We start from the raw sequence: 57,671 nt of genomic DNA, 5'->3' as shown, positions 1-57,671 counted from the left end.
GCTGTGAACATGAAAAGCGGGATTACAAATAACATGCTTAGTACGTGATTTCTTGTTTTCATTTTTTTTAGTATTTGAATCACAAATGTAAAAGAGTTTTAAATTTTAAAATGTCGCTTACTTTGCAATTGAATTTTATTTTTATTCCAATTTGACTTCTCATTATTTACGAAAAATTATTGTTTTTAGTTTTAAAATTTTAGAGTTTAATAATCTGTAAATAAGCAGCGTATTTTTGACAATATAAAATTAGAATTTTAGGATATTCAACACTCGTTAAACTTTTCACAATTTCAAAAACCCTTCAGATACCATTTCTTTTTTTGTATTTTTGACCTGAAATACATTGATATGTTAGAAGAAAACGTAATATTAGTTAACGAGAAGGATGAGCAAATAGGATTGATGCCTAAGCTTGAAGCACATGAAAAAGCGGTTTTGCATCGTGCTTTTTCGGTTTTTGTTTTAAACAGCAAAAACGAAATCATGTTGCAACAGCGGGCACATCAAAAATACCATTCCCCTTTATTGTGGACCAATACGTGTTGCAGTCATCAGCGCGAGGGAGAAACAAATGTCCAGGCAGGAAGCCGAAGATTATTTGAAGAAATGGGTTTTAAAACAGAACTCAAAGAACTTTTTCATTTTATTTACAAAGCACCTTTTGATAATGGTTTGACAGAGCATGAACTTGATCATGTGATGATTGGCTATTATAATGAGGAACCAGTTATCAATCCGGAGGAAGTTGAGGATTGGAAATGGATGAAAATTGAGGATGTGAAAATTGATATGGAGCTTCATCCTGCATTTTACACCGTTTGGTTCAAAATAATTTTCGATGAGTTTTATCACTTTTTGGAAGAACATAAAAGCCCTTTGGCCTCAAATAACCTCTAATTCATAAATTTTATGAAAGTTACCATTTCGCGGAAAGCCCATTTTAATGCGGCTCACAGATTATACAGAAAAGATTGGTCGTTTGAGCAAAACGATGCGATTTTTGGTAAGTGTAATAATCCTAATTTTCATGGACATAATTACGAATTGATTGTTAGTGTTACGGGAGCAATAGATCCTGAAACAGGATATGTTATGGATGTCAAATTTTTGAGTGATATTATTAAAGAAGATGTCGAAAATCAGTTTGATCATAAAAATCTGAATTTGGATGTTCCGGAATTTCAGGATTTGAATCCTACCGCCGAAAATATTGTGGTGGTTATTTGGAATAAAATCAGAAAAAGAATCAAGCCTGAATTTGAATTAGAAGTGGTCCTTTATGAAACGCCTCGTAATTTTGTAACCTATAGAGGAGAATAATGGAACTAAAAGTAGGGGATACAATTCCCAATTTCACAGCTAAAGATACTAATGGAATTGATTTTGATAGTGCAACTGTAGTGGGGCGTAAACCGCTCGTTATTTATTTTTATCCAAAAGACAACACGCCGGGTTGTACCGCGCAAGCGTGCAGTTTTAGAGATCAGTATGAGGATTTTAAGGATCTTGGTGCGGAAGTGATAGGAATTAGCAGTGATAGTGTTGGCTCACATCAAAAGTTTGCTCAGCAGTTCAAGCTTCCTTTTATTCTTTTGTCAGATTCAGATAAAAAAATCAGAAAACTTTTTGGTGTTCCCACCGGAATGTTCGGATTGCTTCCGGGAAGAGTGACCTATGTAACCGATAAAAATGGAGTGGTTCAAATGATTTTTGACAGTATGCTGGCTACAAAACATATTCCCAAAGCGTTAGAGGCCATTAAAAAATTAGTGTAATTTATTGCTGGAAGCTACTGGAATCCATTACTGACGGATTCCGACTTACACTTTGTTTTTTGGTTATTTACTGGTTTCTGTAAATGGAAATCTATTTACGTCGGAAACAATATGGATTTTTTATACATTTGGACTTCGAAAAAAAACATTTGAATGAAACTTTATCCTTTACAATTTGAGCCCATTTTAAAAGAAAGAATATGGGGCGGCGAAAAACTAAAAACGCTACTTCATAAACCAATTACTTCAAATATCACAGGAGAAAGTTGGGAGCTGTCTACCGTAGAAGGCGACGTAAGTATTGTTGCAAACGGAGAATGGAAGGGAAAATCATTGACTGAATTAATCAATTCGTTCCCTGATGAAATTTTGGGAACTGCTGTTCATACTCGTTTTGGAAAACAATTTCCGTTACTTTTCAAATATTTAGATGCACGCGAGGATTTGTCCATACAAGTTCATCCTAATGATGAATTGGCAAAAAAACGTCATAATTCTTTTGGGAAAACTGAAATGTGGTACATCATGCAAGCAGATGATAATGCTCGTATTATTGTAGGTTTCAAAGAAAATTCAAATGCTGCTGAATATTTAGAAAACCTAAAAAATAAAACTTTACTCTCTATTCTGGATGATGTAAAAGTACAATCAGGTGATGTTTTCTTTTTAGAAACCGGAACTGTTCACACTATTGGTGCAGGAATTGTGGTAGCTGAGATTCAACAAACTTCAGATATTACCTATCGATTGTATGATTTTGACCGAGTAGATGCGAATGGGAATACCAGAGAATTGCATGTTGATTTGGCTTTGGAGGCTATAAACTACAATAAGGTAGAAGCAAAAAAATCATATACCACTAATAGCAATCAGTCCAATACAGTGGTTGATTGTCCTTATTTTACCACTAATTTTATTCCTTTAGACGGAGCAATTTCAGTTTCTAAATCAGGCGAAAGTTTTACGGTTTATATGTGTGTTGAGGGATCCTTTGAAATAGAATACAACCACTCAAAAATTCAATATATAAAAGGAGATACTGTTTTAATTCCTGCGGCAATGAATGCATTCATTCTCAATGGAAAAGCATCGATTTTAGAAATTTACATTTCATAGTCGGTAATAGAAAGATTATGTGTACTTTTGCAGACGCAAATTAAAATTCAAATTTTAAAAAAATAAAAATGGCAAACGTTAAGAATTTAAAAAAAGACATCAACTACGTTTTAGGAGATATTATTGAAGCAGTTTACTTGTTCGAAATTTCTACTACAGGAAAACCAACAACAGAAACTAATGCTTTAATCGATGAAGCTATCGCTGCTTTTGACGCTTTAATCACAAAAGTGAATGCAAAAAAGGTAGAAGATAAAAAAGCTCACTTCAAACAAATCAACGTTGAATTGGAACAAACTGCTAATCAATTGATTGCTAAAATCAACGAATTGTAGTTAAAAAAAAAGCAAAAAAAGTTTGAATTTGTTTTGGAAAATAGAAATTCAGACTTATATTTGCACCCGTAATGAGTCGCCAGCGTAGCTCAGTTGGCTAGAGCAGCTGATTTGTAATCAGCAGGTCGTGGGTTCGAGTCCCTCCGCCGGCTCTTAATAAAACCATCTAACTTTTGTTAGGTGGTTTTTTGTTTTAAACAAAATAACAATTTAATTGTGTTTTTACGTAATGTGCTAATTTTTTTGTTAAATTTGAAATCTAACCTAAAATTAATACATAATGGAAGAGCATTCAGTTATTGAAAGTTTCGAGATGAAACTAAGTGAGTCTGCAAAAGACTTTTTGAAGGAAACAGCAAAGTGGGCCTATTTTTTATCGATTCTTGGTTACATAGGAATTGGCTTTATTATTTTTGCTGCTTTATTTGCCGGGACATTGTTCTCAGCTATGGGCAAGATGAATCCTGCCATGGGAGCCATGGGATCTTCTTTTGGGGTGGTAATGGCTTTTGTTTACTTTTTAATTGCGGTGCTTTATTTCTTTCCGGTATATTACTTAAATAAATTTGCTTCAAATGCTAAAGCGGCATTCAAAAATAACGATTCCGAAACATTGACTGCTTCTTTAGGATATCTAAAATCGCATTATAAATATATTGGAATTATGACATTAGTAGTTTTTTCTTTATACCTTTTAATGTTTGTAGGGATGATTGTTACAGGAATTGCTTTTAATAATGCATAGACAGTGCAGCTAATTAGATTGAGGTTGATATTTTAATCTATTTATAATAGATAGGATCTAAACCAAAAAAACCATCTTGTTAACAACAAGATGGTTTTTTTATTCTACGGCTTAATTTAAAAATAAATCTCCTAATGAATTATTTTTGACTTTTAACTTTGGCTACATATTCCGTTAATTTTTTTCCATAAAGTGATTTTGCCACTTTTGGAGACATTGATTTTTGGATTGTATCTAAGTATTTCACGTTGATATCGTAAATCTCAGATAGTGCGATAAAAGGTGACACTTCATAATTTCTATTGTTTAATGCGAAATTGGTGGCAAATAAATACTTTCTTTTTATATTCGAATCTTGTTTTGCAGTTAAGCTATCTATTGCTTTTGTATTTTGACTTTTGATGGCATTGAATTTTTTTTCAATTAGTGTGAGATTTTCATCTGTGAAACGAGTATTGATTTTTTTGTATTCTTCAAATATTTCCTGATTTTTTGACCCAGTAATTTTGGCATCCGATAAATAATGGTCTAAACTGGTTTCGATAGTTATGTTACCTGGTTCAGCAAAAAAAGGCAGATTGTTGTCTATAGAATTGCTCACGCCTCTGTCCAAGAACAAATAAAGCATCTCTGGTGATTTAAGATCAAGATTGCTTTCGAAAGCAGCACTCCCATCAATATTGATGGTGTCAATGGCAACCAATGTAGTATCCACGATTCTTTGAATGTATAAGGTACCTTTTTTTAATCCTTTAATATTTCCGGTAATGTGAACATTGCCTTTAGATTCATTCTGGTTACAAGATGCTAACACGATAAGCGTAACGAATGCAATAATAGTTTTTTTCATGAGTAGTTAAAATTTGTTTTTGGATAGGGAATCGCCATTTTTGTTCTAATTTTATTAGAACGATTGCGATTTAATTGGTGTTTGTATTTTGGCGCAAAATAAAGAAAATTGTTGGAAAGATTTTGGTAACGCATCCAAATTTTACAAAAAAATCCCAAACCTTTTCTAGTTTGGGATTTCTCAAAATTATTTCAGCAATTATGCTTTAAACCAAGCATCTTTCAACGCTTTTTTTGTTGCATCAGTTGCTCTAAGTCCTTCTTTTTCTTCATAAGGAAGTTTGACTTTCCCATTGATTACTTGTTCTTTACCATCACGTTTTATTTTAATTGTGATAGCGTCGTTTTCTTTCCAGTTTTGGCTTTCCGTAATCATTTCATAAATGTTGTCCAATGAATACGGCTTGTCATTAATGGATACTAAAATATCACCTCCTTTTAAACCCAAATTGGTGTAAAAAGCGTTCAACTCCATATTAGGAATTACAAAGATTTCTTTTGTTTGTTGGTTTACGGTAATGTATGGTATTTGTCCTTTTAAGAATACATTTCCAGGTACTTTTTCCATAGATTTTGTCACCCCAACTTTAGCCAAATAAGTTTCGTAAGGAATTGGAGTTGTACCAGAAACATACGTACCCAAAAAGGCTCCCACTTCAGGATAGGTGAATGAAGTAATTTTAGCGAAAAGCTCATTATCATTAAATGGTTTTGAAGCGCCATATTCATTAGATAATTTTTGCATCAAATCAAGAATTCCTCTTTCTCCGTTGCTTTTTTCTCTGATGATAATATCCAAACACATTCCAATTAGTGCACCTTTTTCATACACGTTCAAGTATTGGGCTTTGTATGGTTCTGTCAATACATTTGCGCTCATTGTTGTGAAAGGCATCGTGTCATTCATAGCATTTGCATGCTCAATTTTTTCTGCCATACGCGCATAAAACTCTTCTTCCGTAATTAACCCTTGGTTTATTTGGAAAAGGTTCGCAAAATATTCTGTTACACCTTCATACATCCATAAATGTTCTGACATTTTAGGCGTGTTGTAATCAAAATAATGAATCTCTTTAGAATGAATCGTTAAAGGAGTTACAATATGAAAAAATTCATGTGAAACCACATCTTTCATTGATTTAACCAATTCTGATTTAGGCATCATTTCAGGTAAAACTACTGTTGTAGCTGTAGGATGTTCCAAAGCTCCAAACCCTTTTGCGTCAGTAGGCGTCATGCTGGATAAATACAGTAAAACAGTATATTTTTTAGTAGCATTAATTTTTCCTAAAAACGTTTTCTGAGCGATCATCATCGTTTTCATTTCTGGAGTAATGCTTTCTGCAGTTACTTTTCCGGTAGGAGAATAAACACCAATCAGGATTTCCATTCCATCTACTATAAAAGTAGTGTAGTCCGGTTTTGCATACATAACAGGATTTTCAACTAATTCAGCATAACGCTGCGTTTTAAAAATATCGTTGGTAGCGCTTGTATCCAAATCAGTCATTGAAGTCGCACCCCAAAGCGTTTCAGGATGTGAGATGCTCACAGTGTATGCGAAATCTTTTTTGTCTTGGAAATAACCCACAAAACCATGCATGTTCAGCATGAAGTTTTTACCCGCATCAATGTTTGTTCCCGCAGGAGAAAAAATATCATTTTGACCAAAACCGCCCCCTTTTTCAGTATCGAAAGTATCGTTTACTAAATAAGTGATTTTTACTAATGATTTCGCATTCTTGATATTCCAAGTGTTGTCATCAGTTTTTGTGGTTGCAAGCAGGTTTCCTTTGCTGTCAAATGCTTTGAAATCTTCTATGTATTTTCCGTAATCATCAATTGAATACGTTCCTGGTACAATTTTAGGAACGCTGTATGTCACTTCTTCGGTATTGATTTTAGGCGAGGTAATAGTTACCATAACCTTGTCATCTTTTACATCGTTCAAATTGATGGCAACGTCTACTTGTTCTTTTGCAACAGCAGTGACGCTCGGGCTTGCAGTTTTACAGCTCCAAAGTATCGAAGCAAATGCCAGTGAATAAAGTATTCTTTTCATTTTTTGTTAATTATATTTTTAGATAAGTCTTTCAGACTACTAAATTGTTACAGTTATTGTGTTTTTATGAGAAGGTTTTTCTGGTACGCGTTATTTATACGATGTATTTAATAATTGCAGCATTTCCCCCGGATTTTCAACTTCGATAATCAGTCTTTTATAGTAATGATTGTTTAATTCGATAATTATAGCGTTGTTTTTATTCATCACATCCCAGAAATTCCTGCCTTTTTGGTAAAATGTTCCAGCGGCTATATAACCTGGAATTTCTGTACCGGGCATTCTAAAGCCTTTCCAAAACGTAAGCTCTTCTTTGTTTTGATAAGCTTTAATGATTTGTTCTTTGGTAACCCTAATTTTACTTTCTAGTGCCCATATTTTATGCCAGCCTTTAATTTCGAAAATAAATGTACCGTCTTCGGATGTTAGTGAAACCATAATTAATTCAAGAGATTAAATTGTTTTGAGTTCGTTTTATAAGATGACTACAAAATACAAGGTGTTCAGGATTTATGTTAAAAATGGGACTGCTGATTATGGGGTTTAGTTTTTGAAATTTTATTTTTCATTATTTTCCTTTTCAAATTCTACTTCGTAAATGGCTAAGGAAGATTTCATGCTTCCTTTTTTTGCCCCTTTCTCCCATTCTATTTTAGCTTTATTCTTTTCTCCAATTAGATAATAATAGGAGCCTAAAACGGTGTGTCCTTCCATTTCCCCCATTGCTATAATTTTATTTCCTAAAGCAATTATTTCAGGGTTTTCGGTTATTTTTTTAAATTCATTATTGCTGTCAGTGTTTAATAATGAAGCGATACCTCCATAATCATTCACGAGAATTAGTCCAAAATTATCTAAACAAGCTTTTCCTAGCCCTCTGTCGCATAGGTCTTTTATTTTAGCAGTATGATTGATTATATTGTTATCCAGTAGTAATTCTAACTGATTCATGTTTTTATTGATGCGATAATATTCATGAAGTAATTCCGCTGTTTTTTTTGCTGAATTTTCATTTTTTCTATTATTGATTACTAAGGTGTCTTTTTTAGTCCAAACCCCATTGCTGACCCAGTCAGATGTGCCAATTAATGAGTTTTCTTTAATTTTAAACTTAAAAATACTTTTGTCAGGAAATATAATTAAGGAATCTCCTTTTGTAAAATAATCTCCTTTTCCCATTCCCATGATATCAACTTTTCCGTTTCCGTCAAACTCAAAATGAGAATACATTAAGGTGTCCGATTGTGCAACATAATAGCCTTGAAGCGCATTGTCAGTGTTTTGAGCATTGATGAAATAAGTACTCATTAACAAAAAACAAACAATGCGATTAAATTTCTTTTTAATCGTATTGTTTGTTCTCTTTTTTAATCCATTTTTTGGTTGAATTATTCTATTGAATGATGAAAACATATTCGTAAAAATTTATGAATAATTATTTTTAATTACTGTTTTAAAATTTGAAATAAAAAAATCGTTATTGCTAAGTGAAGATTCTCATTTTAATCTTTAAAATTAATCTTTAAAATTAATTTTTAAAGTTAGAGCTTAAAGTTGGACTTTTGATTTTTTGATCTTCTTAAATTAATTATTAAAAAAAAACTCCCGAATTTCAGGAGTTTCATTTTAATCTAGTTTGTTTTTTATATAATACTTACCATCCAAGTCTTCATCAAAATCATCAATTTTAACGGGTTTTGGTTTTGGTTTATTTGCAGTAGCTTTCTTTTTCCACATTTCAAATTTTTCTGCCGGCATCTTCTTTTTCATTATCTCAAGAATCTCTTTTTCTGCCAGACCAAATTCTTTTTTTATGATTTCAAAAGGATTTTTTTCTTCTAAAGCCATTGTAACAAGTTTTTCTGTTTGCTCCCAGTTCAATTCTTTTCGGTTACTCTTTTTCATCACGTGAAAATTAATTCAAATAAGTTGTTAATGATTAATAAATTACATTTCTAATTTGATACCAATATTAAGAAAAAAAATAATTAGATTTTCTCAAAAGGTCATTTTTTTTATGCTTTTCACCTAATTTCTTTCAATGGTGGTTTTTGAAAGGGTATTTTTAATAAACTTTTTAATTCATTGTGGTCTTCCGGATCGGGGTAAGTGTCGATTCCGTAGATGATTTCTTCTTTTGGCAGTGTCATGAAAGTCCCGAAAAGCCGGTCCCAAATTGAAAATATATTTCCGTAATTACTATCCGTGTACGGCAAAACATAATGATGGTGTACTTTATGCATGTCTGGAGAAACTATGAAATAACTCAGAATAGTGTCTACTTTTTTCGGAAGTGAAATGTTAGCATGATTGAATTGTGTGGCCACAACCGATAAGGTTTGATACAGAAAAACCAGCCACATGGGACTCCCAATAATTAAAACACCTAATGCCGTAAAGGTAAACCGAATCACACTTTCGCCAGGATGATGCCGGTTTGCAGTTGTGGTGTCAATCCAAGTATCCGTATGATGAATCAAATGAAACCGCCATAAAACTTTGGTTTTATGTTCCACTAAATGTACCAAATAGGCACCAATTAAATCCAATAAAAGCAATCCGATGAAAGCGTAAATCCATAAAGACATTTCAGGCAGCCATTGTAGAATCCCAAAATTGTTGGCAATAGTCCAATCAGCAGTTTTCAATAAAATAAATGCGAGACAAAAATTGACTACAATGGTCGTAAAGGTCATGAAGATATTAATTCCAGCATGCTGCCATTTCTTATACGTGAAGTTAAAAAGCGGAAAAGCATTTTCAAGTAACCAAAAAATTGTGATTCCGCCCACAAGAATTAAGCTTCGGTGTGATGATGGAATGGTGGAAAAATAAGCAATAATATCATTCATAATTGGAGTATTTATTTCAAATTTAATACATATTTCGGAAAATATCTATTTGATAACCCGAAAAGTAAGATTTATTCTTGGGCTAATAGGTTTTGCTGTTTTCGGGATTTGGTGTTTCCAGAAATGCTGCGTAGTTCCTTTCATCAGCAGCAAACTTCCATGTTGTAAAATGATATTTTTTTTAAGGTCTTTGTCCAAATTATGTTTCAATTGAAACGTGCGTTCGGCGCCAAAACTTAATGAAGCAATCACAGGATTTGTTCCCAATTCTTTTTCATTATCGGCATGCCATCCGTTGCTGTCTTTTCCACCGCGATACTGATTGAGTAAAACGGTTGTAAAAATGGTTTCCGAAACCTTTTCGATTTCCGTTTTTAGCTTTTGCAAAAGCGAATTCCATGGATGCGGTTGCATAGTTATATTCGAATAGGAATAGGGTTTTCCTTCGTTTCCAAACAAAGCCGTCAAGCGAGGTTGTGGATGAATTTTACCATAAACTCGAATTTCATCTTGTTGCCAAGGAATATCTTTTACTAATTCGGTAAAAATAATATCCGCTTGCTCTGTGTTATAAAACTGAGGATAATAGATAATTTCAGCGTCCGGCAAGTTAATAAGTATGGGGTCGGATGTGGATTCGAAAAGTGATTTCACTGGATTATGTGTATTGGTACGCCCAGAAAATTAGAACTAATTGTAAAGGCATTCGCAAAAGCAAAACCCATTTTGGTAAACCCATTCTTGCTTTTTCATCGAAATACATGTATAAATGTGTTGGGAAAATAGCAATTAATAAAGCAATAACTCCCCATGCAGCGTAGCTTGAAAGCACCGGAATACATAATGAGATTCCCAAAATTATTTCGGCTAAACCGCTAATTTGGTTTAATAATTTCGGATTCGGGAAATAAGGCGGAATGATTTTCAGGTACAATCTCGGGTTTCTGAAATGGTTTAATCCTGCAATAAAGTAAACAAAAGCCATTACATATAAATGCCAAGGTAAATTCATAATAAAGTTATTTATCACGAATTTATAAAAATTTAAATGAAATTAGCACAAATGTTTTAAATAGAAATTAAGCCTTTTTCTTAAAATTCACGTTCATAATGACAATTGCTAAGATGATTAAGACAATTCCAATCCATTGAAGCAGAATTACTTTTTCGCTTAAAAGAAAATACGCCATCAGTACGGATACGGGAAGTTCCAGTGCCGAAACAATACTTCCAAGTCCAATTCCGGTAAGTGGGAAACCAGCGTTGAATAATAAAGGTGGAATTATAGTTCCAAAAAGAGCCAGAATTATTCCCCATTTCATGAAAATCTCAAAATTGAAAGGAGTTGTTTGTGTAGCAATTGCAAATCCGGTTACAATTACAGCTCCGCCAAGAAGCATAAATAAACTGCGTTGCGCTGACGAAACATGTGTTGCCACACGATTAGCGGTAAACATGGTTGTGGTAAAGGAAGTTGCAGCCAAAAGCCCTAAAACGATGCCGCGCCAGTCTAATTCTACTTTGCTTTGAATCAGATTTGTGGCAAGTGCCGTTCCCACTAAGACTATAATTACCGATATGATTTTTTGTGTGGAAGGTATTTTCTTTTCTAAAATCATTTCGAATAAAACACCCATCCAAACGGTTTGCATCAATAAAACGATAGCAATAGAAACGGGAATGTATTTAACGGCTAAATAATAAAAAATACTAGTCATTCCCAGCGAAGTTCCTGCCAACATTAATTGCGTAATATTTTTCTTGGATGCTTTTATAACGGCATTTCCTTTTTTAGCTTTTTGGAACATATTAATAATCAGCATTCCCAGGATCCCATATACAAATTGCGCAATGGTAACTTCGGGTGTGGTGAAACCTTCGCCGTAGGCTATTTTTACAAAAGTAGCCAGCATTCCATAACTAGTTGCGCCAAGACCTACCAGAAAAACCCCTTTTAATACATTATTCTTTATCATTTTTTTCAATTTTAAAAAGCGGGCAAAGATATGCTTTAGTTCCTAGTTATGAGTCATAAATTAGGTGTTAATATGTAAGACTTTAATTCTGTAGTGAATACGGGTTGGAAGCAGCAGATTTTATTTAAATATTTAAGATTTTCAGGCTAATACTGATTTTATTTCACTTCTTTTTCAACTAAATCGCTCAAATGCAATCGTAATGCATTTACTGAAATACTGATTTCCCAAAACGATAATCCCAATGAAATCAATAGTCCCAATAAACTCATCCCAAAAAGATAAATTCCGGCTGTTTGCTGTTCTAAGAATAATAATAGCATGGCAAAAACAGATAAAAACAGACTTAAAACGCCGGCCATTTGCATATTTCGAATCAGAGTCAATCGTAAGTTTAGGTTTTTGATTTCCAATAAAATCGTATCGTTTTGCTTTTCCTTATATGTTTTTTTAAACCTCTTACGATTGTGGCAATGGTCAAAAACCGATTGGTATACGCCAATAAAATTAACGAGGTTGCACCAAAAAGTAAGGCAGGAGTTTCTATTTGTAAAATCATCTTTGATTTAGTTTTGGAATTTTATTTTAATAAAGAGTTGCAAAGTTCGTTATTCTGTGCTGAAATCGGTCTTTAAGTCTTGTGAAATATAATAATTTTCTTAAATCAGTTCGTTTTTTGGTAACGTTTAGAATTATAGTGCTACTAAAGGAGTAACACAAATAGAAACGATGAAAAAGAATTATTTTTTAAGTATGTTTTTTTTAGGAGCAGTATTCACACTCTCCGCACAGGAAGAGCCTAAAAAGGCTGTAGAATTGAATGAAGTTGCGATTGTAAAAACTAAAAAAGCAATTGAGCAAAAAGCGGACAGAACCATATTTGATTTTTCCAGTCAGCCCAGTTTGAATTCAGGTTCCGTTTTAGAAGGGATAAAAAAACTGCCGGGACTTATCGCTTCTGATGTGGCCGGGATGATGTATCAAGGAAAACAACTAGATGTTTTTATGGATGGAAGACCGCTTAATATTACTTCAAATGAATTGAATTCTTTTTTGGAAGGAATGCCTGCGAATGCCATTGAAAAAATTGAAATCATCACACAACCAGGAGCGGAGTTTCCTGCTACTTCCGGTGGTGCCATTATGAACATCATCACGAATAAAAATGCTAAAAATTATTTAAGCGCTACGTATACCAATAGCACTAATTTCACGAGTTACGATCATTTGCGATGGAGAATAAATAATAGTCTGTTGTTGAGCGCTAAGAATAAATATTTTGGTTGGCAATTGAATGTTGGACAAAATTATAGAGAATCTGCGGTGTGGACTTCACTTACTAAAAATGAAAATAACACAACTTCGTTACTTTCCACCACTGAGGCGGATCGCTTCGGACGCACAAATTTTGCAAAATCCGCACTGACGTTTGATATTGGCAACGACCGATTGTTATTTAATTACGATGTAAACTACAGCAACAATAATAGCAATACATTAGGAAATGGTCCCGGTTTTAGTACTAATGATGATTCCTTTACAGATGCTTTACGTCAGGATTTTGTTGTTACTTTCCAAAAAAAGTTTGAGGATAAATCTAAAAAATTAGATTTTAGATTCAATTACAACAGCAATCAAAATGATTTCACACTGAATTCCAGAACAAATAATGCTACAATATTAGATAATGCTTCGACGCAGCGGTTGTACAATGCTAAATTTGATTACTCACAACCCATTGCATTTTCTGATGAAGGGAAAATAAGCTTTGGTGGTTTATATGAAGCGCTTCTTTTTGAAACCCAAAACATGGAAATTGTGAACTTGGATTATCAACGAAAAACAGCAGCAGCTTACGGTGAGTTACAAACTAAATTTGATAAGTTCAATTTTATTGTGGGCGGTAGAGCCGAGGATTACAATATCACAGGAAAAACCAACACTGCGGATTTAATTCCGTTTAAACAATTCCGTTTTTTTCCAAATGCAAGTGCCCAATATAATTTCAGTAATTCTGTTTATTTTAATGTGAATTACAACAAGAAAATAAGTTTGCCAAGCACTTCTGCTTTAAATCCAAACAACACCAATTATCAAAATCCAAATATTGATTACTCGGGAAACCCGAATTTGCAGCCTACAATTTTTGATAATTACGAAGCGAAATTGAGTGCTTTTGATTATGCTTTTATCGGATATAATGTAAGTTCTGCTCAAAATCAGGTAATCAACAGAGTATTACTTACCGATGATGTTGTAGTAAATACCAATATAAATGTACCTCAAATCAAAATTCACAACTTTAATGTGGGATTGCCAATTCCGTATATGTTGTTTACAGAAGGACTCAAGGAAACTATGAAAATGAATATTAATCCGGATAAAATGAACTTTTTATATGTGTATACGGCGTATCAGTTTCATCAAATTCCCGAAATTAAGACTAATGGTTTTTGGATGTTTAATTTGATGTCTCAAATTCTGTTACCAAAAGAAATCAAGTTTGTAGCTAACTTTAATTACATCATGTCTAAGGGTAATTATTTTTATTTCATTGCTGAGAAGCCTTTTAATAATACGCTTGATTTAACGTTTTCTAAAAAGTTTTTCAAAGACCAATTGTCGGTTTCCATAAGTGCGGACGATGTACTTAATTCGAACCGATTTGTGTTCAGTTCTGTTGGTACGCCTTTGTTATTAGCGAATAAAAACGATACGCGTCGTTTTGGGTTCAGTGTAAATTACAAAATTCCAACCAAAAACAAATTGGCAAAAGAAGATCCTAATTTATTGAATAAAGAGAAAAAAGAAGAAGGAAATATCTTGAATCAATAGCTATATTGTTTCACTAGTCAAATCTAAATACAAGAACCTGTAAGCTAACGCTTGCAGGTTTTTTATGGTTTAAAATTTTATCAAATAATCTGAAAACTTTTCTTTACGAAAGCCGCCAACACTTCTCCTTTTTATCAATTCTGATCTGTTTTTGCTTAGTGTATCCTATAAGCTACTTTTCTATTTGATGTATAAAGCAATTTAAATTTTTCGAATGAAGACATATTTAGGCTAAATTTACCTATTGAAATTTACCTATTGAAATTTAAATTATGATACAAAAATTAAGACTGCGTTTCAAGAGTATGTTAGAACATCAAATTAAACATATGGGTACCTTTACCAGTGGTATTTATGCGTTTATTATTGGTTCTGTTTTACTGACAATTGATTATTATGTCGATTTTGGATTGAAATTCAAAATCAATGAATTAGAAATTTACAATCGGCTGATTCCGGTTTCTACTATTCTAATCTCCATTCTTATTGGAATTTCTTTAACTACTTTCTCTGTTATTTTTGTTGTGATGCAGTTGGCATCCTCTCAGTTTTCACCCCGAATTTTGAGACATTTTTTATCAAATAACATCAAGATGCAACAATTTATCGGATTGTTTGTGGGTACTATTTCGTTGTGTGTGTTACCTCAGTTAGCTTCTGTTTTTTATCAAACTTCTTTTCTTTTAACACTTACTACAGGTTCTCTACTTGCTTTTTATTGTCTGGTATGGTCTTATCCTAATATGATTAGCTATTTAAGTATAAACATGAATGTTTCCAGTATCACAAATGGAATCAAAACTGAAATGGTTGAAGAAATTAATGATTTGTATCAGGAAAATTGGAGTGTGGGAAAGAGCCTCCTTTACAAACGTTCCAAAATTAACCCGGATAAATTTCAAGTAAAAATTGTAAGTACTTTTGAAACGGGCTATTTGGACAGCGTAAACTATAAAAAACTCGAAAAAATAACAGAATATATCAGTAGTTCTGATGTGGGCGTTTTTTTTGAAAATGCCTATCAAAAACCAATTGTAGGGGAATTTATTATGAAAGATACTACTACGCTTATCGTATTAGTTTTTAACGAGGAACTCCAAATGAATCAGATACTTCGTTTGAAGAAAGAAATAGGAGCGATTGTCAGTACTACTTTTAAAGTTAAGTTGTTCAGAAGTCACACGCAAGATGTGAATTTTGGTGTCAGGAAACTGGTAGATATTGCGATAAAAGCCATTTCTCCTGCGGTGAATGATCCAACTACTTGTTTGAATTGTATTGATCAGATTGGGGAAATAGCAAAAGAACTAGCCATACGAGAATTTCCCTCAACAGATTCCAGGACTTTGGGTTCCAAAAAAATACAGGTAAATGAATTTAATTTTGAGGAATTCATTGACTTTTGCTACGATCAGATTTTTCAGTGGGGCAAAGAAGATCCTACTGTTGTGAAGAGAATTATCAGATCAATCCGAATTATTTTACCATTAGTTGAAAATCCTTTTAATTTGAAAATTTTAATACAGCAAGTTGAAGAAATGGATTTACTTGAAATTTATAATTTATCACAATACAAAAAAGGGAAACTAAAAATATCAAAGGAAAAATTAGTAATTGTAGAGAAGGAATTGTCTCGATTTAGACAAAAAGCTAAGTTGCAAATTAAAGCTTTGGATCTAAAAGGAGTTTTAGATCATTACGAAACGAATCATTATTCGGATAATTCAGAAATTACAACTGCTGAAATTGAAGCGATTGAATATCTTAAAGCCTATAAAACAGTAGATGAAACTATCTATAACAATGGAAATGAATTAACGTAAAAAGTTTGAATGAAGGGAGCTGCTATTGATGAGCGAGATTGGTGTGTATTCAATGGTCTTAACTAGATCTCGGTAGTTAAAATCGATTTTGAGACAGAAATGTAAATTTGAAAACTAAAAAAATGCCAAAGTTCTCAGGTGTAAAATCATTGTGTTCTATGCGTGATTAACATCCTTTATTACATTTATCCAATTAAATTTTTGCTCGATAATTCTTCTTTTTTCTTCTTGTATGAATTTTAAATAGGCAGCAGCGACGGGTGAAAATTTCTTGCCTTTTAACCATATTAGATTCCAGTTGGATTGAATTGGCAAACCTTTTACAGGGATTATTTGTAAATCACGATTGTTGAGTTCATTTTTGATTCCAATTAAAGGCATAATAGAACATCCAAGTCCGGCCAATACAGCTTGTTTTATAGCTTCATTACTAGTGAGTACCATTTTTTTTGGAACCGTCAACTGATTGTTTTCAATGAATTTTTCCATTACGAAACGTGTCCCGGATCCTTCTTCCCGATAGATTATTGATAGGGTTTCTATGATACTTTTATCTTGGATTCCTGCTGTTATTTTTTGATCACTATTAGCAATAAGATAAAGCGAATTAGGCATTAATTCCACTTTTTCAATTTGCAGAGAATCAGGCAATACAGATACCAAAGAGAAATCTACCTCATTTCTTTCTAAATTTTTCAGTACTTTAATTTTATTCGTTACATCCAAACTTAATTCTACACCTTGATTCTTTTTTAAAAAATCAGATAAAAAATAGGGTATAACATACTTGCCTGTGGATACGACGGAAATTTTCAATCTCCCGGTGAGTTGCCCCTTGAATGCCATTGTTTTATAATTGATGGCATGTACTTCATTAAGAATCTTTTCAGCTGCCATGGCAATTTCTTTTCCAAAATCGGTCACATAAAGCTTTCTTCCGATTACCTCCGTTAATGGAACATCAAATTGATCTTGAAGATTTCTTAATTGAATGGATACTGCGGGTTGCGTAAGATGAAGTTCTGCTGCAGCCTTAGTAATGCTCTCGTTTTGTGCTATTTTTAAGAATACCTGTAATTGATGGAGTGTATAATTCATAAATATTTTTTATGTATATCATTACAAATATAAATAAAAATTTATGGATCAGTGATTTTACCTTTGGAGAAATTAAATTAGTCGTTATGATACATAAAATCAAAAATATAAAAATTAGTTTACTCGTTGCGGTGATTTGGCTAATCGTTGGAATACTATTGACATTCCTAGAACCTAACAATTTGTTTTTTACCCTGTTTCTTGGTTCAGGAATATTTTTTACGACTTACACATTACAAAAAAATAAAATTTTATTATAAAACGCTATGAAGAAAGAATATCAATTTAAGCTGATTGAAGGGCAGTTTTCGCCATCAGAAGCAGGCAAAGTACTGTTTTCATTGATAAACAGTAAGATTAACTATCATAATTTAGAAATATTTAGCAATCAGATTCGGTTCAATAAAGAGAATCCACATTCAAAAATAAGACAAGAGACACTTTTAGATGCATCAGCCTACATTAAGGAGCTTATAAAGGAAGCGGCACTAAAGGATATGGATTTAGAAATTGAAGGTGTTATTCAACTCGTACTTAAACCAAGAAATAAGGATTAAGCAATGTTTGAAGGCAGACGATTATTGATTGCAACAAAGCATCAAAAAGAACAAGTGATCACTCCAATTTTAGAGGAAGGACTAGGAGTACAATGCTTTGTACCTGAGAACTATGACTCGGATATTTTTGGAACTTTTTCCGGAGAAATAAAGCGAAAAGATACAGCATTGGCAACTGTTAGGGCAAAGTGTCTGGCAGCTATGGAACAATTTGATTGCAATCTGGGCATTGCCAGTGAAGGTTCTTTTGGTTCACATCCTTCTATTTTTTTTGCACAAGCAGATGACGAATTTTTAATTTTTATCGATAAAAAAAATAATTTGGAAATAGTGGTCCGCGAACTGAGTCTGGATACTAATTTTTACGGAGAAAACATCCTCAATACAGAAATGCTCTTGGATTTTGCAAATAAAGTACAATTCCCGTCTCATGCCATACTATTGAGAACCAAGCCAGATGACATCACAGGACTAGTTAAAGGAATTACGACAAACAGTCATTTGGAGGATTCGTTCCAGCTTTTGATGTCTGCTCATGGAAGTGTCTATGCAGAAACGGATATGCGTGCAATGTATAATCCCACACGAATGGGTGTAATCAAAATTGCTGCACAAAAATTATTAGACGCGATAAAAAGAGAATGCCCAAGCTGTAAAACGCCTGGTTTTTGTGTGACAGATGCGAAACAGGGCTTGCCTTGTTCTTGGTGTTCAGTGCCCACTCGTTCCACATTGAGTTTTATTTATTGCTGCAAGAAGTGTTCTTTTAGTTCCGAGAAAATGTATCCCCATCAAAAAACAACTGAAGACCCAGGATTTTGTGATTCCTGTAACCCTTAATTTATGAGTATAATTAGTAATTCGATTCCAAAAGCCGTTGCGCTTTTAAATCAGGACCAAATCATAGCAATTCCTACCGAAACTGTTTATGGATTAGCAGGAAATATCTATAGTTCAAGAGCCATCGAGAGTATTTTTACGATGAAACAAAGACCATTCTTTAATCCGTTGATTGTTCATATAAAATCTGCAGACGTCCTTTCTGAAATAGCGAGAGATATTCCTGAAAAAGCCGCTTTGTTGGCGAAAGCTTTCTGGCCAGGACCTTTAACTTTAGTTTTAAAAAAGCATATTGCTGTTCCGGATTTAGTCACCGGTGGTAAAGATACGTTGGCGGTGAGAGTTCCAAATCATCCAGTAATCTTAGCCCTGCTTAATGAGTTAGCCTATCCTTTAGCGGCACCAAGTGCCAATCCTTTTGGCTCTATAAGTCCCACTACGGCAACACATGTTGCGGACTATTTTGAAGAAGTATTACCAATGGTTTTGGATGGGGGAGCTTGTCAAAGAGGAATAGAGTCAACTATCATAGGATTTGAAAATGGGGAGCCTATTTTATATCGCCTGGGTTCTTTGGCTGTAGAGGACATTCAAGCAGTTGTGGGGCAAGTAAAAATGATAACCCATGATGATATCGCTCCAGCGGCACCAGGTATGTTTTCTAAGCATTATGCTCCTTTGACCACGACTTTTTTGACCACCGATGTGAAAAAGAAGCTGCTAACGTTTCCAGATCAAAAAATTGGAGTTGTCGTATTCCAAAAGGAGGTAAATGATCCCAAAATTGTACAACAAGAAGTTTTATCCGCGACAGGAAATTTAGCAGAAGCAGCTTCACAACTTTATGCTGCTTTGCATCGATTGGATAATTGCCATCTCGACTGCATTATAGCGGAACGATTTCCGGATTTTGGCTTGGGTAAAACAATAAATGACCGGTTAAAAAGGGCCACTCAAAAATAAAATAGTAATTTCTAAAATAAAAAAAATAGATGAATTTAAGTTTATTGTTCGATAATTTAACCAATCCAGCCTTATTGTTTTTTGTGTTGGGAATTATAGCGGTCTATGTAAAAAGTGACTTAGAAATTCCGGAAAATACGTCTAAGTTTATATCGCTGTACCTTCTTTTTTCAATTGGTTTCAAAGGCGGACAGGAATTGGCTCATAGTCATTTTACCATAGACATACTTTGGTCCATAGCGTTTGGAGTATTGATTGCAGGATTAATTCCATTGTATACTTTTTTTATTTTGAAGAGGAAATACAGTATCGAGAATTCTGGGGCTATAGCTGCAGCTTATGGTTCCGTGAGTGCGGTGACTTTTGTAACGGCTATATCTTTTTTAGAAATTCAAAACTATACTTTCAGTGGTCATATGGTCGCTGTAATGGCGCTGATGGAGGCTCCTGCGATTATCATAGGAGTAATTTTAATACGGTTATTCAGTAAAGAAGAAGTTAAGAAAACCAAGATGAGTACTATCATTAAACATTCGTTCACTAATGGAAGTGTACTTTTGATTTTGGGTAGTTTGGTTATTGGTTTTTTAGCGAGCGAACAGCAAGCGTTGGGAATTAAGCCTTTTACGACTGATATTTTCAAAGGGTTTTTAGCCTTGTTTTTGTTGGATATGGGAATTGTTAGTGGCCGAAAATTAAATGATTTTTTTAAAAGTGGGTGGTTCAGCATTTTCTTTGCAGTTGTTTTTCCGCTGATCAATGGTTGTATCGTAGCTTTTTTAAGCCAATTTATTACAGATGATGTTGGTAACCGTTTTATTTTCGCAGTACTCGCGGCAAGCGCTTCTTACATTGCAGTTCCTGCAGCCATGAAAATAGCCGTTCCAAAGGCCAATCCAGGAATTTTTCTGCCCATGGCATTAGCTGTAACGTTTCCTTTTAATATTACTTTTGGGATGCCCATTTATTTCTCAATTGTTTTGTGTCACCTTTAAATAGTTTCTTTTTCCATATTAGTAGAACTTATTGATTGCCTCATGAACTATTGTTCATTAAATGAATTAGTATAAATGTTAGTATTTGAAGCAAAAAAACCTGCAAGTTTAAGCTTGCAGGTTTAATTTATAAATATTTACTCATGAGAAAATATACAAAAGGGAGCGTTCGCGCTACTTGAGTATGTATAGTCATTATTTCACGATGATTAAAAAGATTCAACAATAAAAAAATAAAATAATACCCATGTTATTATAAAAAATAGTCCAAGGTACAAGTTATTTAAATTTTTACTTAAGTCTTTTTTAATAATTAGTCGGTATAAAATCCAACCTATAAAAGCGATTACTAAACCTATTGCCATTACAATTCTTGACATAATTTATTTGTTTTAGTATGATGTGATTAATTCGTACTTATCCGTATTAGAATTGATGTTTACTTTTGATCATGTTCAAGAGCGGGACGCACGCCCTAGCTGGTTTTTCATCGGCGCAATCGGAGATTCAATTCCATTCAATTGTAAAAACCTACTTCCAGAGAAAACTGTAAAGGCCTTTTAATTTTGTGTTAATCTGTAAATTAAAATCGCAGCTCGTTGAATTAAATATGGAAATTCTTTCAGGTTAATAGTTTCACCAGCGGCATGGGCACCCTTACCAGAAGAACCTAAACCATCTATACAATCTACATATTTTGCTATATACGAAATATCTCCGGCACCTCTAGAACCCGGGTCGCCGGCAACTGTTTTACCTATTCCCATGTCTTGCGAAATACTATCAATAATAGCAAGTAAGCGATTATTACCTTCTTTTGGAGCCATTCCAGGTATACCATCGCTAAAACTAATTGTAGCCTTTGTTCCATTTAGATTATTGTTTACAATAGCTTTCATTTTTTCTCTGGCAGTTTCTTTTTGTTCTTCGGTTAAGAAACGTAAATCACCAACAACGGTAACTGTAGGCGAAATGATATTCGTTTTACCTATTGCATCACCTTTGGCTTTATCAGCATCATAATTCATTTCTGAGCCGCCAATTATCAATCCTGGATTAAAAGTCAAATACTTTTCTTGACTTAATTGCAAACGAAAATCATTTAAAATTCTTGCAGATTCATAAATAGCACCATAGCCAGAATTACTACTGAAAACACCTTGAGAGTGGCCAGTTTTAGCAGTCACATTTAATGTCCAGCTACTAGCCCCACGACGAGCTGTTGTAACTGTGTTAAGACCTATGGCTGTTTCAAAACCTAACGCTACATCACATTGCTGAGCTCGTTTTATAAAATCTTTACGGCTTACGCTAATGGGTAGTCCAGCTCTTTCTTCATCTCCTGTAAAATAAACTATTATTGATGCGTTGTCTAATAAGCCTAAATTTTTTAAGGCTTGCAATGCTGCAATAACTATTACATCACCCCCTTTCATATCAATAGCACCTTGCCCTGTAGCTGTTGAATCATTTAACATTGTCCAATTATTAGCAGGCATATCTGGTTCAAAAACCGTATCTAAATGGCCAATAATAAATATTCGTTTTCCCTTAGTTCCTTTTTTGGTGGCCACTAAATGGCCTGCTCGTTGCAAACTATCTGGCAAGCTTATCCATTCGCTTTTAAGTCCAGCTTTTTCAAGTTCGGCACCGTAAATCGCGCCTACTTTTTTTACACCTTCAATATTTAATGTTCCACTATTGATGTTGACTGTTTTAATAAGTAAATCTCTAGTTTCTGGCAAATGCTCATTGATATAGGCTACTATCTTATTTTCTGTATTAGATAAATTTTGTGCTTTGCTATTGATAAAAGCAATCAAAAAACAAAGTGATAGGAATATTTTCTTCATTAAGTTACATTTTTAAAATTCTAATTATCCTTCTGGTGCGAGAATTTGCAATTCGCAGCCACAAAGATGTTATGTCAAAACAAATCTAATCAAAATTACTATGTCATTTTCCAAATAAGAAAACCCTATAGCGCAGAAATACTTCTTCAATTCACTATCGCTTTTGTATATGCTGTGTCATTCCAATTGGCAATTAAAACACCCGATGGTTTAACCAAACAGAAGAGCTACAAATCTTTATTTAAAATAATTTTCTTAATTTTAATGAATATAGCTTTTTTACTAGTATTGATTGCTCAACTTTGCAGGTTTAATTTAAAGTTATTTACTCATGAGAATGTTCACAAGTGGGACGCTCGCGCTAGCTGGTCATATTTCCGCGATCGGATAAAAATTTTTGCGAAACGCAATCGTGAACATACTACAAAATTCGCAATTGCGTGAAACGGCTGTTAGCGACTGGCTTTTTACTTTCCGCTCATTAATTCCTTTCTTCTTGAAATGAAATAAAAAGCAAACACAATCATAACAAATGGTAATACAATACCGAATTCGCCAATGTACCAAGGTGTAATCAAATTAGTATCAGTTAAGGGCGTAAATATTCTTTGGATATAAAGATTGTGTGTGGCATGTAATAGTACAGCAGGAAATAGACTTCCACTTTTTATAGTAAACCAAGTAAAAATGAATGTTGCTGCGATAATCATTATCGTAAAACAAATCAATCCGAACCAAAAAGGCGTTCCATTATTGTAATCACCAAATATTAAAACGGTATAATGCCAAACAGCCCATATTATTCCAATAATTAAAGATGTTTTAATATAACCATATTTATAAAATAATTGAGTTGTTAAAAACCCTCTCCAACCAATTTCTTCTCCTAAAGCATTAGCACAACTGCCAAAAACGCCAAAAACTCCTGTCATTAAAACAAATATGAAAATGACGAAACTCGGAGAAAGAGAAGTAATCCCATAAGAATTAGATATTTCTTTTAAAAATTCCTGATTGTAGAAAGTTCCCCAACCAGCAACCCAAATTATCAGAAAAGAAATTAAAGAATAAAGTATAGGAATTGCAAACGACAAAAGAATATACTTTGTTTTTGGCCATTTCCAATTTATTGAGATTGCAACTTGCTTATAAATCAATTTGGTCAGAAATACAGCTATTGCCGGACTCCACATTGCAGCGGTATTGAATAATGTAGCCGCTGTTCCGCTTACGTTGAGCCAAATTGAATAAATGTCAAAAAACGCCGTAATTCCGAAAGTTAGAAATATAAATGTGATAATTTGCTTGGAAGAGAATGGGCTTTGATTTTTCTCCATAAATTCGGATTTAGTTTTTTTTAAGCCTGTCGCTAACGTTCAGCTGCTTTGCGATGGCTGGAAGTTCGTAACCGATTATTTTTTAGCAATGATAAAATTTCTTGCGAGAAATAAACGTGATTTCACTACAAACTTCGCAATCTTGCCAAACGCCTGTTAGGCGATGTTTTTTTATTAAACAATTACATTCAGTTTTCCAGTAATTACTTTGGGATAATTGCTAATCATTATTTTATAGTCAATACAAAAATTTTTTGCTAACTCTCGATTATCATATTTCAAATATAAAGTTTCAAACTCAAATGATTGATTATGTTTTAGATTCCTTAAATGGAAATCTACATTATAACTATTTGTTTTTTTTATAGTTGGAGCATTTAAATTGATATTTGAAATTGGTGTTTTATAGTTATTAGAAAGAACTGGGAAATTTATATTGTTATGTTGATAATCAAATTTATTTTTAGGTTTGTAAGGAGCTTCTGGTTCCTTTATTGTTTTTGGGAATCCTTTTTTTGTTAGTAATTCAAAACCATCTGGAAAATGAAATTCTATGTCAATATCTTCTCCTGGTGCTGTTCCATCATTACGAATAATTAATTTAATTTCTATACATTCGTTTTCATATGAAACCATATCAAAAATTGAAGAATAATAATCTTCATATTTAGCAAAAAACAAATCTAATTCGGAGTTATAACGTTTTATTTGATCATCACTAAGTGCTTGAAAACTTAAAGTTTTCAATAAATTATTTGTACTATTTTCAAAATCAATTTTTTCTAAATAGTTAAATTTCTCTTTTAGTTCACTTACCGATTCTGATATAAATATTTCTTTAGATTTTAAATCTTTTTTGCTCTCACATTTATAAAAGTTATCATTGTCCAGAAAGCCTATAATCACTTTTGGAGATTGGTTTTTGAACTTGTTGAGTTCTTTTTCTAATTCTTTACTTCTTTTTTCATTTTCATCAGGCTCATTAGGTAGAAGATATGATTCATCAATTTTTAAACAATTAATAGAAAGAGTTTTGGCTTTTAATCTTGGGCCAGTATCATATGTTATATATATAATATTATCCTTTTCACTTAATATGCTTTTGAATTCTATGATTGATGCAAGAATAGAATCGTCTTGTTCATTTTTATTTAGTTGATTATTAATAAAAGTTTCATTTTTTGGTCTTGATGTAATTAACTTTACTAATTGATCGGTTGTTATATAGTTTTCTATTTTAGGAAGAATTCTTTTAATACGTTTTGATATTTTTGGATTTTTATTATACTTGTGAGAATCAAGTTCGTCAATTACAGTTGGAACAATTGTGATCAAAAAATCTTCATCCGAACTAATTAAATTTTTCCAATCAATTTGGTCAAAATCTTTAAAATGAATGAAAACATTTGTGTCTAAAAATATATAGTTCATTCTTACGTGTTTTAAAATATTGCCTAACGTTCCCGCGCTACAAGCAGTTTGGGACTAAATTAAGCCCATTATTCGGATTTGCCAAATCATCCAAATACAAACCAATTTTTCCATTAAGCCTAATACCCAAATTGCTTGTAGCGTGTGTTGGTGGCTGCCCTTTTTTCGAGTGATATATCGTCCTAAATTGATTTTAAGGTAACTCTATATTCAATAATTTAAAAGGTATTTTTTTTACTGAGGTTGCAGTTTCAATGTTTAATACTAGTTTCCAGTTTGGATTAGGTTTTTCATTTAAACTGTATGAAACGATATTGTTATTTTGATAACGACCATTTCGTTCAATTCTCTTTCCATTCGCATCTTCAAAATATAAGTCTACCAATTTTGTTTTGTCTCCTTCAACGTAAAATGTTGCTTGATTTGGGTCATCGCTCGAATTAGAAAAACCTTCAAATGCGTTCATCAATCCTTCTGCCATTTTTCGGGTTATTTCTGGTAATTTTTTAAGTTCTTCTTCTTTTTTTAGTTTTTGTTCCTTGGCGAATTTTTCCAAAGATTCTTTCGTTAAATACATTATTTGAACTCCTACGGCATTGGGCAATAAGTTGATATTGGTCTTTGTTTGATAGTTAGTAATTCTAATTATCGCTCCATTAGCAACTGTTGGGCTATAAAGGCTTAATTCCCCTGATAATTCTTTGATTACTTTTGCTTTTCGAGCGGGTATTTTAGTTTCTATTTCTACTTTTGCATTTTCATCTATTTCCTTGTACTCAAAATCGTTATGGTCTTCATTAATTAAATCTAAATCTTGGTCATCGGTTACCTTTGTGATTTTTGATATTTTAACAAATTTATATTTTCGTACTTCATCACCTGAAATTTTTAATTCAATTTCACATTTGTTGTCAAATGAACTATCAGAGGTTGAGCGACTTTCATCAATTTTACTGACTGATACTTTTTGTGAAAATACTGAAATTGAAACACTTAAAAATAAGCAAATCATTAATACTCTTTTTTGCATTGTGCTAAATGGTTAAGTTAAAATATTTGTTTTAATGTTTTTTTTGTCATGCGTTGCGGTTGCCACCAACTAGTTTATAGGTCTGACGATGTCCGACTTATACACCCAAAATCGGGTTGCTTTGTTTGACAAACGTCATACTTTAGTCTTAAAACAAATATATAAATAATCCTTTACAAAACAGTGCTTATTTACTCCTATTGCTAAATGAAGTTATAACCGTAAAATGCTCTAAATAGCCCCGATAGCAGTGAAAATCCTTTGCTGTGGCGCAAGCCAAAAGCAAAAATTGCAGCGCATAGCGGGAGGGAAGTGATTTTGAAAAACAATCGTTGTGCTCCAAAAAAAAAGCTGCCCAAGGTTGGACAGCTTTTAGTATGTTGGATATTCCGAAGCAAGTTCGGAATAAGCGATTCACACCATTTTACTTCATAAAATGGGTTCTCTGCTTATTTAATCATTTCAAAACTTCTTTTCACGAAAGCGGTTAATGCTTCGCCTTTTAAAAGGTTTTGGGACAATTTAGCTAAGTCAAGAGCTTGTTTTACCAAACTTTCCTGAGCGTCTTTGTCTTTGTTGTTCAGGATGCTTGTTGCCAATTCAGAGTTAGTATTGACTACTAAATTGTACATTTCCGGCATATTTCCCATTCCGAACATTCCACCACCGCCTGATTGACTCATTTCTTTCATTCTACGCATAAATTCCGGTTGCGTGATGATGAATGGCGAAGCATTACTATCTAAAGCTTCCAGTTGAACGGAATAGGTTTGTTTAGGAACAATAGCTTCCAAAACGGTTTTCAAGTTGGTTTGTTCTTCCTCAGATAATTTAGAAATAGTCGTTTCCTCTTTCTTGATTAAATTATCAATATGGTCAGAATCCACACGTACGAAAGTCATGTTGCTGTTATCGCCTTCAATTTTTTGAATTAAATGCGAGATGATCGGAGAATCCAGTAACAATACTTCATATCCTTTGTCTTTTGCAATTTCGATATAAGAGTGTTGCGCCTCTTTGTTTCCAGCGTATAAAACCACTAATTTTCCATCTTTGTCCGTTTGATTTGCAGCAAGATTTTCTTTTAATTCTTCTAAAGTGAAATATTTACCGTCAACTGTTGGGTACAAAACAAACGCACCTGCTTTTTCGTAGAATTTATCTTCAGATAGCATTCCGTACTCTAAAACGATTTTGATGTCGTTCCATTTTTGTTCAAAATCTGCACGGTTTTCAGTGAATAACGATTTTAATTTATCCGCAACTTTACGCGTGATGTAATTAGAGATTTTCTTAACCGCAGCATCTGCTTGTAATCCAGAACGAGAAACGTTCAATGGAATATCTGGTGAATCCACAACACCTTTCAGCATCATTAAAAACTCAGGAACAATTCCTTCTACATTATCCGTTACGTACACTTGATTTTGGTACAACTGGATTTTGTCTTTCTGAATTTGTAAATCAGATCCTAATTTTGGGAAATACAAAATACCAGTTAAGTTGAACGGATAATCTACATTTAAATGAATGTGGAATAACGGTTCTTCAAATTGCATTGGGTACAATTCATGGTAGAAATTCTTGTAATCTTCCGCAGATAATTCTGTTGGTTGTTTAGTCCAAGCCGGATTTGGGTTGTTGATGATGTTGTCTACTTCAACTTCCGTAAAAGTTTTGTCTTTATCTTCTTCAGCAACTTCTTCACCCTTTTTTTGCTCGATTTTCTCTTTTTTGGTTCCAAATTTAATTGGAATAGGCATGAACTTATTGTACTTGTTCAACAGTTCCTTGATTTTGTATTCTTCCAAGAATTCCAAAGAATCTTCGGCGATATGCAAAATGATTTCTGTTCCACGAGAAGTTTTGTCAGCTGGTTCTAAAGTAAATTCCGGGCTTCCATCGCAAGTCCAGTGTGCAGCGGGTTCATCTTTGAACGATTTAGTGATGATTTCCACTTTTTCGGCAACCATGAAAGCAGAATAGAATCCAAGACCAAAATGTCCAATAATTCCGGAATCTTTAGCTGAATCTTTGTATTTGTCCAAAAACTCTTCAGCACCAGAAAACGCTACTTGGTTGATGTATTTCTCCACTTCGTCAGCAGTCATTCCCAGACCTTGATCGATAATGTGTAGTTTTTTACCTTCCTTATCGATTTTTACTTCGATAATTGGGTTTCCGTATTCTACTTTGGCTTCGCCAATGCTGGTTAAATGCTTTAATTTAAGTGTTGCATCTGTTCCGTTCGAAATCAATTCACGCAAGAAAATTTCGTGATCGCTGTATAAGAATTTCTTGATTAAGGGAAAGATGTTTTCTACCGAAACATTAATTTTACCTGTTGTCATATTATGAATTTTTTAGTTTATTTTGATGGTTGTAATTCTTTCAAATGTAATACCAATTATAATGGAAGTGACAAATTGTCGCAAGCGTTAATTATGATATAAAATAATTTAATTCTGAAACAAACGTGTTTAATTGCTTCGTATATTTGTGTAAGTATTAATTCATTAAATTTAAGAAAATGAAAAAAGTTATTTTATTATGCACATTAGCGGTTCTGATGTTTGCATGTAAGTCAACATCAGCGACAAGTACAAACACCGATAGAAAATCTCAGGTTGCCATGAAAGGAAATTGGGTAATTAGTTCTGTAACGTATCCAGGTTCACAATATGTAAAAGTGAATAGTTTTCAAATTGCAGATTCAGAATGTTTCGTAGGAAGTAATTGGAAATTTGTTTCGAATAATAATAAAGGAACTATGGCTTTGACAAAAGCAAATTGTATGGCATTCAGCTCGCCAATTACATGGTTTATCAACAACGACGGACAATTTGTGTTAAAAGTACTTAATGCTGGAGAAAAAGCTAGAAAAGTTAGAGAAGGATATGTTTTAAATGTAGCCAATCAAACAGAATCTTCTTTTCAATTGATTGATAAAATTGATGTTGCAGGAAAAATGACTGATGTTGTGTATCAGTTTCAAAAAGTTAATTAATAAGTAAAAAATACAGATATGAAAAAGATTTCGATAGTTGCAATAGCAACAATAATGGTTATAGGTTCAATGTTTACTAGCTGTGAAGCGGTAAAAAATACTAACAAAACTCAAAGAGGTGCAGGTATTGGTGCTGTTGCAGGAGCTGTACTTGGAGGTGTTCTTGGGAACAACCTTGGTAAAGGTGGTAAAGGTGCAATGGGAGCAGTATTAGGTGGTGTTATTGGTGGAGTTGCCGGTGGAGTTATTGGTAACAAAATGGATAAACAAGCAAGAGAAATTGATGCTGTTCTTCCAGGAGCTGAAGTAGTTCGTATTGGAGAAGGAATTAAATTGGTTTTGAATGAAAATGCTGTGCGTTTTGATACTAACAAATCTTCTTTGACTGCTGGTGCAAAAGCTAATTTAGATAAATTAGTTCCTGTTTTCGCAGAATATCCTGATACTGATATCACGATTTATGGTTATACAGACAGTACTGGTCCAGCGGATTATAACTTAAAACTTTCAGGAGAAAGAGCTGCAGCGGTTAAAAATTATTTAGCTAGCAAAGGAGTTTCTTCTCGTAGATTTCAAGTTACTGGTTTAGGAATTGCTGATCCAATTGCTTCTAATGAAACAGTTGATGGTAGAAGTCAAAACCGTCGTGTTGAATTTGCTATTACTGCAAATGAAAAAATGATTAAAGATGCAGAAGCTGAAGTGAAAAACTAAGCAAAAAACACTATAAAAACTAGGGCTGTTTCGTCAAGAAGCAGCCCTTTTTTGTGCCTAAATTTGAATTAAACATCGTAAATTTGCAGCTTTAAATAAAGATGATGCTAGAGATAAAAAACATATCGTTTACTTATATTAACAAACCAGTTATTGAAAATGTTAGTTTCACAATTGCCAAAGGGGAAAATACAGCAATTATTGGTGAAAGTGGTTGCGGAAAAAGTACGTTACTTAAACTAATATATGGATTGTATGATTTGGATAGCGGAGCGATAACCTATAATGAAAAACCTATTTTGGGACCTAAATATAATCTGGTTCCGGGAGAAGATTACATTAAATACTTAGCGCAGGATTTCGATTTGATGCCTTACATAACCGTCGAAGAAAATGTGGGCAAATTCTTGTCGAATATGTATCCTGAACAAAAGAAAGCCCGTATTCAAGAATTATTGGATATGGTCGAAATGACTGCTTTCGCAAAAGTAAAAGCGAAATTCCTAAGTGGCGGACAGCAACAACGAGTGGCTTTGGCAAGAGTTTTGGCTTTGGAACCCGAAATTATTTTGCTGGACGAACCTTTTAGCCAAATTGATTCTTTCCGAAAGAATTCGTTGCGTCGCAATTTATTTCGCTACTTAAAAGACAAAGGCGTTACCTGTATTATTGCTACACATGACAGTACTGATGCGTTGTCTTTTTCTGATGAAACAATTGTAATTCAAAATGGAAAAGTAGTGGCAAAAGGAGATTCTAAATCCTTGTATGAAAACCCGGCTAATAAATACATTGCATCTCTTTTTGGGGAAGTAAACGAATTGAAATTATCCCAGTTAATACCTCTTGAGGATGATGAAGATGCCTTACTTTTGCTGTATCCACATCAATTAAAAGTGGTGGACAACGCCTTGATGAAAGCAGTTGTGAAGCAGTGCTATTTCAAAGGAAGTCATTATTTAGTAAAAGCAGCTTTTGAACGAAGAGCAATTTTCTTTGAACACGATTCGGAATTAGAACTCAATCAGGAAGTGTTCTTGATGTTATCGTAAAAATAGAAAACCCCGAAATCAATATGATTTCGGGGTTTTGCTTTTATGTCAAGTTGGAATTAATTCTTCAAATATTTTTCTAAGAATTGATCTTGTTCCCAAAGCAAATGCAAAATATTTTCTTTGGTTACATAACCGTGAGCTTCTTTTGGAAGAATCACCATTCTTGCCGGAGCGCCTAAACCTTTCAAAGCTTGAAAATAGCGTTCGGTTTGCAACGTGAACGTTCCCGGGTTATTATCGGCTTCACCGTGTACTAAAAGCATTGGCGTTTTCATTTTGTCCGCATTCATGAATGGCGACATTGTATTATACACTTGAGGAGTTTCCCAGTAATTGCGTTGCTCACTTTGAAATCCAAAAGGAGTCAACGTTCTGTTATAAGCACCACTTCGGGCGATTCCGCAAGCAAAAAGGTTAGAATGTGTCAACAAATTAGCGGTCATAAAAGCGCCATACGAGTGACCACCAACAGCTACTTTTTTTCTGTTGATGTATCCTAGAGCATCCACAGCATTAATCGCTGCTTCTGCATTGTCTACTAATTGCGTAATGAAATTATCATTTGGTTCCGTTGTTCCTTCGCCAATGATAGGAAAAGCAGCGTCATCAAGAACGACGTAGCCTTTGGTTACCCAATATACGAACGAGCCATAACTAGGAAATGTGAATTCATTCGGGTTTTGTGTGCTTTGTCCCGCTGAATTTTTGTCTTTGTATTCTGCTGGATAGGCCCAAATCAACAATGGCATTTTCTCTTTTTTAACTTTGTCATAACCAACAGGTAGATACAACGTTCCGGATAATTCAACACCATCTTTACGCTTGTATTTAATCACTTCCTTACTCACGTTTTTAATGCTTTCAAAAGGATTTTTGAATGCGGTAATTGGCGTTAGTTTATTTTTTTGTTTAATGTTTCTAAGGTAATAATTTGGGTATTCATTTTTAGACTGGATTTGAACTAAAACAGTTCCTTTCTTGAAATCTTCAATCTCCAAAATATCTTCTTTTTTATCTGTATAAGCTGAGGTGTACAAACGTTTTGCTTGTGCTGTTTTCAAATTAAATTCACTGATAAAAGGGAATTGACCGTTTTTAGTAAAACCATCGCCAAGTAAATACGCATTGTCATTTTCGATAGCCAAAACATATCTGTTGTATTCGTTTTTTCTGGTTTCAAAATTCCCCGGATCAGAATATACATCCTGTGAGTTTCTGTCGAAAATTACTTTTGGAGCCTGACTTGGATTAGATGGATTAATAATATACGTTTTGGTATTACGGGTGTCGTACCATTCATCTGAAATTATGGCAACATTGTCATTCCCCCAAATCATGCGGTCGTAACGTTGAGGTGTTTTTACCAATGAAGTAGCTGCTGCATCAAATGGTGCGTTCCAAAGAAAAACTTCATCTCTGAATTCCACTTTGTTTGCAGGATCTCCACCGTCTAAAGCTTCAGCATACGCTAATGTTGCCGGTTTGTCCGCTCTCCAGCTCATGTTTCTTTTTCCTTTTCGAACTGCCATGAAACCTTTAGGGATAATTTCAGTAAGCGGCACTTCATTTACCACTTTTACTTCGTTTCCGGCTTTATCATAAACTACAGATTTTGATGGAAAACGACTCAACGGAACGATATATGAAAATGGTTTTTGAATCGTAGTCAGCATCAAATAATTTCCATCAGGAGAGAAGCTTTCTCCAGCATACATATCAGCTTTTTTGAACAAAGTAGCTGTTCCGTTCAAGTTTACTTTGTACAATTCAGAAGTCATGATGTTTTCAAAATTGATTTCATCATTCTTGTTTTTCAACATATCCGGATACGTTCTGTTTTGCGATTTCACTCCGTCAGCATTCGAAATTATCGGGCCGGTTGGCAAATCTTTTTTGGCATCCAAAAGCGCTGCTCTATTTTTTGGTAACATTTTTACCAAAATGGTTTCGTTGTCGTTCATCCAGCTGAACGGACTTCCAATATTCGCATTCACAGTAGCCTCTGTTAATTTTGTGGCTTTCGCCGAAGCAACATCGATAACCCAAAGTTCAACACCAGAAGCGGTAGTGTGCGAAAATGAGATTTTTTTATCATTTGGTGACCAAGCGATAGTACTGATACGCGGATTTGTTGGTAAACCTGCAACCTGTACTTCATTTTTGTCTTTTATTTTGCGTAATTTCAGGTTGTTCACATACGTAACTGCACTCGAAATATTTGTAATTGGATTAATCCGCAATCCGCCCAAACGCAATTCATCTTGGTTTAAATCGTCCAATGATTTATAGGTATTTCTATAGGTAAGCAACATGTATTCTTTTTTAGTATCCATCGATACCGAAGGCGCTCTTTCATAATCAGCCAATTCCAAAATGGATTGAGATGGTTTTTGATAGGTTAAGTTTTCTTGTGCATAAGTGGTTAAGCTTAGTCCAAGAAATAAAAAAAATGGAATTTTTAACTTCATAATTTGAATGATTTTAAATTAGTGTTGGCAGTGTCAATAATTGGTCTAAAATAATTCAATGTTGTTACATTTGGAAACAAAAAACTCTTTTTAACTTTTGCATTGGTTTGAGTTTGCTTTCTTGCAGTTTTATTTTTAGTTGTGTTCTGTCATAATTTTATGACTGATGATGGCTGTAAAGGTTGACAAAAGGCATAAAACTTGTAAATTGCTAAAAAAATGGTAATTTGTGAGCTCATATTTTCAAGTATGTTTTAAATTTGCACTCGTATTTTAATAAAATAACAATAGTATATGTATCATTCAAAAATAGCAGGATTGGGTTATTATGTTCCCGAAAACGTAGTGACTAATGACGATTTATCCAAAATTATAGACACCAATGACGAGTGGATTCAGGAAAGAACTGGAATCCAAGAACGAAGACACATTATAAAAGGAGAAGATACAACGACTTCTATGGGCGTGAAAGCGGCTAAAATTGCGATAGAACGTTCTGGTGTTGCTAAGGAAGATATCGATTTTGTGGTTTTTGCCACTTTGAGTCCTGATTTTTATTTCCCTGGTCCCGGAGTTTTGGTGCAACGTGATTTGGGTTTAAGAACTGTTGGCGCATTAGATGTAAGAAATCAATGTTCCGGATTTATTTACGCTTTGTCAGTAGCAGATCAGTATATAAAAACTGGAATGTATAAAAACATATTAGTTATTGGATCTGAGGTTCATTCTACCGGATTGGACATGACGACTCGTGGACGTGGTGTTTCGGTAATTTTTGGAGATGGGGCAGGAGCAGCTGTTTTGAGCAGAGAAGAAGATTTGACAAAAGGGATTTTATCCACACATTTACATTCTGAAGGGCAACATGCTGAGGAACTAATTGTAAAAGCTCCAGGAATGGGAGGCCGTTGGGTAACGGATATTTTAGCAGATAATGATCCTGATGATAAAAGTTATTTCCCGTATATGAATGGACAATTCGTATTTAAAAATGCTGTAGTTCGTTTCAGCGAAGTAATTAATGAAGGATTGCAAGCGAATAATCTGGAGGTTTCGGATATTGATATGTTGATTCCGCATCAGGCTAATTTGAGAATTTCACAGTTTATCCAAAAGAAATTCAACTTGACAGATGATCAAGTATATAATAATATTCAGAAATATGGTAATACTACCGCAGCTTCAATTCCAATTGCTTTAACTGAAGCATGGGAACAAGGCAAAATAAAATCAGGAGATACTGTTGTTTTGGCAGCATTTGGAAGTGGTTTTACTTGGGGAAGTGCAATTATTAAATGGTAAAAAGTATTGAAGGAATTGGATGTGGATTCTAATTCTTACAGAATAAAAAGTATAAGCCTGCGCAAATTATTGTGCAGGTTTTTTTATTTAAAGGCGAACCATTATATTTATAGTTCAAAATTGATGCAGAGAATACTAATCCAATCAAAATGACAAACCGTAGAAATTTTTTGAAAACAGCAGCTTTTGCTTCCGCAGCTGTGGCGTTACATTCATTCAAAGGGAAACCAGAGGAAGAAAATGATTTTTCATCTAAAAAAGGCATGAAACCCATTGTGCTTTCTACATGGAATTTTGGAATTCAAGCGAATGCAGCCGCTTGGGAAGTTTTAAAAAACAACGGTCGAGCCTTAGATGCTGTCGAGGCAGGAGTAAAAATTCCAGAAGGCGATCCAACGGAAAGAAGCGTGGGTTATGGCGGAAGGCCGGATAGAGATGGCCGCGTCACGCTTGATGCTTGTATTATGGATGAAAACGCCAATATTGGTTCAGTAGGGTGTTTGGAATTTATAAAACATCCCATTGCTGTGGCTCGCGCTGTGATGGAAAAATCACCGCATGTCATGTTGGTTGGTGATGGCGCTTTGCAATTTGCGCTGTCCCAAGGTTTTGTAAAAGAAAATTTGTTATTGGAAGAATCCGAAAAAGAATGGAAGGAATGGTTGAAAACGAGTCAGTACAAACCGATTGCCAATATTGAAAACCATGATACCATCGGGATGATTGCTTTGGATGCTGATGGAAATCTTTCTGGTGCGTGTACGACAAGCGGAATGGCTTTCAAAATGCATGGACGTTTGGGCGATTCACCTATTATTGGGGCTGGTTTGTACGTTGATAATGAAATTGGTGCCGCAACAGCTACAGGACATGGAGAAGAAGTGATTCGGATTTCAGGTTGTCATTTGGTTGTAGAGCTGATGCGACAAGGAAAATCACCACAAAAAGCCTGTGAGGAAGCGGTGGCACGAATAGTAAATTTGACCCGAAAAAGAAATAAAAATTTAAAAGACATACAAGTTGGTTTCATCGCATTAAATAAAAAAGGAGAATATGGCTCGTATTGTATTCAAGGCGGTTTCAATTATGCTGTGAATGATGCAAGTGGAAACCGATTAATCGATGCCGATTATTTTTTAAAATAAATGAAAAAAGCTCAACTGGAAATTGCCTGTTTCAATTTAGAATCGGCTATAATTGCTAAAAATAGTGGTGCCGATAGAATTGAATTATGTGCCAATAGGAATGAAGGCGGAACAACGCCAGATTTAGAACTTACCAAAACTGCTCGTGATAAAGTCGCTATTGACTTGAATGTCATGATTCGGCCTCGTGGTGGAGATTTTGTTTATTCTGATTTTGAATTCGGACAAATGAAATCAGAAATATTAGCATTGAAAAAACTTCAGGTTGATGGTTTTGTTTTTGGAATTTTGAAGGAAGACGGAACTATCAATGAACAACAAAATGCGGAATTAGTGGCTTTGGCAAATCCACTTTCGTGTACGTTTCATCGTGCTTTTGATGGTGTAAAAAATAAATTCCAAGCACTTGAATCGCTAATCGGATGTGGTTTTAAAACCATTTTGACTTCAGGAAAAATAACAAACGTAGTTGACGGTATTGATGTCTTAGCAACCTTAGTAGAAAAGGCTAATAATCGAATTGTAATAATGCCAGGTGGTGGGTTGCGTTCTACCAATATTGGATTATTAAAAGAAAAAACAAATGCTGTTTTCTATCATTCTTCCGCAATTATTGATACAAGTGAAATAGCAAATCCAGAGGAAATTAAAGCCCTAAAAGCCCATTTATAATTCACATGAAAGTATTTTAAAATCAAAAAACCCGGAGTTGGCATACTCCGGGTTTTTCTTTTGGTAACTAACTATTAAAACTAATTTTTATTCAGGCATTTTATTTTTTGTTTAAAACAATCCTCCACCATCTTGTTTGGTATTGTTATCTCTTTGTTTGCGCTGCAAGTTTTTGTTTTTCCCTGCTCCAAAGATGTAGTTGAAACCAATATAAACGGATTGACTTTCCCAAGTAAACTGACCTACTTGCGGGTATGGATTTTGTCCATCAAAACCAGCTTTCATCGTATTGAAAATATCATTGAAACGAACGCTTAAAGTAGCTTTGTCTTTTAGGAATGAATAACGTCCACCGGTATCAATTTTATACATTTCTTTACCGTTGAATTGTACACCATCAACTCCAGAACGATAAAATCCGAATAAAAGGAAACGAAGGCTTTTAGTAGCTTTGAAATTACTGTTGAAACGGGCGTTGAAAGCTGATGCAGTTACTTCTTTGGAAACCAAATCAAATGTGTTCGTGGTTGAATTAAGTACTGAAACTAATCCTTTTTGATTAATGCTAGAAAAATCTATCGCCGGTTGTATGTCCCACCAACTATTGATTTTGTAATTTAAAGAGGCCTCAAAACCATAGGCTGTATTATTGTCGAAGTTGTCAAAACTCATGATTTGTTGGTCCTGATTTTGTGGGTCTGGATAGAGAATTCTGTTGATTTCATTGTAAATACTTCTTACAAAAAGACCAGAACTGAATGATCCTTTAGCAATTGTTTTAGTATAATTTAATTCAATTGAAGTGGTAAATTGCGGGTCTAATTCAGGATTTCCAATGGAGGTTATTCTAGGTGTGCTGAATTCTCTGATTGGTTTGGTTTGGTCTAAACTAGGTCTGTCTACACGTCGGCTTAAACTGATTTGAAACTGATTTTTTTCAGTAGGAGAATAAGTCATCGAAGCGGAAGGATAGACCGTGAAATAATCATCTTTGTAAGCGGTAGTGCCGTTTAACATTGCGTTTACTTTATAACTTTCAAAACGCGCACCTAATTGATATCCTATTTTTTTGAATTTTTGTCCAAATGTAGCGTAAGCAGAATAGATGTCTAAATCATAGCTGTAATCAGAATTTGATAGCGAACTGTTGTTGGTCATGTAATTGTTTTCTGTTCGTATAATTCTGCTTTCAGCACCCAACTCTAGATTAGTCTTGTCATTCAGCGGATTCACATAATCCAAATTGACGGTTGAATTTTGTCTTTTATCCCCCAGATTATCAGTGTAAGAACTGCTTGGTATATTTGGGTTGTTGAAAGTAGTTAGAAAACTGGCATCTTGATTTTCAGAATAAATGCTGTGATTTATTTCTAAATCCAGCGTTTCACCTTCTTTTTTCGTTAAATGTTTGAACGCTACATTATAAGTTCCGTCCGTATTGTCTGAAAAGTATTTTGAATTTAATAGCAAATTTTGAGAGGCATTTGGATTTACAATGTTTACATCCACGATACCATTGCCCACAAATATGTTTTGATTCGTATAAGCAGAAATAGTGTTTTTGTCATTGATATAGTAATCCATTCCAATTTTGAACAAATGAGATTTGTTGTCATTTACAATATCAAACATTTGATTGGAGTTGTCGTCAAGCCTCGAAATGTTCCCTTCATTGAAGTTTTTACCAAAATTATTTCCATAAGTGGAGAAAAAGTTCACCTTACCGGTTCTGTAATTCATGTTTAGGGAATTGCTAATCTTTGGTGTTTGTGCAAAAGTCAGACCCGTATTGATGCTGGCATTAAATCCGTCATTAGCATTTTTATGTAAAACAATGTTGATGATCCCAGACATTCCCTCTGGATTGTATTTGGCACTTGGATTCGTGATTAATTCAATTTTCTTAATAGAAGTGGACGGAATTTGTTTCAACAACTGTGAAGCTTCAATATTACTTGGACGTCCATCTACCAGAACACGTACGTTTTCGTTGCCGCGCAAGGATAATTTTCCGTCTTGATCTACATTTACAGAAGGAATATTATTCATAATTTCAGATGCAGTTGCACCTGCCGTGGTCAGATCTTTCCCTACATTAATTACTTTTCTGTCAATTTTTTGTTCAATAGTAGAGCGTTCAGCAACTATATTTACGCCCTTTAATTCAATGGCATCTTCTTCGATAGCAATCGTGTTCAGATTTGCATTTTTTGCGTCGTTTATCAGTGAAATTGCTTTAGTGATGGTCTTATATCCCATAAACTGGATTTCAACAATGTAATCTTTTAAGGCTAAATTTTTTATTTGAAAAGTTCCTTTGTCAGATGTGATTTCACCAGTAATAACTTTGTTGTTTTCTTTTACCACAATATTCACGTATGGTAAAGGTTCATTGGTTTTTTTGTCAGTGATCTTTCCAGAAATAATTCCTGTGTTTTCCAGAATCGTCGGTTTGACCGAAGTTTGTGCCTGCATCGAAAACAACGTTCCGATTAAACAGATTAAAATTAATTTAAGTTTCATGATTGATTTGATTTAAATGATTGATGAAGCAAATGTATTGTTTTATATAATACTATGTTAAACACAATACCTTTTTTAATAATATTTAACATTTTTTAACAAATAAGAAATATTAAAATTTACTTAATAGACTTCTCAACAACGATTTTGTTACATCAATTTTTGAAAAAAATATGGATTTCTAACTCAAACTATATTAAAAGCTTCATTTTTAGGTGCAAATTATCTTGTTTTCCAATTTTCAAATTAGTGCAATATGACTATCTTTGCCCCCTTAAAACCAATACACGAAATGACATTACTACAGATTCTTACGCCCTCTATTGAAAAAGCTGTAAAAGTTTTATTCGACGTTACGATTGATAAAGTTGAATTTCAAACAACACGCAAGGAATTTGAAGGAGATATTACAATGGTTATTTTCCCCTTGTTGAAAGTTGTTAAAAGTAATCCAGTAGAATTGGGAAATAAAATTGGGAACTATTTAGTTGAAAATGTAGCTGAGGTAAGTCGGTTTAATGTGGTTTCCGGATTTTTGAATATTGTTGTTTCGGATAAGTATTATTTGGATTTCTTCGGAGTAATAAAAGATGATGTTAAATTTGGTTTCGTTACTCCAAATCCAGAAGACAAAGCGGTAATGGTAGAATATTCTTCGCCAAATACTAATAAACCTTTGCATTTAGGTCACGTACGTAATAATCTTTTGGGATATTCAGTGGCAGAAATCATCAAAGCTTCGGGTAAGAAAGTCTATAAAACTCAAATCATTAATGATAGAGGAATACATATTTGCAAATCAATGTTGGCTTGGCAAAAATTCGGAAACGGACAAACGCCGGAATCAACAGGTTTAAAAGGAGATAAATTAGTTGGAAATTATTACGTTGCTTTTGATAAAGCATACAAAGAAGAAATGGCGCAATTAATGAGCGCCGGCAAAACAGAAGAGGAAGCAAAAAAACAAGCGCCAATAATTCTCGAAGCACAGGAAATGTTGTTAAAATGGGAAGCAGGAGACGAACAAGTAATCACGCTTTGGAAAACCATGAATCAATGGGTTTATGATGGTTTTTCTACAACTTATAAAAATTTAGGTGTTGATTTCGATTGTTTTTATTACGAAAGTAACACGTATTTATTAGGGAAAGATGTCGTTCAGATTGGTTTGGACAGAGGCGTTTTCGAAAAAGATCCTGACGGTTCGGTTTGGATTGATTTAACAGATGAAGGTTTAGACCGTAAAATTGTTTTGCGTTCAGATGGTACTGCGGTTTACATGACACAAGATATTGGAACTGCGATTCAGCGTGTGAAGGATTATCCGGATGTTGGCGGAATGGTTTATACCGTTGGGAATGAGCAGGATTATCACTTTAAAGTGCTGTTTCTTATCTTAAAAAAATTAGGTTTTGAATGGTCTAAAAATTTATTCCATTTGTCATACGGAATGGTAGATTTGCCTTCCGGTAAAATGAAAAGCAGAGAGGGAACGGTTGTAGACGCTGATGATTTAATGCAGGAAATGGCGGATACAGCACAGAAAATCGCAGAAGATTTAGGGAAATTAGACACTTATTCTTCCGAAGAAAAAAGTACTTTGTATAAGACCATAGGCTTAGGCGCTTTGAAATATTATATTTTGAAAGTAGATCCTAAAAAGCGAATCCTTTTCAATCCGGAAGAATCGGTAGATTTTGCAGGAAATACGGGACCGTTTATTCAATACACCTACGCCAGAATTCAATCTATTATTCGTAAAGCAAATTTTGACTTTTCGAATAAGTCAAAAATGACAACGCTGCACGAAAAAGAGAAAGAACTGGTAAAACAATTAGAGTTGTTTCCTGAAGTTATCCAAAATGCAGCACAGCATCACAGTCCTGCTTTGTTGGCAAATTTCACATATGATTTAGTTCGTGAATACAATTCGTTTTATCAGGCGGTTCCTATTCTAGGAGAAGAGGATTTAGAAAAGAAAATCTTCCGTGTTCAATTGTCTAAAAAAGTAGCCGATACAATTGCAGCTTCATTTAAATTGTTGGGAATTAGTGTTCCTGAAAGAATGTAAATAAAGTTGATTTTAATACGGAAAAGATAATATTTTTAGTAATTTTAAACGAAATTACTAATGTATTATGAAAAAAATAGTGCTTTTCCCGTTTGTGCTTTGTGTTTTTTTGCTAAACATTGCAGGTACATGTTGCGATGATGACGCAGTAGTATCAAATACTGTAGCTAAAAGTCCGGAAAGTATACTGGCGACTTTAAATCAAGGAACTTGGAAAGTCACTTATTTTTTGGATACTAAAACAAATAAATCGAGTTCTTTTTTAGGCTATAATTTTACTTTTGGCCCAAATAATATTTTAATGGCAGATAATTCCAATGTAGATTACAGCGGAAAATGGACAATCACAAAATCAGATATTGCGGATGATAATCCAAATAATGATATCGATTTTGCTATTTCGTTTTCAAATCCTTTAACTTTTGTCGCATTATCTGAGGAATGGGATGTTGTTGAAATCACTGCTACACAAGTTCGATTAAGAGCTTTAAAGAATGGTAATGCTGAAATGAATTATTTGACTTTTGAAAAGAATTAGTTTATTTTAAGTTAAATCACCAAATACATCTTCAAAACAGTCTAAAAAGGCTGTTTTTTTTATAATATTATGAATACAACTTCAAAATCAAATGCTTAAATTTGCATTTCAAAATAAATAAATACTATGTTCGATAATTTAAGCGATAAACTAGACAAAGCCTTTCATATATTAAAAGGACACGGAAAAATTACTGAAGTAAACGTAGCCGAAACTTTGAAAGAAGTACGTCGTGCTTTACTTGACGCCGATGTCAATTTTAAAATTGCCAAAGATTTTACCACTAAAGTAAAAGAAAAAGCAATCGGACAGGATGTATTGACAACGCTTCAGCCGGGACAATTATTGGTGAAGTTAGTCAAAGATGAACTGACTGAATTAATGGGTGGCGATGTTGCCGGAATCAATCTTTCGGGAAATCCAACAGTTATTTTGATGGCTGGTTTGCAAGGATCAGGGAAAACAACTTTCTCAGGGAAACTAGCGAATTATCTTCTTACAAAAAAGAACAAGAAACCACTTTTGGTAGCCTGTGATATTTACCGTCCAGCGGCGATTCAACAATTATATGTAGTTGGAGATTCGATTGGAGTTGAGGTTTATTCAGAACCTGAAAATAAAAATCCGGTAGAAATTGCTCAAAACGCAATCAAACATGCGAAAGCAAATGGATTCAATGTAGTGATTGTCGATACAGCAGGTCGTTTAGCTGTTGATGAGGAAATGATGAACGAAATAGAACGCGTTCATAAAGCCATTCAGCCGCAAGAAACCTTATTTGTTGTGGATGCAATGACAGGTCAAGATGCTGTAAACACAGCAAAAGCTTTCAACGAAAGATTAAATTTTGATGGGGTTATTTTAACGAAATTAGATGGTGATACACGTGGTGGAGCTGCAATTTCGATTAAATCGGTTGTTAATAAACCAATTAAATTCGTAGGTACAGGAGAAAAGATGGACGCCATTGATGTGTTCTATCCAATTCGTATGGCCGAAAGAATTTTGGGAATGGGAGATGTTGTGTCTTTGGTAGAAAGAGCTCAAGAGCAATTTGACGAAGAAGAAGCACGAAAAATCCAAAAGAAAATTGCCAAAAACGAATTCGGTTTTGATGATTTCCTTTCTCAAATTCAGCAAGTAAAGAAAATGGGTAATATGAAAGATTTGGTTGGAATGATACCAGGTGCTTCAAAAGCCATGAAAGATGTGGAGATAGAAGACGATGCTTTCAAACATATTGAAGCCATTATTCATTCGATGACGCCAATTGAAAGAAGCAAGCCGGCTTTAATTGATGTAAAAAGAAAAGCTAGAATTGCAAAAGGTTCCGGAACTAAAATCGAACAGGTGAATCAGTTAATGAAGCAGTTTGACCAAATGAGCAAGATGATGAAAATGATGCAAGGCCCGGGAGGAAAAAACCTGATGAAAATGATGGGCGGTATGAAAGGCGGAATGCCAGGAATGAAATAAAATTGAGTCAAAAGTCGAAAGTCTTAAAGTTGTAATGATTTTAAGACTTTCGGCTTTAATATATTAAACCCAATAACAATGCAACTACTAGACGGAAAAAAAACAGCGGAGGATATTAAAAGTGAAATCGCTGTAGAAGTACAAAAAATGAAAGACAATGGGGAGAAAGTTCCTCATTTAGCAGCCCTAATTGTTGGAAATGATGGTGCAAGTTTAACTTATGTAGGGAGTAAAGTAAAGGCTTGTGAAAGAGTAGGTTTTGAATCTACTTTAGTAAAAATGCCAAGTACAACTACTGAAGTTGAATTGCTAAAGAAAATTAAGGAACTGAATGAGAATGATGCTATTGATGGATTTATCGTTCAATTGCCGCTTCCGGAACAAATTGATGAGCAAAAAGTATTGATGGCGGTAGATCCAAGCAAAGATGTCGATGGATTTCATCCTGAGAATTTTGGAAAAATGGCTTTAGACATGACTACTTTTATTCCTGCAACACCTTTCGGAATTTTAGAATTGTTAGAAAGATATGGTGTAGAAACCAAAGGAAAACACACTGTAGTAATAGGTCGTAGCCACATTGTGGGAAGACCAATGAGTATTTTGATGGGAAGAAAAGGTTTTCCTGGAAATTCAACAGTTACTTTGACGCACAGCTACACTAAAAATATTGAGGAAATTACCATTCAGGCGGATATCATTATTACGGCTCTAGGTGTTCCAAATTACCTGAAAGCAAATATGGTAAAAGATGGAGTTGTGGTTATTGACGTAGGTATTACTCGTGTTCCTGATGAAAGTAACGAAAAAGGATATGTAATCACGGGTGATGTTGATTTTGAAAATGTAAGTAAAAAATCATCATTTATTACTCCGGTTCCAGGTGGAGTAGGACCTATGACCATTGCAATGTTGTTGAAAAATACGCTTTTGGCAAGAGAAATGAAAAGAAATAAATAGAGAATAATAGTTCTGATTGAAAGCCTTAAACATACGTTTAAGGCTTTTTTATTTAAAAAAATGTATAAAATTCTGATAATTGATGCTGAAACGGAATTTAAAGAATACTTTTGCACCACTTAAAAAAGACCTTTAAAATGGACGATTATTATTCGGAAATGTTGAACTAATATAGCACTTGACTTTTTCAAGAGGCTATACATAAACCTATAGAATTTTGAAATGAGAGCTTTTTATAAAAACAATAACGGATTAATTGCCACTGCTGATTGGACTCCAAACTGCTGGATTAATATTGAATGTCCTACCGAAGCAGAAAAAAAATATTTACTCGAAGAATTACAAATTCCCGAAGCATTTTATAACGACATTGAAGATATTGACGAAAGACCAAGGATAGAAATTGAAAATGGTTGGACTTTGATTATCATGCGAATTCCTGTAAAGAGTAACGATGTGAAGTTGCCTTTTCATACAATTCCTGTCGGGGTTGTTTTTAAAGGAGAAGTTTGCATCACCATCAGTTTTCATAAAACGGAAATGCTTACGGATTTCGTTACTTACACCAAACGCAAGAATATCAACATTAAAGACAACTTTGATTTAGTGTTGAAGTTATTGCTGTCGTCCAGTGTTTGGTTTTTGAAATACTTAAAGCAAGTCAATCAAAAAATAAAATTAGCCGAGGACAATTTAGAAAAGTCAATTAAAAATGAAGAGTTGCAGGCGTTACTTCAAATAGAAAAATGTTTGGTATTCTTTATGACTTCCTTGAAAGGGAACGATATTTTGTTGCACCGAATCAAGAACATTAAATCCCAAAAAGAGCATTTTGACTCGGATTTATTGGAAGATGTTGAAATTGAATTGCGTCAGGCACAAGAAACTACAAATATTTACAGTGACATCTTAACGGGAACTATGGATGCGTATGCTTCTGTGATTTCTAATAATATGAATACAATCATGAAGCAGATGACTTCTATTTCGATTATTCTGATGATTCCAACATTAATTGCCAGTTTATATGGAATGAATGTACCTAATGATTTAGAAGATAATCGCTATGGAATATGGATTGTTATTACAGTATCTGTTTTGTTATCTGCTTTTGGTGTGTTTTTATTCAAAAGAAAAAGATGGTTTTAATTAATATTAATCTTACTTTTTTGGTTTTGGATTCAATTAATTTTATATATTTAAATAAATAATTAAATACTATAAAAATGAAAATTTCAAACAGAGACGTACTAATGTTTTTCTTAGGATTTGCTACTCTTTTTATCATACTGACAATTTACGACTGGGATTCTACTATTGGAGAGATTCAAAGAGGTTGGGAAGCAGGCTCAAAATAGATTCTGAGCAAACGAATCTTTTATACCAATCTTTTTTTAAACAGAAAGCGAATTATTTTAATAAATATTTATTAAAATAATTCGCTTTCTGTTTTGAAATCTAAAAATAATAAATAACTTTGTAACTCAAAGTACTTTATTTATGAGTCAAAAAATTCAAGAAGATTTATCGCATATTCGTTCCATGATGGAGCGCTCTTCCAGATTCATTTCGTTAAGTGGCCTTTCAGGAATATTTGCGGGCTTTTTCGCATTAGCCGGGTCAGTTTATGCGTATCAATTATTTAAAAATAGTGGTATTGAATATTTTGATGGAAAGCAAAAGATGTATAGCTATGATTTAATAATCGAATTAGTTTTCGTTGCTTGCGGAATTTTAGTCTTAGCTTTGGGGTCGGGTATATTCTTTACTTTGAGAAAAAGTAAAAAGTTTGATTTACCGGTTTGGACGAATACTACTAAAAAAATGGTATTGAATCTAGCAATTCCTTTACTGGTTGGAGGCGTATTTTGTGTAGCACTTTTATACCATCAATTATTTGCTCTTATTGCTCCTGTTACTCTATTGTTTTATGGGTTAGCACTTATTAATGCGGGGAAATATACTTTTTCTGACATTAGATATTTAGGCGCTTGTGAGATTGTTCTAGGATGTATTTCGCTTTTTTATCTTGGTTTTGGTCTTGTTTTTTGGGCAATTGGATTTGGAATTTTGCATATTCTTTACGGAATAATTGTGTTCAAAAAATACAAATAGAAATGGGAATCATTGACAAATTAAATAAAGATTTCGAAAGTAGGGTTAGATTAGGCATTATGTCTGTTCTGATGGTAAACGACTGGATTGATTTTACTGAAATGAAATCTTTATTGAATATCACTGATGGAAATTTAGCAAGTCATTCTTCGGCGTTAGAAAAATCTGGATACATAGAAGTAAAAAAAGAATTTGTTGGTAAAAAACCAAAAACGTCGTATCGAGTTACCAATATTGGCAGAACTGCTTTTATTTCACACTTGAATAGTCTTGAAAAATTAATTAAATCTAAATAACCCTTTTTTTTAACTTTATACTTTGAAATACAAAGTACTTTTAAATTATTAATTATGAAAAAACTACATTTTATTTTAGTCAGCAGTTTGGTTTTTACTCTGCTTTTTTACAAGGAAGATTTGGGTCTCAATTGGGCCATTTTCGGGATGATGCAAACCGCCTTAATATGTTATTTCTTTCAAGAGAAAATTACCAGTAGGGCACATCTGATTTTAGTTGTTACATCGGTTCTGTCATGCTTTGCATTTGCTTGGTACGGAGATTTTCCATCTTTTTTTGCCATGGTTTTGTCGATTATCTTTTTACAATTCAAAACCCAGGAACCAAAACTTAAATTGTTACAAACTCTTCCTTTAGTATTAATGAACGGTATCGCTTCGTTAGGTCGTATATTGATGTTTAGTCAATATCTTCCGAAGCGAAAAGTCAACAGCGGTTTTGCTAAAAAACTGATTGCTTATTTTGTTATACCAGTTGTTTTTCTTGGATTGTTTTTAATTGTATATTCTTTTGGGAGCGATCATTTTTCCTCTTTGTTCACGGATTATTATTTAGATATCGATGCGTGGCAAGTATTTGTACTGACCGCTTTAGGATTTTTTATTTCGTTCACTTTCTGGAATTATTGGATTCCTGAGGTTTTTTATGAAAAGAATGATTTACTGGACAATGATTTTAAGGAAGACGCCAAAACACAAAATCAAAATTCATTTTCATTTCTGGATATTGATTTTGAAAGAAGAAGTGGAGAGATTACGTTGTTTCTTTTGAATGTGCTTCTTTTGGTTTTCATTGCGACTTATAATTACGAACAGTTTTTTGAGGTTGTAAAAAAATCTAACTTAAGTTCTGATACACACGAAAGAGTGAATGCCGTTATTTTTTCAATCATAATGGCAGTTGGCGTTATTTTATTTTATTTTAAAGGAGGATTTAATTTTGATAAAAAAGCTAAAAACCTTAAAAAGTTAGCCAAGATTTGGATTTTCTTAAACGGAGTTTTAATCATTAGTACAATTATTAAAAACTCAGAATATGTTTCTTTTTTTGGATTGACTTATAAAAGGTTAGGTGTTTATGCTTTCTTGATTTTATCAATTATTGGATTGGTTATTTCTTTTGTAAAAATTACCAAGCAAAAAACGAATGCTTTTCTTTTCAATCAAATGATTTGGTATTTCTATGGAACGATTCTTTTGTGCAGTTTTGTGAATTGGGGAAATCTGATTACCAATTATAATATTTCAGTAAACAAAGGAGTAGAACCAATATTTTTATCAGGACTAAACTTTAATGATGAAGTGCGTCGAGACTATTTTTTACAAAATAAATTAGATGGACAGTACATTGAAATTTCAAGAGAGAAGGAGATTAGTCGAATGCAATCAAGGTCCTTTTTGTCAAAAGCATTATATTATGAGTTTATAAAGGTTGAGAAATAGTGCAAATGAAAAATCCCATCGGCCGTGGCAGATGGGATTTGTATTTTTTAATAATCTCCTCGTCCTTTAAATCTGGGATCATCTCTTTTGATAAATTCCGTTCTTCTTTTTGGGGCTTCTGTTTTCGGTAAACTGGCTTCTTCTGTTTTGCTCGAAGGTTCAATCAATTCGTTTAATTCTTTGATTTCGGCATCAGTCAAATCGCGGTATCTACCAACGGGAACATCCAGTGAAATATTGATGATTCTGATGCGTTTAAGCGCCGTAACATCATACCCTAAATATTCGGTCATCCTACGGATTTGACGGTTTAAACCTTGTGTTAAGATAATTTTGAAAGTGAATTTGCTGATTTGTTCCACTTTACATTTTCGGGTAACGGTATCTAAAATAGGAACTCCATTGCCCATTCTTTCGATGAAACGATCGGTGATGGGTTTGTTTACGGTTACCGTATATTCTTTTTCGTGATTGTTTCGAGCTCTTAAAATTTTATTGACGATATCGCCGTCATTGGTCATAAAAATTAATCCTTCACTGGCTTTGTCTAATCGTCCGATAGGAAAAATTCGTTTCGGATAATTGATGTAATCCACAATATTATTGCGAACATCAAGGTTTGTGGTACATTCGATTCCTACAGGTTTATAGAAAGCAAGATAAACCGGTTTCTCATTTTGCTCACGGATTAGTTTACCGTCAATACGCACTTCGTCATTCGGTGAAACTTTTGTGCCCAATTCCGGAACGACTCCATTGATAGTCACACGACCTTCTTCAATGATTTTATCAGCTTCGCGGCGGGAACAATAACCAGTTTCTCCTATGAATTTATTGAGGCGTTTTAAATTTTCTTCCATACTGCAAAAGTAATGAATTTGTTTGTTAGATTTTAGACTTCTTAAATTTTTGGATTGTTAGAAAGGTAAGTTTCGATGGATTGTATTTAGTCTTCTTAGATTTAATTCAGAAGTTCATATTAGCTAAGAAATCTATTTTTCTTCAAATAAAAAACGAGATACTTTTTTATACAACTCATCGTCGTGCATGCTATGACCTAAGCCTTTAGTCTCAATGAAAATTACATTTTTCCAAGCTCCTGCAATTTTTTTTCCTTCTTCGAATAAAACTACGGTGTCGTCAATGTCGTGGGCGATTAATCCTTTTATATTTAATTTTGAAGCAAATATTTTACCGGAAAACTGTTCCAAGCTCAATTTGAAATTATTAAGATAATGCGCCTCCAAAGACTTTGAAATTTTACTATTCAAGCTTAATAATGTAATGTAATTGTTCAATATAATTTTGAAATCACTTGGTGCTCCCAATATCACCATTTTTTTTAAAGCATCATTTTGATAAACGGATTGATAATACAAACACGTTTTTCCACCTATAGAATGACCGATAAGATATTGTGGTTTAAATTTTTGTACAGCAACATGAATAAATTCAGCGTATTGGGGAATGTTGAATTCTTTTCCGCTGGATAACCCGTGAGCCGGGCCGTCGATGGCAATGATGGTGCTTCCAGATTTTTTAAGATATGGGAGTAAATTTTCCCAGCGAGAAGCGTTGCTTTCCCAGCCGTGAACCAAAAGTATAACAGTGTCATTTCCTTTCCATGTATAGGTATGAAAGGAATCTTCTTGAAGTTGGAACATTTCGGACTGTGCTTTTTGCAGAATTCCCGGAAGTTTGTCTTTAGATAATTTCCCTTCTCGAGGTTCACTAAAAAAACCATACGCCAGTTGCGATGCTTTTTTTGGAAATACAAAACTCAAAAGGTTAATGTATAAACCAATAGATTTAGTGAATATAAAAAATACTATTTTTTTCATAAAAAAAAAGTCCCGATGTGTATCGGGACTTAAATGTAATTAGAATTTAGAAAACAATTGTTCCATTTTCTCTTTTTCTTCGTCAGCCAATGAGCTGTCGACTAATATTCTTCCGGAGTGTTCGTCAGTAATGATTTTCTTTCTGGAAGCAATTTCTACTTGTGTCTGTGGTGGAATAGTGAAGAATGATCCTGCAGAAGCTCCTCTTTCGATAGAAACTACAGCTAAACCATTACGAACGCTACTTCTGATTCTTGTATAAGCTTTCAATAATCTTTCTTCAATTAAAGCTTGAAATTCTGCTGATTTCTCAGACAAGAATGCTTCTTCTTTAGCAGTTTCAGCCATGATAGCGTCTAACTCTGATTTTTTGTGCTTTAAGTGATTTGATTTTGCTTCTAATCTTTCTTTAGAACTTGAAATTACTTCTTTCTTGTGTTCGATAGAAGCTTTCATTTCTTTAATTTGCTTTTCTGACAATTGAATTTCTAATTCTTGAAATTCAATTTCTTTAGTCAACGAATTAAATTCTCTGTTGTTACGAACAGTTTCTTGTTGCTTAGTATATTTTTTGATAGCTTCTTTGTGCTCATCAATTGCATTCTTTTTTGATTTGATTAGATCCTCGATAACTTCAAGTTCTCCTTTCAATTTTTCTGAACGTGTGCTTAAACCAGCCACTTCATCTTCTAAATCTTCTACTTCTAAAGGAAGTTCTCCTCTTACGTTTCTGATTTCGTCAATTCTAGAGTCAATAAGTTGTAAATCGTAAATTGCTCTTAACTTGTCCTCAACACTTAATTCTTTCGTATTCGCCATATTCTATAAGTACTTAACTGGATTTGAATTTTCTTCTGATAAAATAACTGCAAAATTAAGGATTTTTTTCCGAAGATACTCTACAATATAATTTTTTGTATAGCGTTCGCTTTCAAAATGTCCAATATCGGCCAAAAGCAACTTGTTTTCTGCTTCATAAAACTGATGATATTTCAAATCAGCAGTCAAATACGCATCTGCTCCCGCCTGAATAGCATTTTTTATTGCAAAACTTCCTGCTCCGCCAAGAACGGCTACTTTTTTAATTTCCTTTCCAATAAAGTTCGAATGTCGAATTCCGCCACATTGCATTTTTTCTTTTGCAAAAAGTAGAAATTCTTTTTCACTCATCGGATTTTTTAATTCTCCAATCATTCCCAAACCAATATTTTGATGTTGGTTTTGCAACTCATAAATCTCGTATGCGACTTCTTCGTAAGCGTGGCTTTTGAATAAGGCTTTCAGGATTTTGTTTTCCAAATGCTTTTCGAAAGTGACTTCAATTTTAATTTCGTCTCCCTGAACAAACTCAAAACGCTCTCCAACTTGCGGATTGCTGTGTTCATTTCCCATATATGTTCCAATTCCTTTCGAATTGAAACTGCAATTTTCATAGTTGCCAATGGTTCCCGCGCCAGCATCAAATAGCGCATTTCGCACCTCTTCAGCATTTTCAGGAATCGTGTACGTCACCAATTTCCGAATGAAATTTAGTTTGGGAACCAGGATTTTAGTATTTACCAATCCTAATGCATCACTGAATATTTTATTCACGCCTTCATGATGGTTGTCAAGAGCGGTGTGAACGGCATAAATGGCAATGTCATTTTTTATGGCTTTAATAACGGCTCGTTCCACATAATTTTTCCCCGTTATTTTTTTCAAACCAGAAAATAATATCGGATGAAAACAAACCACAAGATTGCAATTTTTTGCAATCGCTTCGTCAATTATATTTTCTAATGCATCATGGCAAACCAATATTCCAGTTGATGCCACATCTTGATCACCAACCAATAACCCGACATTATCAAAATCTTCAGCATAGGCGAGTGGCGCCATTTCTTCAAGCACGGAAATTATTTCTTTGATTTTCATGTTTTATTTTAGTTTAAAGTCTAAGATTTAAAGTTTAACGTTTGATCAACTTTAAACAATAAACAAAAGAAACAAAATTTTAAATCAAAGATAATTTATTCTACTTTCGTAAAATGAATTTACTCCGAAAATTACTGTTTCCGTTTGCCATATTATATGGTCTCATAACGAGTATTCGGAATTTTCTTTTCGACAAAGGAGTTTTAAAATCCTATTCATTTGATTTACCAATTATTGCTGTTGGTAATCTTAGTGTTGGCGGAACCGGAAAGACGCCACAAATCGAATATTTGATTCGTTTGCTTTCGGATAAATATAAAGTTGCCACATTAAGCAGAGGTTATAAAAGACAATCGAAAGGTTTTATTTTGGCGGATGCCAATTCAAATGCCGCAACTATTGGTGATGAACCGTTCCAGTTTTTTCAGAAATTTCCATCGATACAAGTTGCAGTTGATGCCGATAGAAAAAACGGGATAGAACAATTGCTTTCGCAAACAGAAAAACCAGAAATTATCTTGCTTGATGACGCTTTTCAACACCGAAAAGTAAAAGCGGGTTTTTACATTTTACTCACTTCGTACGGCGATTTGTATTCGGATGATTTTATGTTGCCAACCGGAAATTTACGTGAAAGCAGAAGTGGAGCAGATAGAGCGAACGTGATTATTGTAACTAAATGTCCTTTTAATCTTTCATTCGAGGAACAGGATGACATTAGAAAGAGACTAAAACTTTCGAAAGGCCAAGAATTATACTTTACTTTTATAGCATACGATAATTGTATTTATGGAGAAAACCGAAAGATAAAGGTTGAAGAAGTTCAATATGCTGCTAAAGTATTGGTAGCAGGAATTGCAAAGCCGGAACCATTTTTTTCCTATTTGCAAAACTCAAATGATGTCTATTTGTCTTTTCCAGATCATCATAATTTTACCGATAAAGACATTTTAGAAATTAAAAATTTAGCTCAAAACAACATTATTATCACTACCGAAAAAGATTATGTACGGTTAAAGGGAAGTTTGCCAAACGAACAACTTTTCTATTTGTCAATACAAAGCTCTTTCATTTCAGGAAGTGAAAATTTTAATAAAACAATTTTAGATTATGTGGGAACAAGTACAAGAAACCGTTAGTTATATTAAGGAAAGGATTGATTTTATTCCAGAATATGGTGTAATCTTAGGTTCAGGATTAGGGAGTTTTACGGACGAAATGAAAGTAGAATTTACGCTGCCTTACAATGAAATTCCAAATTTCCCAGTATCTACAGTGCAAGGGCACAAAGGCGCATTAGTTTTTGGAACAATAGGAGACAAGAAAGTTGTTGCAATGCAAGGACGTTTTCATTTTTATGAAGGCTATTCGATGACCGAAGTTACTTTTCCGGTAAGAGTGATGAAATTTTTAGGTGTGGAGAAACTGGTAGTTTCAAATGCGTCAGGTGGTGTAAATCCAAGTTATAAAGTAGGTTCTATTGTTATGATTACGGATCATATCAATATGACGCCGGAACATCCTTTGCGTGGAAAAAATGACGAACGTTTTGGACCACGTTTTGTAAATATGAGCGAACCATATTCGAGAAAGATGATTGCCAAAGTAACTGAATTAGCTAAAGAATTGAATATCGAGGTTCATGAAGGAATTTATCTTGGTTTACAAGGTCCAACTTTTGAAACTTTAGCTGAATACAAAATGGTGAAAATCCTGGGCGCTGATTGTGTGGGAATGTCAACCGTTCCCGAAGTAATTGTTGCACGTCACATGGATATGGAAACTTTTGGAATTTCGGTAATTACTGATATGGGTAACGAAGAAAGTATTGGAACAATCTCACATGACGAGGTTTTGGAAGCAGCTAAAGAGGCGGAACCAAAAGTGAGAAGCCTTATAAAGAAATTGATTCTGAATTATTAAATCTAAATATATTCAGCAATGGTAGTGTAAAATTCTTCTGGTATGAACGGTTTAGTAATTACATCGTTCATACCAAATGATAATAGCATGTCGCGATTTTCATGCAATGAGATAGCAGTAAGCGCAATAATAGGCGTGTTTAAGTCAAATGTTCGAATGAGTTCTGTAGCAATAGTTCCATTGATACCCGGCAAATGAACGTCCATAAGAACAAGATCAAATTTGTTTTTTCGTACTAAATCAATAGCATCTTCACCATTATCAATTACCTCACAAATTATTTTTTTATTGAGAAGCATTTTCTTAGTAATCATTTGATTGATTCTATTATCCTCAACTAAAAGGATTTTTTTGTTTAACAATTTAGAATCGTAATCTATTTTTGTAGTTTTTTCGACGGGTAAAGTTTGTTCACTTATTTTAAATGCCAATTCAAATGAAAATTTCGAGCCTTGGCCTACAACACTTGTTAGTTTTATTTGACCTCCAAGAATTTTAATTAATTTTTTTACAATGGTTAATCCTAATCCAGTGCCACCGTATTTGCGATTAACTTCTATCGAACCTTGAGAAAAGCTGTCAAAAACACTAACTAATTTATCTTCTGGAATCCCAATTCCGGTATCTGTTATTTCAAAATACAATGTCGTGTTTTCATCTTCTAAATTTTCGAGTTTAGCTACCATATTTACATCCCCGTTTTTAGTAAATTTCAAGGCATTATTGATTAAATTCAATATGATTTGCGATAGTTTCGTAGGATCTCCAATCAAATAGTCAGGAATAGCATGGTCTATTTCCAGTGTAAAATTATTGTTGTTTATGAAAGCCAATTCTTTTAGCGAATTTTGAATGTTTATCAAAAGTTGTTTTAGGTTGAAACTGGTATATTCGATTTCAAATTTATTGGATTCGATTTTATTGATTTCTAAAATCTCATTAATAAATTTTGTTAAATAATCGCCTGAAAATTTTAAAGAAGACAAATAGTCTATTTGTGTTTTCTTGGGGTTTTCTTCTAATAATAAGTGAGTGATTCCGTTAATGGCATTCAAAGGCGTACGAAGTTCATGACTAACGGTTGATAGAAATTCGGATCTTGCTTTCGAAGCTTTTTCGGCTTTGTCTTTCGCAACTTCTAATTCTTTATTTTTTTCTTTTAACAATAAATTGGACTGATTTCGGATGATGTTATTTTTGTATAAAGACAAACTTAATAAAGATAAAATAGAAATCAACGCAATAGCAAGGATACTAATCAGTTTAGAAAATTTACTCGCTTTTTCTTGCTCCTTGTTTTCATAATTGGTTTGGGCAATTTCCTTTAACCTTTCGGTAGCTTTAAACTTTTGATAGTCATCAATCCCGAGTCTTTCATTGTTCAAAATCGTGATACTCTCTTTCAGATTAAGGTGTTGTTTTAAATAGGAATAAGCATTGTTTTTATCTAACATTTTTTCATAAATGGAACTCAGGGCAAGCAAGATGTTAGATTTTTGTTCTGGATTTTGTGTTTTACTATTTAATTGTAACGCTTTATTGAGATAGTTTAATGCTAAATTATTTCTATTTTTAGTCGCCTCAATGCTTCCAATTTGATATAATGCCTCTGCTTTGGTATTCAATAAATTCAGAGTATTAGGTTTTGCTATTATGGTTTTGAAAACGGATAAAGCTGAACTTAATTTGTTTTTTGATTTATAAATCAGCCCTTTCTGGAGATTGAATAATTCAGCAGTATCGGGAATTTTTAATATGTCATTTATAGATTTGGCTCTTTGAAAGTATATTGAAGCACTGTCAAAATTTTCTTTTTTCATGTGACAGGAGCCAAGATGGTAATATACAGCAGCATGATCTGGAGTGGGGTCAAAATTTTTAAGTAGTGTAGCGCTTTTGAGAAAAGATTCGATGGCGTCATCATATTTTTTTAAACTATAATATATTTCGCCGAGGTTTAAGTTTTGATGTGCTTGGTCTTTAATGTTTTTATTTTTCGTAGCATAAAGAATGGCTTTTTGAGTATATAACAATGCATTTTTATAATTGTTATTTTGAATATTGGAGTTACTCAAACTGCTGTAATAAGCAGTGCTATCTGTTTTCTCATTGGGTTGAGAGTACAGTAACATATTAAAAAAAAGTACATAAACGAAAAAATATTTCATTCGTAGCCGATTTTTTTATTGGTTGTGTTTCATGTTTGTCAAAAGAATTAAATCAATTATTCTTGATGAATATCCTATTTCATTATCATACCAGCCAACTACTTTTACCATTTTATCGATTACAGAAGTGAGTTGTGCATCAAATATACATGAATTTTTATTGCCAATCACATCAACAGAAACTATTGGGTCTTCGGTATAATCTAAAATACCTTTCAAATTTGTTTGTGAGGCAATTTTGAAAGCGGCATTAATCTCATCAATTGTAACGGCGCGTTTTACATTGAAAGTAATATCAGTCAAAGAACCATCAGGAACCGGTACTCGTATACCACAACCCCCAATTTTACCTTCAAACTCAGTAAATATTTTTGTTAAAGCTTTTGCCGCTCCTGTTGTTGTAGGTACGATAGATTGACTGGCACCGCGTGCGCGACGTAAATCTTTATGAGGCTGGTCGTGTAGGCTTTGGTCGGTCGTGTAGGAATGAATTGTAGTGATGTACGCCTGTTCTATACCACAAAGTTCATTGATTACTTTAATCATTGGTGCGGCATTATTTGTGGTGCAACTAGCATTCGAAATTATGGTTTCAGTACCGTCAAGAATAAAGTCATTTACACCAAGAACTACCGTTTTTATAGTGTCAACTTCTGATGGTGCGGAGAGAATCACTTTTTTTGCCCCAGCAATAATGTGGGAATTGAGTTCTTCAAAAGTCTTGTATTTCCCGGTAGATTCTACCACATAATCAATGTCTAGACTTTTCCAATCCAGATTTGAAATATTTTTTTCGTGAAAAAATAAAAAATGTTTTCCATCTACCAGAATTCCTTTCTCATCATCGCTTACTGTAAAAGGTAAAACGCCGTGAATACTGTCGTATTTCACTAAATGCGCCATTGTTTTTTTATCAGCAATATCATTTATGGCAACAACTTCTATTGAGGGATGGTTTAAAAGTAATCGGAATAAATTCCTGCCGATTCTTCCAAAACCATTTATGGCAATTCTTATCATAAGTCTTAAAGTCTTAAAGTATCAAAGTCAGAAAGTCAAAATATCAAGCCTTTCGACTTTCTGACTTTACAACATTCGACTACAATATATGTTTTTGTGCTTTGTAAGAGGAACGAACCAATGGTCCGCTTTCTACGTGGCGGAATCCTAATTCCAAACCAAATTGCTCGTATTTTGCAAATTGTTCCGGGGTTATAAATTCCTTCACTGGCAAGTGTTTTTTACTCGGTTGCAAGTATTGACCTATCGTTACAATATCTACATTGGCTTCACGCAAATCTCGCATCGTTTGATACACTTCTTCCTCTTGTTCGCCAAGACCAAGCATAATTCCCGACTTTGTTCTGTTGATTCCTTTTTCTTTTAAATAACGCAACACTTCCAGACTTCGGTCGTATTTTGCCTGAATTCGTACTTCGCGTGTCAATCTGCGAACGGTTTCTACATTATGCGAAACCACTTCCGGATTCGCTTCCACGATTCTATCAATATTTCTTTCGATACCTTGAAAATCAGGAATCAGAGTTTCCAGCGTTGTATTT

General features: G+C 33.8%; 55 protein-coding genes, 1 tRNA gene and 1 pseudogene (2 of these 57 running past the window's edge). 31 read left to right on the top strand and 26 right to left on the bottom strand.

The annotated features are described in order from the left end of the window. Window positions 1-62, bottom strand: the 5' portion of a protein-coding gene (gene msrB / locus BC952_RS13690) for a peptide-methionine (R)-S-oxide reductase MsrB (protein WP_121366173.1). 499 nt of this gene lie to the left of the window's left edge; only the first 62 of its 561 coding nucleotides appear in the window; the start codon lies at window positions 60-62; its stop codon lies beyond the left edge, outside the window. 289 nt (window positions 63-351) lie between these two features. Here msrB and idi point away from each other — a divergent pair, with 289 nt between their 5' ends. The 7 genes from idi (at window position 352) to BC952_RS13655 (ending at window position 3,974) form a co-directional block, all read left to right on the top strand. Beyond that, a complete protein-coding gene (gene idi / locus BC952_RS13685) occupies window positions 352-900 on the top strand; it encodes an isopentenyl-diphosphate Delta-isomerase (RefSeq protein ID WP_121366172.1) in 549 nt (182 codons plus the stop codon). A 12-nt stretch (window positions 901-912) separates the two neighbouring features. Next, window positions 913-1,323 carry a 6-pyruvoyl trahydropterin synthase family protein gene (locus BC952_RS13680; RefSeq protein ID WP_113635284.1) on the top strand — a complete coding sequence of 137 codons (411 nt, stop codon included), beginning with the start codon at window positions 913-915 and terminating at the stop codon, window positions 1,321-1,323. Further along, complete coding sequence (locus BC952_RS13675) at window positions 1,323-1,778, top strand: peroxiredoxin (protein WP_121366171.1); 456 nt, start codon at window positions 1,323-1,325, stop codon at window positions 1,776-1,778. Before BC952_RS13680 ends, BC952_RS13675 begins: the two co-directional genes overlap by 1 nt. A gap of 153 nt (window positions 1,779-1,931) precedes the next feature. Next, complete coding sequence (locus BC952_RS13670; RefSeq protein ID WP_121366170.1) at window positions 1,932-2,894, top strand: type I phosphomannose isomerase catalytic subunit; 963 nt, start codon at window positions 1,932-1,934, stop codon at window positions 2,892-2,894. Between the two features lie 68 nt (window positions 2,895-2,962). Beyond that, window positions 2,963-3,229, top strand: a complete 267-nt coding sequence (locus BC952_RS13665; RefSeq protein ID WP_073209770.1) for a hypothetical protein — start codon at window positions 2,963-2,965, stop codon at window positions 3,227-3,229. A gap of 78 nt (window positions 3,230-3,307) precedes the next feature. Continuing rightward, window positions 3,308-3,381: transfer RNA gene (locus tag BC952_RS13660), tRNA-Thr, on the top strand. 128 nt (window positions 3,382-3,509) lie between these two features. Continuing rightward, a complete protein-coding gene (locus BC952_RS13655) occupies window positions 3,510-3,974 on the top strand; it encodes a hypothetical protein (protein WP_121366169.1) in 465 nt (154 codons plus the stop codon). Between the two features lie 139 nt (window positions 3,975-4,113). Here the strand turns inward: BC952_RS13655 and BC952_RS13650 are convergent, their stop codons facing one another. The 10 genes and pseudogenes from BC952_RS13650 to BC952_RS13605 all read right to left on the bottom strand — a co-directional run bounded on the left by BC952_RS13650 (window position 4,114) and on the right by BC952_RS13605 (window position 12,272). After that, window positions 4,114-4,824, bottom strand: a complete 711-nt coding sequence (locus BC952_RS13650; RefSeq protein WP_121366168.1) for a DUF4369 domain-containing protein — start codon at window positions 4,822-4,824, stop codon at window positions 4,114-4,116. 198 nt (window positions 4,825-5,022) lie between these two features. Next, entirely contained in the window at window positions 5,023-6,885 is a 1,863-nt protein-coding gene (locus BC952_RS13645; protein ID WP_121366167.1) for a M61 family metallopeptidase, read from the bottom strand. A 90-nt stretch (window positions 6,886-6,975) separates the two neighbouring features. Then, window positions 6,976-7,323: a hypothetical protein gene (locus BC952_RS13640; protein WP_121366166.1), complete on the bottom strand. Its 348-nt coding sequence runs from the start codon at window positions 7,321-7,323 to the stop codon at window positions 6,976-6,978. A gap of 120 nt (window positions 7,324-7,443) precedes the next feature. Then, the gene (locus tag BC952_RS13635) at window positions 7,444-8,298 is read right to left on the bottom strand and encodes a hypothetical protein (protein ID WP_244200155.1); all 855 of its coding nucleotides are present in this window, start codon (window positions 8,296-8,298) and stop codon (window positions 7,444-7,446) included. Between the two features lie 213 nt (window positions 8,299-8,511). Next, window positions 8,512-8,790 (bottom strand): DUF2805 domain-containing protein, encoded by a 279-nt coding sequence (locus BC952_RS13630; RefSeq protein WP_066081282.1) that lies wholly within the window; start codon window positions 8,788-8,790, stop codon window positions 8,512-8,514. 119 nt (window positions 8,791-8,909) lie between these two features. Next, on the bottom strand, window positions 8,910-9,737 hold the full coding sequence (locus tag BC952_RS13625) for a sterol desaturase family protein (protein ID WP_121366165.1): 828 nt from the start codon (window positions 9,735-9,737) through the stop codon (window positions 8,910-8,912). A 45-nt stretch (window positions 9,738-9,782) separates the two neighbouring features. Then, a complete protein-coding gene (locus tag BC952_RS13620; RefSeq protein WP_121366164.1) occupies window positions 9,783-10,391 on the bottom strand; it encodes an alpha-ketoglutarate-dependent dioxygenase AlkB family protein in 609 nt (202 codons plus the stop codon). A 4-nt stretch (window positions 10,392-10,395) separates the two neighbouring features. Then, window positions 10,396-10,749 (bottom strand): DoxX family protein, encoded by a 354-nt coding sequence (locus tag BC952_RS13615; RefSeq protein WP_121366163.1) that lies wholly within the window; start codon window positions 10,747-10,749, stop codon window positions 10,396-10,398. A 67-nt stretch (window positions 10,750-10,816) separates the two neighbouring features. Next, window positions 10,817-11,713 carry an EamA family transporter gene (locus BC952_RS13610; protein WP_121366162.1) on the bottom strand — a complete coding sequence of 299 codons (897 nt, stop codon included), beginning with the start codon at window positions 11,711-11,713 and terminating at the stop codon, window positions 10,817-10,819. Window positions 11,714-11,871: 158 nt separating this feature from the next. Further along, window positions 11,872-12,272: pseudogene (locus tag BC952_RS13605) on the bottom strand (DUF2721 domain-containing protein). Window positions 12,273-12,442: 170 nt separating this feature from the next. Between BC952_RS13605 and BC952_RS13600 the strand changes: the two are divergent. Both BC952_RS13600 and BC952_RS13595 read left to right on the top strand, forming a co-directional pair. Then, window positions 12,443-14,548: an outer membrane beta-barrel family protein gene (locus tag BC952_RS13600; protein WP_121366161.1), complete on the top strand. Its 2,106-nt coding sequence runs from the start codon at window positions 12,443-12,445 to the stop codon at window positions 14,546-14,548. Between the two features lie 272 nt (window positions 14,549-14,820). Then, window positions 14,821-16,371: a DUF2254 family protein gene (locus BC952_RS13595; protein WP_121366160.1), complete on the top strand. Its 1,551-nt coding sequence runs from the start codon at window positions 14,821-14,823 to the stop codon at window positions 16,369-16,371. Between the two features lie 156 nt (window positions 16,372-16,527). On the opposite strand, the gene BC952_RS13590 is transcribed toward BC952_RS13595, so the two are convergent. Continuing rightward, window positions 16,528-17,469: a LysR family transcriptional regulator gene (locus tag BC952_RS13590; RefSeq protein WP_121366159.1), complete on the bottom strand. Its 942-nt coding sequence runs from the start codon at window positions 17,467-17,469 to the stop codon at window positions 16,528-16,530. An 11-nt stretch (window positions 17,470-17,480) separates the two neighbouring features. On the opposite strand from BC952_RS13590, the gene BC952_RS13585 reads away from it, so the two are divergent. The 5 genes from BC952_RS13585 to BC952_RS13565 are packed head-to-tail and all read left to right on the top strand — an operon-like array spanning window position 17,481 to window position 20,824. Further along, window positions 17,481-17,729 carry a hypothetical protein gene (locus tag BC952_RS13585; protein WP_121366158.1) on the top strand — a complete coding sequence of 83 codons (249 nt, stop codon included), beginning with the start codon at window positions 17,481-17,483 and terminating at the stop codon, window positions 17,727-17,729. Between the two features lie 6 nt (window positions 17,730-17,735). Further along, entirely contained in the window at window positions 17,736-18,026 is a 291-nt protein-coding gene (locus BC952_RS13580; protein WP_121366157.1) for a hypothetical protein, read from the top strand. A gap of 3 nt (window positions 18,027-18,029) precedes the next feature. Next, window positions 18,030-18,866 (top strand): DUF6671 family protein, encoded by an 837-nt coding sequence (locus BC952_RS13575; RefSeq protein WP_121366156.1) that lies wholly within the window; start codon window positions 18,030-18,032, stop codon window positions 18,864-18,866. A 3-nt stretch (window positions 18,867-18,869) separates the two neighbouring features. Continuing rightward, a complete protein-coding gene (locus BC952_RS13570) occupies window positions 18,870-19,829 on the top strand; it encodes an L-threonylcarbamoyladenylate synthase (RefSeq protein ID WP_121366155.1) in 960 nt (319 codons plus the stop codon). Between the two features lie 29 nt (window positions 19,830-19,858). After that, a complete protein-coding gene (locus tag BC952_RS13565; RefSeq protein ID WP_121366154.1) occupies window positions 19,859-20,824 on the top strand; it encodes a sodium-dependent bicarbonate transport family permease in 966 nt (321 codons plus the stop codon). Between the two features lie 560 nt (window positions 20,825-21,384). Here the strand turns inward: BC952_RS13565 and BC952_RS13560 are convergent. From BC952_RS13560 to htpG, 5 genes are all read right to left on the bottom strand, one after another. Beyond that, complete coding sequence (locus BC952_RS13560; protein ID WP_121366153.1) at window positions 21,385-22,677, bottom strand: M20/M25/M40 family metallo-hydrolase; 1,293 nt, start codon at window positions 22,675-22,677, stop codon at window positions 21,385-21,387. Window positions 22,678-23,144: 467 nt separating this feature from the next. After that, complete coding sequence (locus BC952_RS13550) at window positions 23,145-24,014, bottom strand: CPBP family intramembrane glutamic endopeptidase (RefSeq protein WP_121366151.1); 870 nt, start codon at window positions 24,012-24,014, stop codon at window positions 23,145-23,147. A 174-nt stretch (window positions 24,015-24,188) separates the two neighbouring features. Then, window positions 24,189-25,445, bottom strand: coding sequence for a PIN domain-containing protein (locus BC952_RS13545; protein WP_121366150.1), 1,257 nt, complete (start codon window positions 25,443-25,445; stop codon window positions 24,189-24,191). 193 nt (window positions 25,446-25,638) lie between these two features. Continuing rightward, window positions 25,639-26,475: a hypothetical protein gene (locus BC952_RS13540; protein ID WP_121366149.1), complete on the bottom strand. Its 837-nt coding sequence runs from the start codon at window positions 26,473-26,475 to the stop codon at window positions 25,639-25,641. A gap of 449 nt (window positions 26,476-26,924) precedes the next feature. Then, entirely contained in the window at window positions 26,925-28,826 is a 1,902-nt protein-coding gene (htpG, locus tag BC952_RS13535) for a molecular chaperone HtpG (protein WP_121366148.1), read from the bottom strand. Between the two features lie 179 nt (window positions 28,827-29,005). Here htpG and BC952_RS13530 point away from each other — a divergent pair, with 179 nt between their 5' ends. From BC952_RS13530 to BC952_RS13520, 3 genes are all read left to right on the top strand, one after another. Then, window positions 29,006-29,482: a lipocalin family protein gene (locus tag BC952_RS13530; protein WP_121366147.1), complete on the top strand. Its 477-nt coding sequence runs from the start codon at window positions 29,006-29,008 to the stop codon at window positions 29,480-29,482. 18 nt (window positions 29,483-29,500) lie between these two features. Beyond that, on the top strand, window positions 29,501-30,196 hold the full coding sequence (locus BC952_RS13525; RefSeq protein ID WP_121366146.1) for a YiaD family glycine zipper/OmpA-like lipoprotein: 696 nt from the start codon (window positions 29,501-29,503) through the stop codon (window positions 30,194-30,196). Between the two features lie 104 nt (window positions 30,197-30,300). Continuing rightward, window positions 30,301-31,248 (top strand): ABC transporter ATP-binding protein, encoded by a 948-nt coding sequence (locus tag BC952_RS13520; protein ID WP_121366145.1) that lies wholly within the window; start codon window positions 30,301-30,303, stop codon window positions 31,246-31,248. Between the two features lie 59 nt (window positions 31,249-31,307). Here BC952_RS13520 and BC952_RS13515 read toward each other — a convergent pair whose 3' ends face one another. Further along, window positions 31,308-33,719, bottom strand: coding sequence for a S9 family peptidase (locus tag BC952_RS13515; protein WP_121366144.1), 2,412 nt, complete (start codon window positions 33,717-33,719; stop codon window positions 31,308-31,310). A 294-nt stretch (window positions 33,720-34,013) separates the two neighbouring features. On the opposite strand from BC952_RS13515, the gene BC952_RS13510 reads away from it, so the two are divergent. The 3 genes from BC952_RS13510 (at window position 34,014) to BC952_RS13500 (ending at window position 36,838) form a co-directional block, all read left to right on the top strand. Further along, window positions 34,014-35,021, top strand: a complete 1,008-nt coding sequence (locus BC952_RS13510) for a 3-oxoacyl-ACP synthase III family protein (RefSeq protein ID WP_121366143.1) — start codon at window positions 34,014-34,016, stop codon at window positions 35,019-35,021. A 149-nt stretch (window positions 35,022-35,170) separates the two neighbouring features. Continuing rightward, complete coding sequence (locus BC952_RS13505) at window positions 35,171-36,166, top strand: isoaspartyl peptidase/L-asparaginase family protein (RefSeq protein ID WP_121366142.1); 996 nt, start codon at window positions 35,171-35,173, stop codon at window positions 36,164-36,166. Continuing rightward, on the top strand, window positions 36,167-36,838 hold the full coding sequence (locus BC952_RS13500; RefSeq protein ID WP_121366141.1) for a copper homeostasis protein CutC: 672 nt from the start codon (window positions 36,167-36,169) through the stop codon (window positions 36,836-36,838). A gap of 111 nt (window positions 36,839-36,949) precedes the next feature. On the opposite strand, the gene BC952_RS13495 is transcribed toward BC952_RS13500, so the two are convergent. Further along, entirely contained in the window at window positions 36,950-39,361 is a 2,412-nt protein-coding gene (locus BC952_RS13495) for a TonB-dependent receptor (RefSeq protein WP_121366140.1), read from the bottom strand. A 292-nt stretch (window positions 39,362-39,653) separates the two neighbouring features. Between BC952_RS13495 and argS the strand changes: the two genes are divergently transcribed. The 9 genes from argS to BC952_RS13455 all read left to right on the top strand — a co-directional run bounded on the left by argS (window position 39,654) and on the right by BC952_RS13455 (window position 48,260). Continuing rightward, window positions 39,654-41,432, top strand: a complete 1,779-nt coding sequence (gene argS, locus BC952_RS13490; RefSeq protein WP_121366139.1) for an arginine--tRNA ligase — start codon at window positions 39,654-39,656, stop codon at window positions 41,430-41,432. A gap of 67 nt (window positions 41,433-41,499) precedes the next feature. Then, entirely contained in the window at window positions 41,500-41,970 is a 471-nt protein-coding gene (locus BC952_RS13485; RefSeq protein ID WP_121366138.1) for a hypothetical protein, read from the top strand. Window positions 41,971-42,096: 126 nt separating this feature from the next. After that, window positions 42,097-43,446, top strand: coding sequence for a signal recognition particle protein (gene ffh, locus BC952_RS13480; protein ID WP_113635207.1), 1,350 nt, complete (start codon window positions 42,097-42,099; stop codon window positions 43,444-43,446). A gap of 78 nt (window positions 43,447-43,524) precedes the next feature. Continuing rightward, the gene (locus BC952_RS13475) at window positions 43,525-44,406 is read left to right on the top strand and encodes a bifunctional 5,10-methylenetetrahydrofolate dehydrogenase/5,10-methenyltetrahydrofolate cyclohydrolase (protein WP_121366137.1); all 882 of its coding nucleotides are present in this window, start codon (window positions 43,525-43,527) and stop codon (window positions 44,404-44,406) included. Between the two features lie 222 nt (window positions 44,407-44,628). Further along, a complete protein-coding gene (locus BC952_RS13470; protein WP_121366136.1) occupies window positions 44,629-45,555 on the top strand; it encodes a magnesium transporter CorA family protein in 927 nt (308 codons plus the stop codon). Window positions 45,556-45,632: 77 nt separating this feature from the next. After that, window positions 45,633-45,764, top strand: a complete 132-nt coding sequence (locus BC952_RS15150; RefSeq protein ID WP_255409043.1) for a hypothetical protein — start codon at window positions 45,633-45,635, stop codon at window positions 45,762-45,764. Between the two features lie 142 nt (window positions 45,765-45,906). After that, on the top strand, window positions 45,907-46,521 hold the full coding sequence (locus BC952_RS13465) for a hypothetical protein (RefSeq protein WP_121366135.1): 615 nt from the start codon (window positions 45,907-45,909) through the stop codon (window positions 46,519-46,521). 2 nt (window positions 46,522-46,523) lie between these two features. Further along, window positions 46,524-46,817, top strand: coding sequence for a winged helix-turn-helix domain-containing protein (locus BC952_RS13460; RefSeq protein ID WP_113666426.1), 294 nt, complete (start codon window positions 46,524-46,526; stop codon window positions 46,815-46,817). A gap of 54 nt (window positions 46,818-46,871) precedes the next feature. Continuing rightward, on the top strand, window positions 46,872-48,260 hold the full coding sequence (locus BC952_RS13455; RefSeq protein WP_121366134.1) for a DUF4153 domain-containing protein: 1,389 nt from the start codon (window positions 46,872-46,874) through the stop codon (window positions 48,258-48,260). A 47-nt stretch (window positions 48,261-48,307) separates the two neighbouring features. Here BC952_RS13455 and rluF read toward each other — a convergent pair whose 3' ends face one another. The 4 genes from rluF to BC952_RS13435 all read right to left on the bottom strand — a co-directional run bounded on the left by rluF (window position 48,308) and on the right by BC952_RS13435 (window position 52,018). After that, window positions 48,308-49,120 carry a 23S rRNA pseudouridine(2604) synthase RluF gene (gene rluF, locus BC952_RS13450; RefSeq protein WP_091171715.1) on the bottom strand — a complete coding sequence of 271 codons (813 nt, stop codon included), beginning with the start codon at window positions 49,118-49,120 and terminating at the stop codon, window positions 48,308-48,310. Window positions 49,121-49,252: 132 nt separating this feature from the next. After that, a complete protein-coding gene (locus tag BC952_RS13445) occupies window positions 49,253-50,101 on the bottom strand; it encodes an alpha/beta fold hydrolase (RefSeq protein ID WP_121366133.1) in 849 nt (282 codons plus the stop codon). Between the two features lie 39 nt (window positions 50,102-50,140). Further along, on the bottom strand, window positions 50,141-50,920 hold the full coding sequence (locus tag BC952_RS13440; RefSeq protein ID WP_091171710.1) for a zinc ribbon domain-containing protein: 780 nt from the start codon (window positions 50,918-50,920) through the stop codon (window positions 50,141-50,143). A 3-nt stretch (window positions 50,921-50,923) separates the two neighbouring features. Further along, window positions 50,924-52,018, bottom strand: a complete 1,095-nt coding sequence (locus tag BC952_RS13435) for a Nif3-like dinuclear metal center hexameric protein (protein WP_121366132.1) — start codon at window positions 52,016-52,018, stop codon at window positions 50,924-50,926. Between the two features lie 113 nt (window positions 52,019-52,131). Here BC952_RS13435 and lpxK point away from each other — a divergent pair, with 113 nt between their 5' ends. Continuing rightward, window positions 52,132-53,157 carry a tetraacyldisaccharide 4'-kinase gene (gene lpxK, locus BC952_RS13430; RefSeq protein WP_121366131.1) on the top strand — a complete coding sequence of 342 codons (1,026 nt, stop codon included), beginning with the start codon at window positions 52,132-52,134 and terminating at the stop codon, window positions 53,155-53,157. Next, complete coding sequence (locus BC952_RS13425; RefSeq protein WP_121366130.1) at window positions 53,129-53,941, top strand: purine-nucleoside phosphorylase; 813 nt, start codon at window positions 53,129-53,131, stop codon at window positions 53,939-53,941. The genes lpxK and BC952_RS13425 overlap by 29 nt, the downstream gene beginning before the upstream one ends. A 2-nt stretch (window positions 53,942-53,943) precedes the next feature. Here BC952_RS13425 and BC952_RS13420 read toward each other — a convergent pair whose 3' ends face one another. From BC952_RS13420 to lipA, 3 genes are all read right to left on the bottom strand, one after another. Then, window positions 53,944-56,109 (bottom strand): tetratricopeptide repeat-containing hybrid sensor histidine kinase/response regulator, encoded by a 2,166-nt coding sequence (locus BC952_RS13420; RefSeq protein ID WP_121366129.1) that lies wholly within the window; start codon window positions 56,107-56,109, stop codon window positions 53,944-53,946. 15 nt (window positions 56,110-56,124) lie between these two features. Further along, the gene (gene gap, locus BC952_RS13415; protein WP_121366128.1) at window positions 56,125-57,129 is read right to left on the bottom strand and encodes a type I glyceraldehyde-3-phosphate dehydrogenase; all 1,005 of its coding nucleotides are present in this window, start codon (window positions 57,127-57,129) and stop codon (window positions 56,125-56,127) included. 79 nt (window positions 57,130-57,208) lie between these two features. After that, window positions 57,209-57,671, bottom strand: the 3' portion of a protein-coding gene (lipA, locus tag BC952_RS13410) for a lipoyl synthase (protein ID WP_091171698.1). 407 nt of this gene lie beyond the right edge of the window; 463 of the gene's 870 nt are visible here — the last part of the coding sequence; the start codon falls outside the window, past its right edge; the stop codon is at window positions 57,209-57,211.

Origin of the sequence: Flavobacterium limicola, assembly GCF_003634755.1 — a bacterium.
GTDB classification, from domain to species: Bacteria; Bacteroidota; Bacteroidia; order Flavobacteriales; family Flavobacteriaceae; genus Flavobacterium; species Flavobacterium limicola.
Note: the sequence above shows the minus strand (reverse complement) of the source record. Positions and strands in the feature narration are given on the sequence as shown.

What these genes read in the sequence shown, in the direction of transcription:
- BC952_RS13525 (WP_121366146.1), top strand. Translation starts at nt 29,501, where the DNA reads ATGAAAAAGATTTCGATAGTTGCAATAGCAACAATAATGGTTATAGGT.
- BC952_RS13475 (WP_121366137.1), top strand. Translation starts at nt 43,525, where the DNA reads ATGCAACTACTAGACGGAAAAAAAACAGCGGAGGATATTAAAAGTGAA.
- BC952_RS13615 (WP_121366163.1), bottom strand. Translation starts at nt 10,749, where the DNA reads ATGAATTTACCTTGGCATTTATATGTAATGGCTTTTGTTTACTTTATT.
- BC952_RS13680 (WP_113635284.1), top strand. Translation starts at nt 913, where the DNA reads ATGAAAGTTACCATTTCGCGGAAAGCCCATTTTAATGCGGCTCACAGA.
- idi (WP_121366172.1), top strand. Translation starts at nt 352, where the DNA reads ATGTTAGAAGAAAACGTAATATTAGTTAACGAGAAGGATGAGCAAATA.
- BC952_RS13585 (WP_121366158.1), top strand. Translation starts at nt 17,481, where the DNA reads ATGTATATCATTACAAATATAAATAAAAATTTATGGATCAGTGATTTT.
- BC952_RS13630 (WP_066081282.1), bottom strand. Translation starts at nt 8,790, where the DNA reads ATGAAAAAGAGTAACCGAAAAGAATTGAACTGGGAGCAAACAGAAAAA.
- BC952_RS13645 (WP_121366167.1), bottom strand. Translation starts at nt 6,885, where the DNA reads ATGAAAAGAATACTTTATTCACTGGCATTTGCTTCGATACTTTGGAGC.
- BC952_RS13635 (WP_244200155.1), bottom strand. Translation starts at nt 8,298, where the DNA reads ATGTTTTCATCATTCAATAGAATAATTCAACCAAAAAATGGATTAAAA.
- BC952_RS13515 (WP_121366144.1), bottom strand. Translation starts at nt 33,719, where the DNA reads ATGAAGTTAAAAATTCCATTTTTTTTATTTCTTGGACTAAGCTTAACC.
- BC952_RS13460 (WP_113666426.1), top strand. Translation starts at nt 46,524, where the DNA reads ATGGGAATCATTGACAAATTAAATAAAGATTTCGAAAGTAGGGTTAGA.
- BC952_RS13540 (WP_121366149.1), bottom strand. Translation starts at nt 26,475, where the DNA reads ATGCAAAAAAGAGTATTAATGATTTGCTTATTTTTAAGTGTTTCAATT.
- BC952_RS13580 (WP_121366157.1), top strand. Translation starts at nt 17,736, where the DNA reads ATGAAGAAAGAATATCAATTTAAGCTGATTGAAGGGCAGTTTTCGCCA.
- BC952_RS15150 (WP_255409043.1), top strand. Translation starts at nt 45,633, where the DNA reads ATGAAAATTTCAAACAGAGACGTACTAATGTTTTTCTTAGGATTTGCT.
- BC952_RS13435 (WP_121366132.1), bottom strand. Translation starts at nt 52,018, where the DNA reads ATGAAAATCAAAGAAATAATTTCCGTGCTTGAAGAAATGGCGCCACTC.
- BC952_RS13445 (WP_121366133.1), bottom strand. Translation starts at nt 50,101, where the DNA reads ATGAAAAAAATAGTATTTTTTATATTCACTAAATCTATTGGTTTATAC.
- BC952_RS13610 (WP_121366162.1), bottom strand. Translation starts at nt 11,713, where the DNA reads ATGATAAAGAATAATGTATTAAAAGGGGTTTTTCTGGTAGGTCTTGGC.
- BC952_RS13655 (WP_121366169.1), top strand. Translation starts at nt 3,510, where the DNA reads ATGGAAGAGCATTCAGTTATTGAAAGTTTCGAGATGAAACTAAGTGAG.
- BC952_RS13495 (WP_121366140.1), bottom strand. Translation starts at nt 39,361, where the DNA reads ATGAAACTTAAATTAATTTTAATCTGTTTAATCGGAACGTTGTTTTCG.
- BC952_RS13455 (WP_121366134.1), top strand. Translation starts at nt 46,872, where the DNA reads ATGAAAAAACTACATTTTATTTTAGTCAGCAGTTTGGTTTTTACTCTG.
- BC952_RS13465 (WP_121366135.1), top strand. Translation starts at nt 45,907, where the DNA reads ATGAGTCAAAAAATTCAAGAAGATTTATCGCATATTCGTTCCATGATG.
- BC952_RS13470 (WP_121366136.1), top strand. Translation starts at nt 44,629, where the DNA reads ATGAGAGCTTTTTATAAAAACAATAACGGATTAATTGCCACTGCTGAT.
- BC952_RS13625 (WP_121366165.1), bottom strand. Translation starts at nt 9,737, where the DNA reads ATGAATGATATTATTGCTTATTTTTCCACCATTCCATCATCACACCGA.
- BC952_RS13650 (WP_121366168.1), bottom strand. Translation starts at nt 4,824, where the DNA reads ATGAAAAAAACTATTATTGCATTCGTTACGCTTATCGTGTTAGCATCT.
- BC952_RS13600 (WP_121366161.1), top strand. Translation starts at nt 12,443, where the DNA reads ATGAAAAAGAATTATTTTTTAAGTATGTTTTTTTTAGGAGCAGTATTC.
- argS (WP_121366139.1), top strand. Translation starts at nt 39,654, where the DNA reads ATGACATTACTACAGATTCTTACGCCCTCTATTGAAAAAGCTGTAAAA.
- BC952_RS13595 (WP_121366160.1), top strand. Translation starts at nt 14,821, where the DNA reads ATGATACAAAAATTAAGACTGCGTTTCAAGAGTATGTTAGAACATCAA.
- BC952_RS13520 (WP_121366145.1), top strand. Translation starts at nt 30,301, where the DNA reads ATGCTAGAGATAAAAAACATATCGTTTACTTATATTAACAAACCAGTT.
- BC952_RS13420 (WP_121366129.1), bottom strand. Translation starts at nt 56,109, where the DNA reads ATGAAATATTTTTTCGTTTATGTACTTTTTTTTAATATGTTACTGTAC.
- BC952_RS13500 (WP_121366141.1), top strand. Translation starts at nt 36,167, where the DNA reads ATGAAAAAAGCTCAACTGGAAATTGCCTGTTTCAATTTAGAATCGGCT.
- BC952_RS13510 (WP_121366143.1), top strand. Translation starts at nt 34,014, where the DNA reads ATGTATCATTCAAAAATAGCAGGATTGGGTTATTATGTTCCCGAAAAC.
- rluF (WP_091171715.1), bottom strand. Translation starts at nt 49,120, where the DNA reads ATGGAAGAAAATTTAAAACGCCTCAATAAATTCATAGGAGAAACTGGT.
- BC952_RS13440 (WP_091171710.1), bottom strand. Translation starts at nt 50,920, where the DNA reads ATGGCGAATACGAAAGAATTAAGTGTTGAGGACAAGTTAAGAGCAATT.
- BC952_RS13425 (WP_121366130.1), top strand. Translation starts at nt 53,129, where the DNA reads ATGTGGGAACAAGTACAAGAAACCGTTAGTTATATTAAGGAAAGGATT.
- BC952_RS13565 (WP_121366154.1), top strand. Translation starts at nt 19,859, where the DNA reads ATGAATTTAAGTTTATTGTTCGATAATTTAACCAATCCAGCCTTATTG.
- BC952_RS13550 (WP_121366151.1), bottom strand. Translation starts at nt 24,014, where the DNA reads ATGGAGAAAAATCAAAGCCCATTCTCTTCCAAGCAAATTATCACATTT.
- BC952_RS13570 (WP_121366155.1), top strand. Translation starts at nt 18,870, where the DNA reads ATGAGTATAATTAGTAATTCGATTCCAAAAGCCGTTGCGCTTTTAAAT.
- BC952_RS13575 (WP_121366156.1), top strand. Translation starts at nt 18,030, where the DNA reads ATGTTTGAAGGCAGACGATTATTGATTGCAACAAAGCATCAAAAAGAA.
- BC952_RS13665 (WP_073209770.1), top strand. Translation starts at nt 2,963, where the DNA reads ATGGCAAACGTTAAGAATTTAAAAAAAGACATCAACTACGTTTTAGGA.
- BC952_RS13590 (WP_121366159.1), bottom strand. Translation starts at nt 17,469, where the DNA reads ATGAATTATACACTCCATCAATTACAGGTATTCTTAAAAATAGCACAA.
- BC952_RS13505 (WP_121366142.1), top strand. Translation starts at nt 35,171, where the DNA reads ATGACAAACCGTAGAAATTTTTTGAAAACAGCAGCTTTTGCTTCCGCA.
- ffh (WP_113635207.1), top strand. Translation starts at nt 42,097, where the DNA reads ATGTTCGATAATTTAAGCGATAAACTAGACAAAGCCTTTCATATATTA.
- lpxK (WP_121366131.1), top strand. Translation starts at nt 52,132, where the DNA reads ATGAATTTACTCCGAAAATTACTGTTTCCGTTTGCCATATTATATGGT.
- BC952_RS13640 (WP_121366166.1), bottom strand. Translation starts at nt 7,323, where the DNA reads ATGGTTTCACTAACATCCGAAGACGGTACATTTATTTTCGAAATTAAA.
- BC952_RS13675 (WP_121366171.1), top strand. Translation starts at nt 1,323, where the DNA reads ATGGAACTAAAAGTAGGGGATACAATTCCCAATTTCACAGCTAAAGAT.
- gap (WP_121366128.1), bottom strand. Translation starts at nt 57,129, where the DNA reads ATGATAAGAATTGCCATAAATGGTTTTGGAAGAATCGGCAGGAATTTA.
- BC952_RS13485 (WP_121366138.1), top strand. Translation starts at nt 41,500, where the DNA reads ATGAAAAAAATAGTGCTTTTCCCGTTTGTGCTTTGTGTTTTTTTGCTA.
- BC952_RS13545 (WP_121366150.1), bottom strand. Translation starts at nt 25,445, where the DNA reads ATGAACTATATATTTTTAGACACAAATGTTTTCATTCATTTTAAAGAT.
- htpG (WP_121366148.1), bottom strand. Translation starts at nt 28,826, where the DNA reads ATGACAACAGGTAAAATTAATGTTTCGGTAGAAAACATCTTTCCCTTA.
- BC952_RS13530 (WP_121366147.1), top strand. Translation starts at nt 29,006, where the DNA reads ATGAAAAAAGTTATTTTATTATGCACATTAGCGGTTCTGATGTTTGCA.
- BC952_RS13670 (WP_121366170.1), top strand. Translation starts at nt 1,932, where the DNA reads ATGAAACTTTATCCTTTACAATTTGAGCCCATTTTAAAAGAAAGAATA.
- BC952_RS13560 (WP_121366153.1), bottom strand. Translation starts at nt 22,677, where the DNA reads ATGAAGAAAATATTCCTATCACTTTGTTTTTTGATTGCTTTTATCAAT.